The sequence below is a fragment of the Mycobacterium deserti genome (assembly GCF_025345615.1).
GTDB classification, from domain to species: Bacteria; Actinomycetota; Actinomycetes; order Mycobacteriales; family Mycobacteriaceae; genus Mycobacterium; species Mycobacterium deserti.
This window is the reverse complement of the sequence record NZ_JAODWD010000004.1, coordinates 686,470-733,157: the sequence shown is the minus strand read 5'-3', so window position 1 is coordinate 733,157 and position 46,688 is coordinate 686,470. Positions and strand designations below refer to the sequence as shown.

Sequence of the window (46,688 nt, the reverse complement as noted above, 5' to 3'; positions counted from 1 at the left end):
ATGAACATCGTGCAGGCCGCGGCGGATCTGTTGTGGTCCAAGCCGATCAAGGAATACCCAGGCCTGAAGATCGCCTTATCCGAAGGCGGCACCGGATGGATACCGTATTTCCTGGAGCGCGTGGATCGCACCTACGAGATGCACTCCACGTGGACCGGTCAGGACTTCGGCGACAAGGTGCCCAGCGAGGTGTTCCGCGATCACTTCCTGACCTGCTTCATCGCCGACCCGGTCGGAGTCGCGGTGCGCAACGAGATCGGCGTTGACAACATCTGCTGGGAGGCCGACTACCCGCACAGCGACTCGATGTGGCCCGGGGCGCCCGAGCAACTCGACGAGGTGCTCAAGGCCAACAACGTGCCCGACGTCGAGATCAACAAGATGACCTACCAGAACGCCATGCGCTGGTACAACTTCGACCCGTTCACCCACATCACCAAAGAACAAGCCACCGTCGGAGCACTACGGAAGGCCGCTGAAGGCCACGACGTCTCCATCCAAGCGTTGTCCAAGAAGGAGAAGACCGGCGCCAACTTCGCCGACTTCGCCGCTGCGGCCAAGGAACTGACCGGCAACAAGGACTAGCTCCGCCTCTGCCGGCTCCAGAGTCGGCGACAACTACAGATGGTTGCGCCGGTGCGGAAGATCCGTCTACGCGCCGGCGCACCGGTCTGCGCCATTCGATTGACAGGAGAGACACGTGCCCGGGGGAATGAGCTTCGAGCTGACTGAGGATCAGCAGATCATTCGCAAGTCCGTCGCGCAATTGTGCAGCAGGTTCGACGACGAGTACTGGATGAAGAAGGACCTGGCGCACGAATTCCCCCAAGAGTTCTACGACGCGATCTCCTCCGGCGGTTGGCTGGGCATGACCATTCCCGAGGAGTACGGCGGACACGGTCTCGGCATCACCGAGGCCACGCTGCTGCTCGAAGAGGTCGCGCGTTCCGGGGCGGCGATGAACGGCGCCAGCGCCATCCACCTCACGATCTTCGGCATGCAGCCGGTGGTCAAACACGGCTCCGACGAGCTGAAGAAGGCGACGCTGCCGCGGATCGTCGACGGCGACCTGCATGTGTGCTTCGGAGTGACCGAACCCGGTGCGGGGCTGGACACTTCGCGCATCACCACCTTCGCCAGGCGTGAGGGTGACCACTACCGGGTCAACGGCCGGAAAGTGTGGATCTCCAAGGCGCAGGAATCCGAGAAAATCCTGCTGCTCACCCGCACGACGCCGTTCGACGAGGTGACCAAGAAGACCGACGGCATGACTCTGTTCTTGACCGACCTCGACCGCGACCACGTCGACATCCGCCCCATCAAGAAGATGGGCCGAAATGCGGTGAGCTCCAACGAGTTGTTCATCGACGACCTGATGGTGCCGGTCGAGGACCGAGTCGGCGAAGAAGGCCAGGGCTTCAGGTACATCCTCGACGGACTGAACCCCGAGCGCATGCTGATCGCCGCCGAGGCGCTGGGCATCGGACGGGTTGCACTGGAGAAAGCCGTCAAGTACGGCAACGAGCGCGTCGTGTTCAACCGACCGATCGGCATGAACCAGGGCCTTCAGTTCCCGCTGGCCGACTCGCTCGCCCGCCTCGACGCCGCAGAACTGGTGCTGCGCAAGGCGACGTGGCTCTATGACAACGGCAAACCCTGTGGGCGCGAGGCAAACACGGCCAAGTACCTCTGCGCCGACGCCGGCTTCGGCGCGGCGGACCGGGCACTGCAGCTGCACGGCGGCATGGGCTACTCCGAGGAGTACCACGTGTCGCGGTACTTCCGTGAGTCGCGCCTGATGAAGATCGCCCCGGTCAGTCAAGAGATGATCCTGAACTTCCTCGGCGAACACGTGCTCGGCCTTCCCAGGAGCTACTGAGATGACTACATCCTCCCCCCACGTCCAGCCCCGCCGGTACTTCGACCTGACCGGACGGTCGGCGCTGGTGACCGGTGCCGCGGGCGGTATAGGCTCCGCGGTGTCCGCGGCGCTGGCCGAGGCGGGTGCCGCGGTCCTCGTCACCGACCTCGACAAGGACGCGGCCGCCGCTGTGGCAGAGCGGATCACGGCCGCAGGGGGCAGAGCCGAAAGTGCCGCCCTCGACGTCTCGGACCGCGACTCGGCCGACGCGGCCGCGGCCCGGGCGGCAGCGCTCGGCGATGGCAAGCTGCACATTCTCATCAACAACGCGGGCGTGACGAAACCCGCGATGTTCGCCAAGACCACCCAGGAGTCGTTCCGGCTGCTGTTCGACATTCACGTGATGGGTGCGTTCAACGTCACGCAGGCCGCACTGCCCCACATCCCCACCGACGGCACCGGCCGGATCGTCAACGTCACTTCCGCGGCCGGACTCACCGGAACCCTCGGTCAGGTCAACTATTCGGCGGCCAAGGCGGGCATCATCGGGATCACCAAGTCGCTGGCGCGGGAACTGGCCACCCAGGGCATCACGGTCAATGCGCTGGCGCCGCTGGCCGCCACCGCGATGACCGAAACCATCCGCACCAACGAAAAATTCGCCGCGAACATGATGAACCGCATACCGATGAAGCGCTGGGCGGAGCCATCAGAGGTCGCCGGCGCGTTCGTGTTCATGGCCTCCGACGCGGCGTCCTACGTCACCGGGCAGGTGCTCCCGGTCGACGGCGGAATGGTCATGTGACGCCGCGCACGCGTGGGCCTCTCGCCGGCGTCACGGTCGTCGCCATGGAGCAGGCCGTCGCCGCACCGATGTGTACTCGGGTGCTCGCCGATTTCGGTGCCCGCGTCATCAAGGTGGAGAACCCGCAGGGCGGTGACTTCGCGCGTCACTACGACGATGTCGTGAACGGGCCCGGTGGGCTGGCAGCACATTTCGTCTGGTGTAACCGTGGCAAGGAATCGGTCACGTTGAACACGAAGACGGCAGAGGGAATCGACCTACTGCACCGGCTGCTCGAGCGCGCCGACGCGTTCGTGTGCAACCTCGCGCCCGGCGCGACCGCGCGCCTGGGCATCGCCCCGGCCGACCTCGCGCAGCGCCATCCCCACGTGATCCCCGTCGAGATCGACGGCTATGGCCCGGGCGGGCCGATTTCGCACAAGCGCGCCTATGACCTTCTCGTGCAGGCGGAGTCGGGCTCGTGCGCGATCACCGGCTATCCGGGCATGCCCGCCAAGCCAGGACCCGCGATGGCGGACTTCACCACGGGCCTCTATGCCGCGATCTCCATCCTGGCGCTGCTGTTCGCGCGCAAGGGCGGCACGACTGAGGGCGCGGCGCCCTCGGTGGAACTGAGCCTGTTCGACGTGATGACCGACGTGATGGGCTACGCGCTGACCTACACCCAGCACTCCGGTATCGACCAGGAGCCGCTCGGTGTCGGTTCGCCGGCCGTCGCGCCATACGGCGCCTATTCGACCCGCGACGGCCAGACAGTGGTGCTCGGCACCACCAATGACCGCGAGTGGCAGCGCGTGGCCCGGGAGATCATCGAGCGCCCCGACCTCGCCGACGATCCACGCTTCGGTACCAACCCGGGCCGATGCGCGCATCGCGACATCCTGGACGAGGCCATCGGGTCCTGGTGTGCTCAGCACGATCTCGCTGAGATCCAGAAGATCGCCGACGACGCCGGCATCGGCAACTCGCGCTACAACCGGCCCAGCGAGGTGGTGGTGCATCCGCAACTCACCGCGCGGGACAGATGGCGCACGGTCGGCACGCCTGCAGGCGATATCCGCGCGCTGCGTCCGCCCCCGGTCATCAGCGGCTTCGAACAGCCCATGGGACCCGTGCCCGGCCTCGGCGAACACACCGACGCCGTCCTGGCTGAACTCGGTCTCAGTGCCGACGACATCGAGCGACTGCGGGCCGCCGGAGTGATCGGACCGGCCCACTCATGAGTGCGCTGTTGACCTCGGACCACGACGGGGTCCGCACGTTGACGCTCAACCGACCGGACCGCAAGAACGCGATCAACGCTGCGCTATGGGAGGAGTTGGCCGATGCGCTGCGCGGGGCCGCACGCGACACCGAACTGCGCGCCCTCGTCGTCACCGGTGCGGGCGGCGCCTTCTGTTCGGGCGCCGACATCGCCACGCCGGAGGACATTCATCCGCGGCACAAGCTGCGCAGACTCACCGACGTCGCGCTCGCCCTGCACGAATTGACGGTGCCCACGATCGCGAAGGTGACCGGCATCGCCGTCGGCGCCGGATGGAACCTCGCGCTCGGATGCGACTTCGTGGTGGCCACCCCCGAATCCCGGTTCTGCCAGATCTTCTCCAAGCGGGGGCTGTCGATAGACCTCGGCGGATCCTGGCTGCTGCCCAAGCTCGTCGGGCTCCAACAGGCCAAGCGGCTCGTGCTGCTCGCCGACACCATCGACGCCGAGGAGGCGCGCGCGCTCGGCCTGGTGACGTGGGTCAAGGCGGCCGATGAGATCGACGATTTCGTGGCCGAGTTGGCCGGCCGGCTCGCCGCGGGCCCGCCCGTCGCACTGGCGCAGAGCAAGGCGCTGCTGAACGACGGCGCCGACGCGACCCTGCCCGAGGCACTGGCCAACGAGGCCCGCGCACAACCAAACAACTTCGCCACTGCAGACTCGGCAGAGGCGTACGCCGCCTTCGCCGAGAGGCGCGCGGCGGCGTTCACCGGCCGGTGGGCCCTATCGAGATCGGAGACATACGATGCGTGAAACCGTGATCGTCGAGGCGGTGCGAACGCCCGTCGGCAAGCGCAACGGCGGGCTGTCGGACATGCACGCCGCCGACCTGTCCGCGATCGTGCTCAACGCGCTGGTGGAGCGGGCCGGGGTCGACCCGGACATCGTCGACGACGTGGTGTGGGGCTGCGTCTCGCAGGTCGGCGACCAGTCGAGCAACATCGGTCGATATGCGGTGCTCGCCGCGGGCTGGCCGGAGAACATCCCGGGCACGACGGTCAACCGGGCGTGCGGGTCCAGCCAGCAGGCGCTCGACTTCGCGGTGCAGGCCGTCATGTCGGGCCAGCAGGACGTCGTCGTCGCCGGCGGCGTCGAGGTGATGAGCCGGGTGCCGCTCGGTTCGGCACGCTCGACGGGCATGCCCTACGGCCCGAAAGTGCTTGACCGGTATAAGGAGTTCTCGTTCAATCAGGGCATCTCGGCGGAGTTGATCGCTGAGAAGTGGGGCTTCTCGCGGACCCGGCTCGACGAGTACTCCGTGCGGTCCCACGAGCTCGCTGCGAAGGCGCAGGACGACGGCGCGTTCGAAACCCAGATCATGCCGGTGTTCACCGACGGCGATCCGGTGGTCGCCGACGAGGGCGTGCGGCGGGGAAGCACGGTCGAAAAGCTGGCCGGACTCAAGCCGGCGTTCCAAGACGACGGCGTCATCCACGCCGGAAACTCGTCGCAGATCTCCGACGGCGCCGCGGCACTTCTGGTGATGACCGCCGAGAACGCGATCACGATGGGGCTGCGGCCGATTGTGCGCTACCGAGCAGGAGCGGTCACCGGAGCCGACCCGGTCCTGATGCTCACCGGGCCGATCCCGGCCACCGAGAAGGTGTTGCACAAAGCGGGTGTCACCATCGACGAGATCGGCGTCTTCGAGGTGAACGAGGCGTTCGCGCCGGTGCCGCTGGCCTGGCTGGCCGAGACCGGCGCGGACGAGGCGAAGCTGAACCCGCTCGGCGGCGCCATCGCGCTGGGGCACCCGCTGGGAGCGTCAGGCGCAGTGCTGATGACGCGCATGATCAACCACATGCGGGACAACGGACTTCGGTACGGACTGCAGACCATGTGCGAGGGGGGCGGCACGGCCAACGCCACCCTTGTCGAGCTCATCGCCTAAGACGAGGCTGGTTCCCGCCCTGCCCACCCGAGAGGACGACGCGTGCAAAGAGACCTGTTCACCGAAGACCACGAGGCATTCCGCGAGCTCGCCCGCGACTTCGTCGAGAAGGAGGTCGTCCCGCACTATCCCGACTGGGAGAAGGGCGGACGCATGCCTCGCGAGGTCTTCCAGCAGATGGGGGCGCTCGGAATGCTCGGGATGGCCATCCCCGAGGAGTACGGCGGCGCGGGCATGCCCGATTACCGCTACAACGTCGTGCTTCAGGAAGAGGCGGCGCGGGCGCTGGTGACCCTGTCGACCGTGCGCACACAGCTGGAAGTGATCCTGCCGTACTTCCTGCACTATGCGAACGACGAGCAACGCAAGCGCTGGTTCCCGGGCCTCGCGGCGGGCGAACTGCTGACCGCCGTCGCGATGACCGAGCCCGGCACCGGCTCCGATCTTGCCGGCATGCGCACCACCGCGGTGCGTGACGGCGACGACTGGATCCTCAACGGCGCCAAAACGTTCATCACCGGCGGCATGCAGGCCGATCTGGTGATCGTCGTCGCGCGGACTTCGACGGATCCGGACAACCGGCGCAAGGGGCTGACCCTGTTCGTCGTCGAGGACGGCATGGAAGGGTTCACCCGCGGTCGCGAGCTGGAGAAGATGGGCTGCAAGGTGCAGGACACCGCGGAGCTGTCATTCGTCGACGTGCGGGTGCCCGCGGCCAACGTGCTGGGCGAGCAGGACGAGGCATTCGGCTATCTGGGCCACAACCTTCCGCAGGAGCGATTGACGGTCGCGGTCGGATCGGTGTCGCAGGCACGCTCGGCGATCGCCGCGGCCATCGACTACACCAAGGACCGCAAGGCATTCGGCACGCCGGTGGCGTCGTTTCAGAACACGAAGTTCGAGCTGGCGGCCTGCTCAACGGAGGTGGAAGCCGCTCAGGCGATGCTCGACCGTGCCGTGGCGCTGCATGTCGACGGTGAGCTGTCGGCGGCCGATGCGGCGCGGGTGAAGCTGTTCTGCACCGAGATGCAGCAGCGCGTGGTCGACCGCTGTCTTCAGCTGTTCGGTGGCTACGGCTACATGATGGAGTACCCGATCGCCCGGCTGTACACCGACGCCCGGGTGGCCCGGATCTATGCGGGCACCAGCGAAGTGATGAAGGTGATCATCGCGAAATCGCTTGGCCTCTAGCTGAAGTCACGCCCGGGCGGTGTTCTCGACGATGATGTCGCAGGCCGCCTCGTAAAAGGCGCTGATGAGTGTCGAGTAGGACAGCTCGAACGGGTAGATCATGTGCACGTCCAGCGGGTCGGGCTTCCACTCCGGCAGGACCGGCACGATGGTGCCATCGTGAAGTTCGTTGGTGCAGATGATCTGTGTCGGCATGGCGCCGATGCCGAGTCCCTGCAAGATGTACTGCTTGCATACCTGAAAGTTGTTGGCGCGCGCCCGCACTTGCGACGACAGTTCGTAGCGGCGGGCGCCCTTTCCGACGGTGAGCCTGCGCGGGCCGGAGAATCCGAAATCGATGAAGGGCAGGCGGTCGAGCTGTTCGGGCTCGGTCAGTGGCGTCGCCAGTTGCGACACGAAATCCGGTGACGCGCAGAGGAACAACTCGAGACTGAACACCTTGCGGGCGATCAGGGTCGAGTCCTGCAGCGGGCCGGTGCCGAACACGACATCGAAGCCGTCCTTGATCGGGTCGACCATGCGGTCCACCAGTCGGATGTCCAGCCGGGACTGCGGATAGCGCTGCAGAAACATCGCGCCGACCCGCGAGGCGTAGTCGATGCCGACGAAAACCGGAATCGCGACGCGCAGTTCGCCCTGCGGTTCCTGCCTGCTGGCCTCGGCAAGCGCGCGCACCCCGTTGGCTTCAGTGAGGATGGTGGTCGCGTGCGCATACACCTGCTCGCCGAGGTCGGTGACGGTGATCTGGTGGGTGTTCTTGCGGAGCAGCTTTATGCCGAGGTCGGACTCCAGCTTGGCCAGCTTGCGGCTGACCGTCGATTTGGGCATCCCGAGCAACGCTGCCGCCTTCGACAGGCTGCGCGACTCGACCACCTTGCCGAATACCAGCAGGGCGTCGACGTCGAACGGCAGGTTCTGCTCCATGGGGTGTTCCTGTGCTCGTCGGATGCGCTGTTCCAAATATGCAACAGGGTGTTGCGGTTCTGCACCTATTTCGACGGATCAACTGACTGTTAGCGTCGGCCCGAAGGAGGGCCTCATGAGTCACAACAGCCTGGTGACCAAACCCGCAAGCGGACATTGGACCGACGCCTATCCCGAACTCGGCCGAGGGCCGGTTTCGCTCGAGGATTGTGTCTCCCCGGAGTTCTACGAGCAGGAACGCGAGCACGTATTCAAGAAGACGTGGCTGTATGTCGGTCGCGTCGAGAAGGTTCCGCGCACCGGCAGCTACTTCACCCGCGAACTGAAGTTTCTCAACACCTCGGTCATCATTGTTCGCGGCAAGGATGGCGTCATCCGGGCTTTTCACAACATCTGCCCGCACCGGGGCAACAAGATGCTGTGGGAGGACGACCCGTTCCAGGAGGTGCAGGGCCGGGCACCGTTGCTGTACTGCCGATTCCACGGCTGGCGATACAACCTCGACGGCTCACTGCACTCGGCTACTCGCAAGGACCTGCTGCTGGACTTCGACGCCGACTCCTGCAGCGTGCCGTCGATCCAATGCGAGGTGTGGGAGGGGTTCATCTTCATCCACCTCAACCCGCACAACACCGAATCGCTACGGGACTTCCTCGGTCCGCTGGCCCACGGGATCGAGGGTTACCCGTTCGACGGGCCGCATCAGGTGTACGAGTTCAAGGTCGAGTTGGCGTGCAACTGGAAGATCTTCGTCGACGGCTTCGCCGAGAGCTACCACGGCCCGTACCTGCACGCCTCCTCGTTCGGCAACCTCACCGCGGAGGCCAAAGAAGCGCTGGATCAACCGAATCCGTTCACTGATGCGCTGGCGTACCAACTCGAGGGCCCGCACCGGATGTTCTCCTTCGCCGGTGAGCCGTCGCGAAGGACTCCGTACTCGAAGCCGACAGAATGCGTCATGGAGGCCAGCGCGGCGGGACCGTGGAACAAGCGCAGCGATCGCGGCCCGTTGCCGCCTGGATTCAATCCCGCTCGCGCAGAGAAGTACGGGTTCGACTCTTTCCAGTTCTTCCCCAACTTCGTTCTGATCTTCGGTGCGTCGGGGTTCACCACCCACACGCACTGGCCCACCGGGCCGCATTCGCACGTGTTCGAGGTCGAGATGTTCTACGACCCGCCGAAGACGCACAAGGAGCGGCTGGGCCAGGAACTGACCGTGACGTTCCTCAACGACATCATCCTGGAGGACGCCAGCCCGTCAGAGGGGCTGCAGGCGATGTTGAACAGCGGCGCCCTGACCCACTTCACCATGAACGACGAGGAGATCCTGCTGCGCCATCTTCACAAGGTGGTGGGCGACTACGTGAATTCCGGAGTGGCCGGCGAGAAGACCAAGGCGGGCGACTGATGAGCGCCGTTCTGCCGTCGGAGTTCTCGCAATTGGAGCATCTGGTCGACGAATGGGCCATCGAGGATGGCCACGACCGCTACGTCAAGCGGGTCAACAGCTCCATGGACGAGATCAAGGCCTTCTATGACCAGGTGTTCCCCTTCGCCGAGGAGGCCGTCGCCTATATCGACAAGTTCGACTACGCCGAACCCCTGCCTGACGACGTCGCGAACCTGCGCAACCTGCTGTACTCGTTGATCACGGTCTCGCTCGCGGTCGAACTGTGGCACCAGCCACGGGTGAAGCACTCTGCAAACACCATCCTCACGAGAGTGAGCTGACGCCATGGGAATCTCTGCGACCCAACTCGAGATCATCGACGTCGCCCCGCGCATCGGCAGCGAGATCAGAACCGATGTAGAGACCCTGCTGAGTGGGCGCGAAGCCCCGAGGATCCGCGAGGTCCTCGAGCAGCGGGGGGTCGTCTATTTCCGCGGGCTCGAGATCAGCGACGAACAGCAGGTCGCCATCGCCAAGACACTAGGCACCACCGTGGCCACCGAGGGCGAAGGCGGGATTTACAAGATCTCGTTGGACAGCACCGTGAACAAGCGCGCCCAGTACCTGAAGGGCTCGCTGTTCTGGCACTTCGACGGTTCACTGCAGCCCTACCCGAACCTCGCCACTGTGCTGCACGCGATAAAGCTGTCCGACGCCGGGGGACAGACCGAGTTCTGCAACACCTACGCGGCGTACGACGATCTGCCGCAGTCCGACAAGGACCTCATCGCCGACCTTCGGGTGGTGCACAGTGCCGAGCGTTCGCAGTACTACGTGACCCCGGAGATGAGCTACGAGGAGGTCAGCTTCTGGCAGAACTCGCCGACAAAGGTGTGTCCGATCGTCTGGCAGCACCAGTCCGGCCGCAAGTCGCTGCTCCTCGGCGCGACCGCGGACTACGTCGTCGGGATGTCGGTCGAACAGAGTCGCGCTCTGCTTGCCCGTCTTCGTGATTGGGCCACCCAGCCGCAGTACGTCTACCGGCACGAGTGGCAGGTCGGCGACCTGCTGATCTGGGACAACACCGGCACCATGCACCGTGCGCTGCCCTACGCCGCGGACAGCGGCCGGTTGATGCACCGCACGATCCTGGCCGGGGAAGAACCCCTGAATTGAAACTCGCCATCGCCACGCCCGTCGTCACCAACGTCGCAGGGGCGGCCCTGACCTGGGAGAAGACCGCCACCGTCGAGGACATCGGCCGTGTCGCCGAGGCCGCGGACGAACTGGGTTACCACCATCTGACGTGCAGCGAGCACATCGGCATTCCTGTGTCCGAAGCCGATCGGCGTGGCTCGAGGTACTGGGATCCATTGGCCACGCTGGGCTATATCGCCGCGCGCACCAGCACAATTCGGCTCGCAACGATGACGCTGGTGCTGGGATACCATCACCCGCTGGCAATCGTGAAGCGTTACGGCACGCTGGATCACGTCAGCGGCGGCCGGGTGATTCTCGGCGTCGGCGTCGGATCGCTGAAGGAAGAATTCGACGTTCTCGGCGCACCGTTCGACGATCGCGGCGCACGGGGCGATGACGCCCTGCGGGCCTTGCGAGCCGCTCTGCCGTCGAACGAGCCGGCCTATGACGGCGAGTTCTACTCGTTTCGGGATCTGACCGTCGACCCCTGTGCGCTGCAGCCACATCTGCCGCTCTGGGTCGGCGGTCGCACGAAGCGCTCGCTACGGCGTGCCCTCACGCTCGCCGACGGTTGGTGCCCGTTCGGCATCACGGTGGCTACCGCGGGGGAGTGGCTGCGCGATCGCGACGTGCCCGCAGGATTCGACGTGGTGCTACCTGCCGACCGGCCGCTCGATCCGGTGAACGACCCGGAAGCGACACTCGACACGCTGCACGCCATGGCGGCCGCGGGCACCACGGTGGTGTCCGCACGGTTCGTCCACCATTCGTTGGAGCACTATCTCGAGCAGATCCACGCGCTCGCCGAAATCCACTCGCCCGGAGGCCCGTCATGACCGAGATCGGCGCCGAACGGCCCTATTTGGCGCCGGTACCCGAACAAGAGTGGGGCCCCGATGAGTACGCGGCCGTCGGGGAGCTGTTCGGCATTCCTGGAGAAGACGTGCCGCGGGCGGGATCCGGCCACGCAGCGGACCCGTCGAAGTTCGACATCCTCGGCGTGCTGGCACGCCATCCCGCGATGGCACGAGACTTTCTGCGCTACAACGGGTTTCTGCTACAGCGCGGTGAACTGCCGCTGCGGCTGCGGGAGCTGGCGATTCTGCGGCTGGCCTATACCCGCCGCTCGGTGTTCTTCTGGGGCGAACATGTCCGGATCGCCATCGCCGGCGGCTTGTCCGAAGACGACATCGGCCGGCTCGCGGAAGGCAACGCGGAGTTCGACGGTGTCGACCGACTGGTCCTCGAAGCAACCGACGAGATTCTCGCAGACGGGCGGGCCAGCGTCTCGACGTGGACACGCCTTGTCGCCGAACTTGGAACACATCAGGCGATGGAGGTCATCTTCGTCGTCGGCACGTATGCGATGTTGGCGGCCGCCTGCGACACCTGGGGGTTGGTGCCGCCCCCCGGCAGCGCCATATTGCCTGACGAGGAAAGGCAGAACCCATGACGGCGAGTGCAACCGGCGAGCTGTATTACGACCCGTGGCATGCCGACCTGAATGCCGATCCCTATCCGATGTTCAAGCGGTTCCGCGATGAAGCGCCGTTGTACTACAACGAGGTTCACGACTTCTACGCGGTGAGCCGCTTCGACGACGTCAACCGCACGCTCGTCGATTTCCGGACTTTCTCCTCCGCGCGCGGCGCCGTGCTCGAGATCATCAAGTCAGGCATGGCGATACCGCCGGGCTTGTTGGTATTCGAAGACCCACCGGCCCACGACATCCACCGCAGCCTGCTCGCACGGGCGTTCACGCCCCGCAAGATGAACGCCCTCGAACCCAAAGTCCGCGACTTCACCAAGAAGTGTCTGGACGCGGTCGTGGGCGGTGATCACTTCGATTTCGTCGAGGACCTCGGGGCGATCATGCCGTTGCGGGTGGTGGGCATGCTGTTCGGCATCCCGGAGGACTATCAGCACCGCGTGCAGCAGGACGGTGACCGACACGTGCGCACCGAGCGGGGCGGACGGATGACCGACAACCCCGAGGGCACGCTGAGCGACGGCGAAGTGTTCGCCGAGTTCATCGACTGGCGGATCGACCATCCCGCGGACGACCTCACCACCGAACTGCTCAACGCCGAATTCACCGACGAAACGGGTGTCGTCCGGAAACTGCGCCGCGACGAACTGCTCATCTTCATGAACCTCGTCGCGGTCGCCGGCGCGGAGACCACGACGCGATTGATCGGTTGGTCGGGAAAGCTGCTGTCCGAACACCCCGATCAACGGCGCCAGTTGGTCGCCGACCGGTCGCTGCTGCCCGCAGCGATCGAAGAGATCCTGCGATTCGAGCCGCCGGCGCTGCAGGCCGGCCGCTTCGTCACCCAGGACGTCGAGTTCCACGGCACGACGGTGCCCGAAGGCAGCGCCATCTTGACGCTGCTCGGAGCAGCCAACCGTGACGAACGCCGCTTCGGCGACGACGCTGAGCACTTCGACATCAACCGCACGCCGCGCCAGCATGCGAGCTTCGGCGTCGGTGCCCACTATTGCCTTGGTAACGCTTTGGCCCGGATCGAGGGCCGGATCGCCCTCGATGAGATCCTGAGCCGCTTTCCCGACTGGGAGATCGACCATGAGAACGCGGTGTTCTCGTCGTCGTCGACCGTGCGGGGCTGGGACAGCATGCCCGCGCACGTCTGAGGTGAACGCGCCGCCGCATTTGCCGAGGTGGGACACGCGTCAAAAAATAAACCGGCTGAGACCCTTGTCACAGCGGAGCAACCTACCTACTGTGTGTTCACTAGGTTGGTTCAACGAAGGAGCCCCGTGACAGCCCCGGAGCCGTTGGCCTCACGGCCCTACGCGTCTCTCCTCGCCAAAGGCGAGGACCGCAGACAGCGGATTCTCGGCGTCGCCGAGCGACTGCTGGCGCGCAACGGCTGGCGCAACACCTCGCTGGCGCAGATCGCCAAGGAGGCAGGCGTCACCCCGGCGGGCCTGCTGCACCACTTCGAGTCCAAGGAACACCTGCTCAACGCCGTCCTCGACGCCCGCGACGCCGACGACGAGATCCATGCGGACTACCGCTCCGGCGACCTGGTCACCGAGCTGGGCCGGGTGCCCGAACGGTTCGACCGGGCCCCCGAGCTGGTCGGCACGTTCACCGTGCTGCTGGTGGAGAACATCGCCCCGGAAGCGCCCCTGCACGATCGCCTGCTCAACCGCTATCAGTCGGCGGTGGAGATCATCGTCGCGATCATCGAGCGCGGTCAGCGAAGCGGTAAGTACCGCCCCGATATCGATGGGGCCAGCAAGGCCGTGGAAATTCTCGCCTTTATCTATGGAATGGAGACCCTATGGTTGCTCGATCCCTCAATCCAGTTGGCAGAGGTGTTCAAGGGATACGCGGAGTCGCTGGGACGCGAGCTGGCGCCACGGAGCTCGACATGAGATACCGGCTCGACGTCGTCGCCCCGACGGCGCTCGATGCGGTGAAGTCCGCGGGCGGCTGGATCTATGACCGGGTCATGGCGGGATGGGATGTCACCGTGCTGCTCGGCAACGATGACGACCTGCGGCCGCTGCAGATCCTCGGCGCCGAGACGCTCGACTTGGAGTCGGTGCTCGCGACATGGGAGTCGCGGCCCCACCCGCAGACGGTCGCCGTCGCGGCCGAGTACTTCGAGCGGGACCCGCGCGTGTTGGCTCACGTGCGCAAGGCGCTCGATCAGGGCGCAACGGAGGTCACGCTCTGGGGCGAGTCTGTACCCGCCGAACTTGATCACGACGTCGACTCAGCGCAGCACTACTTGAGCGCTGCGGCAAGGGCTTTCAAGGCCCGCGCGCTGGCAGCGGCTAACGATTCGGCAGCCAATTCGGTCGGCGGCACCGAGACGTTCCGGTGCGGAATGCTGGCTTCGGTCGCCGCGGATCTGGTGCCGGCAAGCTAGGTGAGGTCGATCAGGACCTTACCGACAGCGCGTCCGTCGGCGACATGTTGTAGCGCTTGCACGACTTCGGTGAGCGGGTAGACCGCGCCGACGTGCGGGCGCACCCGTCCGCTGATCAACAGGTCGCGCAGTTCGTCCTCATTGCGGGCGAATTCGTCGGGCGGCACGTCCTGGAATTGAAAGCCCAGCAGGTGAACACCTTTGACCAGGATCAGGTTCAGCGGGATGGTGGGGATGACGCCGGAGGCGTAACCGACGGTGACGAAGCGTCCGCCGCGGCGCAGGGAGCGCAGCGCGGGTTCGGACAACTTTCCGCCGACCGGGTCGACGACGGCGTGTGCGCCGCCCGGGACGGCCTCCTTCAGGGCGCCGCGCAGATCACCCGACCGATGATTCACGACGTGATCTGCACCGTATCCGGTGGCAGCCGCGAGTTTTTCGCCCGATGACGCGACCGCGGTGACCGAAGCGCCCAGCTGCGCGGCCAGCTGGACCGCCGCCAGTCCGACGCCACCGCCGGCGCCGAGGACAATTACGTCGTCGCCGGCCTTCACCCGGGCCATCGACCGCAGGGTGTGGTACGCAGTGCGGTACGCGACGCCGAAGGCCGCAGCGGTGCGGTCGTCGACGCCCTCCGGGATACGTGCCAGTTCACTCGCCGGTACGGCGACCTCTTCGGCGAAGGCGCCGTAGAGTCCGGTGCCGACGACTCGGTCGCCGACGGCCAAATCCGAGACGGCAGGCCCTTTTTCGACGATCTCGCCGGCGAATTCACTGCCCGGGACGAACGGGGCGGGCACGCTGATCTGATACCGGTCCGCTACCAGCAGCACATCCGGGTAATTCACCGCGGCCGCGTGCACCCGCACTCGCACATGACCGGCGCCGATGGCAGGCGAGGCGCACTCGTCGATGCGAACCATTTCCGGCGGGCCGTACGCCGGGCAGACCGCTGCTCTCACCGGTAGTCGCTGGACTCGGCGAGGTCGGCGGCCGAGCGCATCAGCGAAACGATGACGGGCCCGTAGGCACGGAGTTTCTCGTTGTCGCCGGCACGTTGGAAACCCTGCTCGAGCACGATCGCCAGCTTCCACTTCGCCAGCACCAGGTAGTAGTCGAGATCGTCGACCTGGCGCCCGGACACCTTCGCGTAGTGGTCGACGACCTCTGCGCGAGACGGCATTTCGCGCATGTCGACGTAGTTCATTTCCGACTCGCCCGGCGCGCTCGTGTCTTCCGGCCAGCTCTGCACCATCCAGCCGAGGTCGAGCTTGGGATCACCGACGGTGCCCATCTCCCAATCGACGATAGCCGCCAGTTGTGCTGGTGCGCCGTGCTTGTACATGACGTTGGCGAACTGGTAGTCGCCGTGCATCAGTCCTGGGATGAAGTCGAGCGGACGATGATTGCGCAGCCAGTCGGTGGCGACGTCGAGACCGTCGATGTCGCGGCCCTTTATCCGCTCGAAGAATGCGGTCCACCGGTCGACCTGACGTTCGTGGAAGCCGTCGGGGCGGCCGAGATCCTGCAGACCCTTGGCCCGCCAGTCCACCTTGGACAGCAGCGCGATCCCCTCGGCCAATTGATAGGACAGCCCGGCGCGGGCAGCGGCATCGGAGTCGAACGGCGCGGGCCAGCGTCGCTGTTCGAGGTCCATCGGCGACCAGCCGTCGACGAATCCCATGAGATAGAAGGGCCTGCCGAGTACATCCGCGTCCGGGCACACTCCGACCGCCGCGGTGTGCGGCACCTCGGTACCGTCGAGGGCCTCGATGATCCGCCATTCCCGCAGGATGCCCTTGTCGCGGTCGGGCGGGGCGTCCGGCGGCGGCATGCGCAGCACACAGGCGTGCTCGCCGCGGGTGATCTTGTAGATGACGTTCTGGGTACCGCCCGACAGGAATTCGGCTTCGAGTGGCTCACCCGCGCCGGGCAGTGAGGCGCCGTCCATCCAGGAAGCGAGCCTCTTGGTGTCGATCTGCGGCGCGCTCACAGGTTGCCGACCTCATTTTCGATGGCAGACTCCAGGTATCGGGCGTACTTCGCCCGCGCCGCTTCACGTTTGCGTGGTGTCCACTCCGTCGGCCATGAATCATCGGTGGGCTGGTAGTCGCGCAGCACCTGCTTGGCCACCGTGGTCTTGTGCACCTCGGTCGGCCCGTCAGCCAGCCCCATCACGGCCGCACCGGTGACCATCGCGAGGAATGGCATCTCGTTTGTCACGCCGAGCGCACCGTGGACTTGCATTGCCCGCCAAGCGATGTCGTGAAGTACTGTCGGCATCACCACCTTCACCGCGGCGATGTCCTTGCGCACCCTCTTGTAGTCGTTGTACTTGTCGATCTCCCACGCGGTGTAGAGCACCATCAGCCGGAACTGAAGCAGTTGGGCGTAGGAGTCTGCGATGTAGCCCTGCACGAACTGCTTCTCCGACAGCTTGCTGCCCTGCGTCTCGCGGCTCAACGCACGTTCGCACATCATGGACAGCGCCTTGCGCGAAAGCCCGATGGTTCGCATCGCGTGATGAATGCGTCCGCCGCCCAACCGCGTCTGCGCGATCGCGAAGGCCTGTCCTTCACCGCCCAGTAGCGCGTCGGACGGCACGCGCACGTTGTCGTAGTGGATCAGCGCGTGGGAACCCTCGCCCTCGGGTTCGCCGTACAGGCCCATGTTGCGGACGATGTTCACGCCGGGGGTGTCGGTCGGGACCAGGAACATCGACATGCCCTGATAGGCACTGACGTCGGGGTTCGTCACCACCATCACGATCAGGAACGACGCGGTGGCGGCGTTGGACGAGAAGAACTTCCACCCATTGATCACCCAGTCGTCCCCGTCGCGCACCGCTGAGGTCTTGAACAGTGTCGGGTCTGCGCCGGCGTGCGGTTCGGTCATCGAGTAGCAGGAGAACAGTTCGCCACTCAGCAACGGATGTAGATAGCGCTGCTTCTGCTCTTCGGTTCCGTAGTGCGCGATGATCTCGGCGTTGCCCGTATCGGGGGCCTGACAACCGAACACGATCGGCGCCCACTGCGACCGGCCGAGGATTTCGTTCAGTAGTGCCAGTTTCAGTTGCCCGTAGCCCTGGCCGCCGAGTTCCGGCCCGAGGTGGGTGGCCCACAGTCCGCGTCGGCGTACCTCATCTTTGAGTGGATCGACCGCCTCGCGTCGCTTCCCCTCCAGCGGCACGAACTGTTGATCCGGGAAGGCGAGATCCAGCGGTTCGACCTCTTCCCGGACGAACTCGTCCGCCCAATCCAGGACCTTCTGGTACTCCGGTTCAGTATCGAAATCCCACGCCATCGGGGGCTCCTTTCAGGGAAATGTGACGACGACCTTGTCGGCGGCGCCAGGGGTCGAGGCGAGACGGAGCGCTTCGTCGACATCGTCGAACGCAACGGTGTGGCTGACAATGAGGGCGTACTTCTCCCAGTCGGCAACGATGTCGCGGGTCACTTCGAAGATCTCGTCGGGGTAACCCATCGACCCGACGACGGTGATCTCGTTGGTCATGATGGAGAGGAAGTCGACCGGCACCGGCTCCTTGTGCACGGCGACGATGCCGAGGCGGGCTCCGCGTTTGGCCGCAGACAAGGCGGTGTTGATGACCGACGGTGCCCCGGCGGCGTCGAAATAGATGTCGGTGCCTGCTTTGCCCGGGTACATCGACTCACCGGGGCCATGCAGTTCGATCAAGCGTCGCACAAGGTCCTCGTCGGCAACGTTGACGACCGCATCCGCGCCGACCGACAGGGCCTTCTCGAGTCGAGTGGTAACCAGATCGGCGACAGCAACGTGGGCTATACCAAGGGATTTGAACGCTATCGTGGCACCAAGCCCGATCGGGCCCGCGCCGAACACCACTACCTTGTCCGACGGGATCGGCCGACATTGATTGACACCGTGGCGGGCTACGGCCATCGGTTCGTTCAGCGCCGCCACTTCGAACGGGATGTGGTCGGGAATGATCTCGAGACTCTCGCCGCGGACAGCGTCCTCGATGAGCAGGTAGTCGGCCAGCGCGCCGCTCGCACCGCCGTTGCCGATGATCCCGCTGGGGGCGACCATCGGGTTGACGACGACGTGATCACCCACCGAGATGTCGGTGACGTCGTTGCCGACCTGACTCACCTCACCCGCGGGTTCATGGCCCAGCGGCGTGTGCCCATCTCGCAACCCGCCGATGGCGATGTAGAGGGCATCGGAACCGCAGATGCCACATGCACGTATCTTCACGAGCACGTCGCGGGCGCCGACGGTAGGGGTGGGCACCTCGACCACATCAGTGCGCCCGGGTCCCGTCACCATGGCCACCCTCATCGCCGTGCTCGCACGTCGAATCCGGTGATCAGTGCGGCGATGTCCTCGCTGACAACGTCGGCGAAGGAGCGGTCGCCGAACCTGCCTCCGGCCCAGTGCCGCACGCCTTCGCTGACATGCATCCCCGCTAGATGCGACAGATGCGCAACGTCGACGTCGGCATGCAGTTTGCCGTCGAGCTGAGCTCTGGCGAACAGCTCGCCGAACATGTCGGCGTCCTCGTCGGTCTGTTCGGCGCCGGCCATGATGCGGTGTTCATGCCGATATCCCTCGAGAATCGTCTCGATGACCAGCTCTCGCGGATTGCGCGCCATCGACCGCTCGAGGCTGCGCAACGCCTTGGCAACGACGGCCTGGACGTCGTAATCGGTGTCGAGCAGCGATTGGACGGTTTTGCGCGCCGCGCGGGTCGAGAGCAGCCCGACCTCGAAGAGGATGTCCTCCTTAGCGGGGAAGTAGAAGTAGAACAATGCGCGCGATACTCCTGCGGCCCGGCAGATGTCGGCGACCGTCGTCTTCGCGTAGCCGCTAGTGCGCCACAACGCCATGGCCGCCTGGACCAACGCACGCTTCGTTTCGTGCGACCGAGCGCGCTGATAGGACGCCCGCCGCTGACCGTCGCCGACGGCCGTCAACGCGCTGTTTCTCGGCATTTCTGCAATCTAGCACTCGGATTGACACATGCATATAGTTGACGTCTGTCTAACTATCTACAGTGGAGACGCTGCGGAACCGGGCGGATCCGGCGACGTGAGAAGGCGAAGTCTGTCGAAGTTCGTGCCTACGCAGCGCCGGAGGAAAACTCCGCGGCGAGCGACGAAATGAACGCTTGAGTGCGGCTGCGGGACTGCTGCCGCTGACCGGCGTCCTCGCCGAGCGGCACAACCCGGGCAGCGAGGTCGGTGACCCCGGCGTCTCGATAACGGCGGAACCGGGCCAGGATCGTCTCCTCTCCACCCGCGGCCATGGTGTCGCCGACGTCCTCGGCGTCGCCGTGCTCGAGCAGTCGGACGTAATTGGGGGAGAAGTCGGCGTGCCCGAGCACCTCGCTCGCATAGTCGCGGGCGCCGTCGACCTCGCTGTCGGCGCACAGTGCGACGGGAACGCCTGCGACAACACGGATTCCGCGACGCCCGGCCGATTCGGCGGCGGAAGTGAGACGCGGCACGACATAGTCGCCGATGGCGCGCTCATCGGCCATCCACAGAATGGTGCCGTCGGTCCGCTCACCTGCGATCCGCAGCATCGTGGGCCCCAATGCGGCCACCAGCACCGGCACCTCGTAGGCGTCGGTCACGTCCACCGGGCTTCGTACCCGGTAGGAGTCATTGTCGATGGCGACGGTGCCCGGCCCGCCGAGCGCCGCGTCGAGCACCTCGAGGTAGTCGCGCACCAACCGGGCAGGCCGGTCGTAGGGCAGACCGAGCTGGTCGGAGATGATCCAGTGGTGTGACGGCCCGACCCCGAGGGTGAACCGGCCGGAGCAGGCGGCCGCCGTCGTCAGCGCCTGCTGCGCCATGATCAGCGGGTGCCGGGTCTGAATAGGGACGACGGCGGTCCCGATCTCGATCCTTTCGGTGGCCTGTCCGAGCAGCGCTACGGCCGTCATCGCATCGAGGTAACCGGGCACCTGCGGCATCCAGAACGACGCGAAACCCTCGTTCTCAGCGGCCCTTCCGTCGTCGATCAGTCCAGTGAGCCGCTCCGCGCGGGAACGCTCCTTGTCGGAGCCGACCATCAAGCCGATTCTCATTGCTTCTCCTCACGGCACATAGCGGTCCCACTCATGCGGCACCACCGCATGGAACGGTGCGGCCAGCAGTGGCTCTACGCCGTCTCGGCGCCAGCGCTCATGCAGCACGGGTTGCAGACGCTCGGCGGTCAGCACCGGGTCGTCGTCGAGGAAGCAGTACGAAACCTTCTGTCCGGCAGAAGCGCTCGCCAGGCGGGCCCCGACGGGAAGCGATGTCGCCGTCCACACTCCGGCGACCCCATCGATCTCCAGCAGCGGGTCGGGGGCGGCGTCGCCGTGTTCGAGCAGCAGGTAGACGCCGTGGGTGGGCCACCACGGAAGGACGTCGGCACCGATCTTGATGCGCGGCGCCGCGATTCGGCCGGACACGTCGTAGACCCCGCGCTCGACAGGCGGCAGAAGGGGGAGCTTGCGACCCGCGTCGCCGAGTGCCTTCGACAGTGCCAGAAAGGACTCCATCCCGGCGGGTTCGGTGAAAAAGTACGTCATCACGTGGTCGATCTCGTCGTAGGGCGCCGGGCTCGCGGCCCGCGCCGACCGGCATTGCGGAGTCGACACCAACCGCAGCGACGCGCGCACAGCGGACAGTCGGTGCTGCTCGGGGCGGTGGTCGAGGGTGTGCCAGCGCAGGTAGTCGGCGTCAGTGCCATCCGGATGGCGCCTGGCCATGGAGACGAACAACGTGGTGACATCGCCGCGTCCTGCGGCGAGAACATCGTCGACCTCGTCTGACGGCGTTCCGGGAAGCGTCATTTCATCCTTTCAAGCCGTCGGATCCGACGGCAGCGCGATGTCGGGGTGGCGTGCCTCGATCATGCGGCGCATTCCGTCGCGCCAGTGGACTTTGGTCGGTCCGAGGACCTCGTGCATGTAGGTGACGTCTGGCCACAGTGGGGTATGGGCATCCGGTGTATAGGCGAACGTCGGTTCGACACCCACGATTTCCCCCATGTAGGTGCAGTAGTCCTCGACGCTCACCGTCTCACTACCCGCCCAGTTGACAACCACTGGCGGCGTGGCGGCCACTTCCATGGCTCTGATTCCCAATTCGACGTAGTCGTCCTCGTAGATCGGGTTGTAGTTGTTGGGTTTGTCGGGGTAGAGCCGAATCGGTTTGCCTGCCAACATCATCGCGAGCCGATCGGCGGGCGCGCCGCCCTCTGGGCCGTACGTCGAGCAGATGCGGATGATCGTCAGCGGTATCGCGTGCTGCTTGGCGATCCAGGTGCACACCGCCTCGGCGGCGATCTTCGAGAAGCTGTAGTTGGCCCGCAGTGGGACGCCGGGTGGGTCGGACTCACGCAGCGGACGCTGACCCTGGTAACCGTAAACCGAACCGGATGAACAGAATACGAAGCCCTTGGCGGCACGGCAGTGGTACAGCAGGTCGCCGGATTTCTGCGCATTGGTGTCGACGCATTGTGTCCAATCCCCTTGGCCGGTGTCCACCGCCGCATGGAACACGTGGGTGAAGTCGTCCGGCACGGCGGAGAAGTCGCCGGTGCTCACATCCAGCGCCACGGGGGTGATGCCGGCGCCGCACAGACGGTCGCGGTCCGCCGGGTCCCGCAGTCGCGCGGCGCCCCACACCTCGTTGTGCTGGGCGAGTGCGCGCGCGATCGGGAAGGCGATCTTGCCGGTCGCTCCTGTGATGAGGACCTTCTCTCCAGTGAGCATCCTTCAGTCATAGCGCACCGATCCGCAAATGTTAAGTACTTGATATGTTGGACTCGTGCAGCTGACTTTCGACGCCGAGGTCGAGGCTTTCCGCGCGGAGTTCGTCGCGTTCCTCGACGAGCACCTGCCCGCAGAGGCCGAGGCCGCCGCCGAGCGGTCGCGCTCCACGTCGCACGTTCCGCAGTGGGCGCGTCGATGGCAACAGGTGCAGTTCGATCACGGCTGGCTGCTGCCCGGCAACCCGCCGGAGTTCGGCGGTCGCAACGCCGGTGTGCTGCAGCAGTTCGTGCACCGTGCGGAGCTGGCGAGGCGTCGGATCTATCACGCGTTCAACCCGCAGGGTGTCGGCATCATCGCCGCGTCGCTGCTGTCGTTCGGCACCGAGCAACAGAAGCGGCAGTGGGCTGTGCCGATCCTGCGCGCCGACATGACCGCGTCGCTGGGCATGAGTGAACCGGGTGCGGGCTCCGACCTGGCGGGGTTGCGCACTCGCGCCGTTCTCGAAGACGACCACTTTGTGGTCAACGGGCAGAAGGTATGGACATCCGGGGCGCACGACGCCGACGTCATTCTGACGTTCGTGCGCACCGACCCTGAGGCGCCGAAGCACAAGGGCATCAGCGCGCTCCTCATTCCCACCGACTCGCCGGGCCTGCAGCGTCGCCCATTCGCCTCGGTGTATGACCGGCACAATCCGGACTTCAACGAGGTGTTCTTCACCGACGTGCGGGTGCCCGCCGAGAATCTCGTCGGGCCGCTGCACGAAGGTTGGCGGGTGGCCAACGGATCGCTGGGCCACGAGCGCACGATGATGTGGATGGCGTTCGCCAACCGTCTGCAGCAGATGCTCGAGGATTACCGCCCAACCGGTGACGTGAACCGCGACCGCTATGCGACCATCGCCATGGACTATCAGGCGTTGCGCCTTCTCGGCTCGGTCGCGCTGGGCCAGGCGGCCCGCGGAGAACGCGATGTGCCCGGCATCTCGGTGCTGAAGGTGTTCGGGTCGGAAGCCGAACAGCATGCTGCCAGACACATATTGGACGCCGCGGGTGCCGACGGCCTGCTCGATCCCGCGCTCACGGCGCCGTACAACCCGTACAACGCAGACCTCTACAGCGGCAGCTGGTTCACGCGCTATGTCAGCACCTACGCGGGCACCATTTCCGGCGGCACGTCGGAAATTCAGCGCAACATCATCGCCCAGCGCGTTCTCGGTCTGCCGGCGCGCTGATGTTGGGCGGCGACCGCTGCGGCGCGATGCCCAATTCCGCGAAAGCGGCGACCACAGCTGTATGTCGAATGATCGAATATCGTAATCCCCTGCTGAGCGGTTGCTCAGCAGGCTACGGTCGGGGCGGTGCGATGAGTATTCGCAATCGAAGGGGTCGACAATGCTCATGAAGTGGGCGGGCGTGCCGGTCGTCGCGGCAGGCATCGGCATTGCGGTTGTGAGCGGATGGGGGTGCGCCGTCGCCACGGCCGACCCGGCCGACACCGGGTCGCCGAGTTCCGGCGACTCCGCTTCTGACAAATCCCCTTCGACCGCGGGACAAGCGAGTTCGGCCAAAGACACGGCCCAAACGGACGGGAAAGATTCCGACGGGCCCCAGCATCGGACCGGCCGCGATGACGAACTCAGCTCCGTCGGCGAAGACGAGTCGGAGCGCAAAGACTCGACGCCGAAGTCTCGTTCGGGGGACAGCGATCGACCGAATCAGTCACCAGCCGGCGAGACCGACAACGAACCGGTCTCGAAAACAACAGATTTCGCCGCGCAAGCCGCTGCCGAAGCTCAGGTGGTCACAGAACTCACCACCACCGAAGTGGTGTTACCGAAGGGTGAGATCTACGACGTCGCCGCTGATGCGCCGGTCGCGGAGGCGACCGATGCTGTCACCGATGCCGCACCCGGAGCACCGGTCCACACGCCTGCGGAATGGGCATTGCTGGCGGCTGCGCGTCGGGAAATAGGTGTGACAGCGGGCGACACGCGCAGCGTCGGACCGCTCGTCGCTGCCACGGTCGTGACCGAGGAGCCGTTGCCCGCGAACTGGGAGGACCAGTACGTGGGTGCGCCGACGCTTATCCACCAGCTGGTCGTCGCCGGACTGCGCGTGGTTGACGTTGTGCTCAAGCCGTTCGGCGGCCTGCTGAAGTTCACCAGTCTCAAGGTGCCGTTCTTCACCGACGGCGTCCCACCGTTCTTCTTGCGACACGGACTGACCGTGCAGCGGACCGAGTTCGACGGCATGCCTGTGTGGACGCTGCAACCGAAGAACGCGACCGACGAATACATCGTCGCGCTCCATGGTGGCGCCTATGTCGCCGAGGCCAGCCTGTTTCACTGGTGGACCTACACCGACATGGCGCGCGAGACCGGCGCGACGGTGGTCGTCCCGCTTTACCCGCTGGTGCCCGACGGCGGCACCGCGAGCGTCGCGGTTCCAAAGACGGCTGACTTCATCGAACAGCTCATCGCCCAGCGCGGCGCACAAAACGTCAGCGTCATCGGCGACTCTGCGGGCGGTGGACTTGCGCTGGCCGCCGTCCAGGAACTGGTCGTGCGTGGGTCAGCGGTGCCGTCGCGCATGGTGCTCTTCGCGCCGTGGCTCGACGCCGGTGTCGGCAATTCGCTCAGCTCGGCGCTCGATCCCGGTGACCCACTCCTGGATGTGCCCAATCTGCAACAGGCAGGCCGAGATTGGGCCGGCGAACTGGGTACCTTACACCGGTACGCGAGCCCCCTCTACGGCTCGCTGGAGGGCCTACCGCCTATCACTGGCTTCTCCGGTTCGCTGGACTTGCTCACGCCAGACACCTTGCGCCTGCAGCAGCGTGTGGCCGAAGGCGGCTACACCAATTTCACATTCGACCTGCGCCGCGATCTCATCCACGACTGGGGCATCTTCGCGTTCCTGCCCGACGCACACGCCATCCGACCGTCGGTCTATCGAGCGCTGCTGGGATAGTCCGTCTCGTGACACGTACGCGCGATCGGTGGGCGACACGTGAATCGCTGGTGCCGTGCCGATGGTCCACGGCAAGACACATTTTCATCTCCGCCGTGCGAGGATGGTGATCGTGACTGTTGTTCTGGTGCATGGTAATCCGGAGACTGACACAGTCTGGGTCCCCCTCGTAGATGCTCTGGGCCGCAGGGATGTGGTGCGGTTATCGCCACCGGGGTTCGGTGCCCCGCTGCCCGACACCTTTCCAGCAACCTATCTCGCCTACCGTGACTGGCTGGTCGACGAGCTGGAGGGCATTGATGAACCCGTCGACCTCGTCGGTCACGACTGGGGCGGTTGCCATGTCGTGAACGTCGTGATGCATCGCCCCGAACTGGTGCGCAGCTGGGCGAGTGACGTCGTCGGCCTGTTTGACCGCGACTACGTGTGGCACGACATGGCCCAGGGGTTCCAAACCCCGGACGTTGGCGAGCAGTTGGTCGCGCTGATGCAGGACGGTTCGCCAGAGGAACGAGCGCAGCAGCTGGCCGGCTTCGGCGTTCCCCACGACGTGGCGATGTCATTCGCCGCGGCGCAAGGTCCGGAGATGGCGCGGGCAATTCTGGCGGTCTACCGCTCCGCATGCCAACCGGCGCTGGCCGATGCCGGGAGAGCGCTGGAGAACGCGGCGGCCAGGCCGGGGCTGTCGCTCTTGGCTACCGAGGATCACTTCGTCGGTACCGAGGAGATGCGGCGTCGGGCGGCCGATCGAGCCGGCGCCCGGACTGAGGTGCTCGACGGGTTGGGACACTGGTGGATGGTGGAGGATCCGACGCGCGGTGCCGTGGCGCTGACCCGGTTCTGGAATTCGCTCGATCAGCCGTCGGGGTAGAGCCGACGCATCGGATTCGCGTCAGCGGCCTTCACCGCGAGTCACGGTATCCACGTTCAGCAGAGACGTTATCGGACTTTCCCTGCGTGCCGTTGATCGGTGTGACGGTTGGACTCGGGCGGTGCCCGAGGGCCTTACGCCCCCACTGGTTTCGGGGCGGCGAGCTCGGCGAGCGACGACATGAACAACTCGTCCATCTGCGGGCTCAAGTCGGCTAAGGTCGGCGCGCTGGCGAAGCTGGCGGCGCCGAAGACGCGTTCGAGCACATCGGTTTCCGTGGACGCGCCGATCGAAAGACACAGGCACGCAACGCCGTCGGCGCGGAGCTCCTCGAGGGCCTTACTGGCGTCGGCTTCCGCGTAACGACCTTCGTAGCCGTCGTCGTAAGGAAAACCGTCGGAAAGGACGAGCAACAGCCGATTCGGCGTGCCGGCCTGATTCTTGAGAACTTCACCGGCACCGCGGATTCCGGCGCCGAGACGGGTGTAGCTTCCTGGTTCGAGCTGGTTGAGCCGGGCCCGTCCGACAGCGCCGAAATTTTGGTCGAACGTCTTGATGGCCGGCAGATGCACTGCGTGGCGGCCCTGGGACCGGAACGCATACACGGCGACGCGGTCACCGAGCTCTTCGAGTGTGACGGCCAGGGTGGCGGCCGCCCTTCGCTGGTGGTCGTGCACTGCGAGACCGTCTGAATCGGCGTCGACGGCGGACCCGGAGGCGTCGATCAGGATGAGCACACCGAGATTGCGGGCAAGTTTGCGGCGCTCCAGGTAGACGTGCTCGGCTCCGGAAAAGCCGGATTGCAGATCGACGAAGAGGTCGATGAGCGCTTCGATGTCGAGGTCGTCACCATCGGCACGGCCGCGCAGGACCTTCGGGCCGAGCCCGACCCGGGCCAGGCGGCGCCGCAGCACATCGTCGTGCGCGACACCCGCATCGGAGACGTCGGCGGCGACAGTCAGTGGAAAGTCGATCACCCGGCACCAGTCCGGCTTGTACCGATCATTGAAGACGTCCCACTCCGGATACAAGGCGCCGCCAACGCCTACCGCAGCACCGGGTTTGCCGTCATCGGTGAACTGGATCCGCGTCGGGAGGGGCCGGGCATTGGCTCCGATCTCCTGTACCCGGCGGGTGGAGCGAACCGTCATCTCCGCGCCCGCGGCACCCTCTCCGGGAGAACGTGAACCGCCGAACATCTTCCGCATGTAGTCCGACATCGACTGGTTGTTGAAGATCGGGCTCTCGAACAGCTTGAGGATCTTGCTCTCGCCGGACTTTCCACCGTCCTCGTCTTCGTCTTCTTCGTCGTCCTCGGACTCCGGCATGTCGATGGGATCGAACTGCAATTTCAGGTCCTTGTTGGTGGCCTGCCCGCCGGGTCCGGCGGACGCCGCCATCAACCGGGAGGGTTTGATGACACCGAACCACACCGGTGGGTCGGCAAGCTCGGCTCGGCTCTTGGCCACCTCGAGCGACTCTTCGGCGGTCGCGGTAATGGGAAGCCCGTCAGGAACGAGCGCGGCGTCGAGTGGGATCTGTCGGGCGAGTTGAGCGAGAGCCCGTTGGCCTTCGACCGCCAAGTATCGGCGTGCCATCGTGGCCCGTGCCCGCAATCCCTTCACCAACCGCGGGTCAAGGCTGCCCGCACCGAGAAGTGCTGCCTGCACGACCATCTCGCGGCGCTGCTCGTCGACGGTGCCACCGGCGGTGACGAAAATGAATTGGCCGTTCGTGTGTGCAGGCTGGCCGGCCGGCGCCTCGGTGACTTCGACGGACCTGCCGGCGATGTAGGTGGCGAGGAACCGGAACCGGTCAGGATTGCCGGGATCGGAAGCGACTGGAAGCGGCACGGCGACGTCGGTCACGTCTGGGGCAGGACGGTATTGACGAGTTCATCGAGGGCGCGGATGACATCGTGGTCGTCGGAGAGCACTTGGACGACGGCCGCGTGGACGGCACTGCGCAGGTTCAGCCCTTCCGCCGCGAGTCCACCGGCGAGAATCAACATGCGAGTGGAGGACACTTCGCGCAACGGTGAGCCATCCAGGTTGCGGATGGCGTAGGCGAGCTTGACCAACGCGCGTGCGGTCTCGGTGTCGATCCCGGCTTCGTAGGCAACCACCTCAGTCTCGATTTCTGCCGACGGGTAGCCGAGTTCGATGGCGACGAATCGCTGGCGGGTCGACTCCTTGAGGTTTTTCAGGACGCTCTGGTAGCCGGGGTTGTAAGAGATCACGAGCTGAAATCCGGGCGCCGCCTGCAGCGTGGTGCCGAGCCGGTCGACGGGCAGCTCACGGCGGTGATCGGCGAGCGGATGGATGACCACAGTGGTGTCCTGGCGGGCCTCCACCACCTCGTCCAGGTAGAAAATGGCGCCCTCGCGCACCGCGCGGGTCAACGGCCCGTCCACCCAGACCGTCTCACCGCCCTTGAGCAGAAATCGGCCCACGAGGTCCGCCGACGTCATGTCCTCGTGGCCGGCGACGGTGATCAGATCCCGGCCCAGCGCATGCGCCATCGCTTCCACGAATCGTGTTTTCCCGCAGCCCGTAGGGCCTTTCAACAGCACCGGCAGGCCTCGGCGAGCCGCCGCGCGGAAGACCTCCACCTCGTCGCCGACCGCTCGGTAGAACGGCGCGTTCGGAACGGGGGTGACCACCGCGGACGTACTGTTGCGCATTTATTCTCCTCGCTCGAGCGGAACGTTTTCGGGAAGCTTGACGCCCTCGGGGAGGACGAGCTCACCGTCGTGGTTGATGTAGCCGGAATTCGTCAACGGCATCGGTAGCGCGGGGTCGGGGCACGGACGATCGGTGTCGTCACCGCAGATGCCCATCAGGAAGTACGAGCGCTTCAAGATGTCATCCGGCCACGGGTCCTGGTGCATGGCGAAGAACTGTGCCGGGATGTTGTAGAAGACGAAGAAGAAGGCGCTGCACGCGGCGAAGATCGCCAGGAACCGGGTGAGCTGCTGTTGGACGAAACCGCCTCGGACGCTGTCGAGTCCGCGCTCGACGAAGGTTCGGCCACGGTCATCGGTGAAGTAACGCATGCAGCACAGGCCCGCCTGGACACCGCCCCACATGAGCCCTTCGTAGAGGGGCCATTGGTAGTAGGTGCCGGCATTGACCGACAGCGCCTGGATGGCGCCCGGATAGGTGAACAGGCCCATCGGCATGAGAAACAGGCCCTCGATGACGAAATCGAAGAAGAAGGTCCAGGCGATCACCACGCCGATGAGACCGAAGGTGTTGATATTCGGAAAACGCTTCTTGGCCAAGCGCATGACCCAGCAGCCCAACATGGTGCACAGCAGGACGAAGAAGTAACCCGGGGCGTTCATCAGGACCGGTTCTGCCATCATGGCGCCCGGTTCCCCGAACGACACCCAACCCGGAATGTCCTGGACCCACGAGCCCATGTTCCACATCCAGGTGTTGTAGGTGCTCCACGTGCTGAAGTAGTTCAGCAGCGGATCCTGAAACCACAGCAGCCCGCAGGACACGAAGAGCATGCCGTCGAGGGTGATTCGCCGCTCACGGCGCCACGGCCGAATGAGGAACCACCAGATGGCAATTGGCAGGCCGACGACGATTACGGCTGTCCACGTGAACAGGATCGCCTTCATGAACATCGGTGGCTCTGTCGGGCCTGCGGGAACTCGCTCGAAGTTGGGCCCGGTGATCCAGCGGATCCACACGTAGAGCTGGAAGGCGAGAATGACACCGCCGACCGCGCCCCAGACCTTCACCGGCGTGATCTTCTTCTGCGGCTGCGTACCGAGCGCCGCGTCGCTCAGCGATTCGGTGAGGACGGGCTTCTTGCTCGACAGATCGCTCATGACACCGCCTTCTCCGCACTTGTCGATCCCATGGACTCAGAGCTCCCCTCGAAAGTGGCCGATGCGTCGAAAATATACCAGTGAGTATCTGCATGGCCAATAGTTGGAAATGCTGTGGCAAAATTGCCGAATGGTCGAGCCTTGGACGCGCGAGCGACGTCTCGAGCGCACGCGCTCACTGCTGCTGGATGCCGCCGAGGAGGTGTTCGCCGAAAAAGGTTTCATCCCTGCGACTCTCGATGACATCGCCAAGGCGGCCGGCTACTCGAAGGGCGCGATCTACAAGTACTTCGCCACCAAGGAAGAACTGTTCTTGGCGGCGAGCGACAGGTACTGGCGTCGGTATTTCGACAACTTTGCCGAGGTGATGTCGTCGTCGGACCACATCGGGGCGCGCGAAATCGAAGACATCGGCGATCGGTGGCGCCAACTCAGTCGTGACCGCGGCGCCGAACATGCGGCGCTGGGTCTCGAGTTCAACCTCTACCTGCTACGTAACCCGGAGGCGCGGGAACGCGTGGCGGCCAAGCGATCAGAGGTTGTCGACCAGCTTGCCACGTACATCGTCGAGGGCATCGACAGTCTCGGTGCGACCCTGCTGATCCCTGCATCGACGTTCGCTCACATCATCATCGCCACGACGGACGCCGTCGAGCTTGGCAGCCACCTCGACGATGTCGACCTGTACCAGGCAGTGGTCGAGATGTACGTGTCGGCCGTCAAGATGCCCTGACGGGGTCATTGCCCGTGGTCGATCGGTACGGGTGAGGGCACCCCGGCGCCTTCCGGCAGAACGAGTTCGCCGTCGTGGTTGATGTAGCCCGAGTGCTTGGTCGGTATCGGAAGATCAGGATTCGGGCACGGTCGGTCGGTCCCCTCACCGCAGATCCCCGGATTGAAGTACGAGCGCTTCTGCACGTCCTCGGGCCAGGGGTCGCCGTGCATGCCGAGCCAGGTCGCGGGCACGTTGTAGAAGAGGAAGAAGCATGCGCTGACACCCCCGAAGATCGCGAGGAAGCGGATGAACTGTTGCTTGACGACACCGCCGCGAATGCTGTCCAGCCCGCGTTCGACGACGGTGCGTCCCCGGTCATCGGTGAAGAAGCGCAGACAGCACAGCGCGGCCTGGACGCCTCCCCACATCAACCCCTCGTAGACCGGCCACTGGTAATAGGTGCCTGCGTTGATCGACAACGACTGGATCGCACCGGGGTAGGAATAGAAGCCGATCGGCAGGAGGATGAGTCCCTCCATGATGAAGTCGAAGACGATGGCGATCGCATAGGTGACCAACACCAACCTCAGATTGCTGATTCCCGGCCACCGCTTCTTGATCCTGCGCATGACCGCACATCCGACGATGGTGAGCAGCAGCACCCCGTACATGTAGCCGGGAATGTTGGTCAGCAGGGGCTCGGGCACGGTATGACCCGGTTCCTCGTGTGCCACCCAGCCGGGGAAGTACGGTGCCCAGGATCCCCGGTTCCACAGCCAGGCGTTATACGTACACCAGGTGCTGTAGTAGTTGAGCATCGGATCCTGGAAACACATCAGGCTCATCGACATCAGCAGCATGCCGTCGAGCGTGATGCGCTTCTCCCGCACCCAGGGCCGGATGAGGAAGAACCAGAGCGCGAATGGCAGGCCGATCCAGAGCACGACCGCGTTGGCGATCAACGGGATCTTCATGTACAGCGGTGGCTCGCTAGGGCCGCCCGCTACCGGCTCGAAGTAGGGTCCGCTGACCCACCGAATGACGAGATACAGCGTCATTGCCAAGAACACGGTGCCGACGGTCGCCCAGATCTTGATGGCATTCGACGAACGCGGGGTCGCCGCGCCTAGGCCGGCGGTGCCGCTCACCGGTTCGGTGACTGCGGATGTCCGTTTGTTCGACTCGCTCAAGACGCCTCCTGCAACTTTCGCGCACACGCGCTCATCGAGAAGATACCAGCGAGTATCTGACTATCCAACGGGGTTCTCAGATTCTGTGGCACACTTTTTTCATGGTCGAGCGCTGGACACGGGAACGACGTCTCGAGCACACACGCTCTCTGTTGCTCGACGCCGCGGAAGACGTGTTCGCCGAGAAAGGTTTCGCACCAGCGACTCTCGACGACATCGCCAACGCGGCGGGCTATACGAAAGGCGCCATTTACAAGCATTTCGCCACGAAGGAGGATCTCTTCCTCGCCGTGAGCGACCGGTATTGGCGTCGCTATTTCGACAACTTCGCCGATGTGATGTCCTCTGCCGAGCAGGTCGGGTCACGCGAACTCGACGAGATCGCCGCGCGATGGCGCCAGTTGAGCCGTGACCGCGGGGCCGAGCACGCCGCGTTGGGGCATGAATTCACCCTCTACCTTCTTCGCAATCCTGATGTCCGCGAGCGGGTGGCGGAGAAAAGGACGGAGGTCGTCGAAGCGCTCGCGACGTTTATCACCGAAGGCATCGACAGGCTCGGTGGCGCCTTGTTGATTCCAGCGAAGACTCTCGCCCAGGTCCTCGTCGCGACCAGTGACTCGGTCGTGCTGGGCAGTGAACTCGACGACGTGGACCTCTACCGGCCCGTCATCGAAATGTACGTCTCGGCGATCAAGCTGCCGTAGCTATCGGGCGTCACGCCCCCTTGCCAGCAGTCGCTGCGGCCGGATCCTGCGTTGCTGCAACAGATATCGACTTCGAATCGGTGTAGCTGTCGATACCCTCGCGACCGAGTTCGCGTCCGTAGCCACTGTCCTTGACGCCGCCGAACGGTGCGAACGGGTCCATCGTGTAGCCCTGGTTGACGCCGAAGGTGCCGGTGCGGATGCGGGCGGCGATGTCGAGCCCCCGGTCGGTGTCTGCGGTGAACACTGATCCCGCCAAGCCGTAGTCGGAATCATTGGCGATCGCCACCGCGTCTTCTTCGTCGGCGTAGGGGATGACGGTCAGCACGGGCCCGAAGATTTCGTCCCGCGCGATCCGCATCGTGTTGTCGGCGCGGTCGAACAGCGTGGGTTTCACGAACCAACCGCGGTCGAGGCCGTCAGGCATCTCGGCACCGCCCACCACCAGGCGGGCGCCCTCCGTCTGCCCTGTCTCGATGTAGCCGCGCACCCGGTGCTGTTGACGCTCGGCGACGAGCGGTCCGACCTGTGTTGCGGCGTCGGTCGGATCGCCGACCACCAACGACGTCATCTCAGCGGCCAGTGCATCGGTGAACTCGTCGGCACGTCCGGACGGCACCAGAACTCGGGTCAGCGCGTTGCAGATCTGACCGCTGTTGCTCAGGCTGGCCGATCGGACGCCGGTCGCAACGGCGGCGGGATCAGCGTCGGACAGGACGATCGCGGCGGACTTGCCGCCCAGTTCGAGGCTGACGCGCCGCAGATTCGTCGCGCATGCGGCGGCGACGGCCTTACCCGCTGCTGTGGAACCGGTGAAGGAAACCTTGTCGACACCAGGATGATTCACCAGATATCCGCCGAGTGCGCCGTCGCCCGGAAGCACGCTGACCACACCCTGCGGCAGACCCGCCTCGGCGACCATCTCCGCCAGCAGCAGCGCGTTGAGCGGCGACTCCGGCGCGGGTTTGAGGACCACGGTGCAGCCGGCCAGAAGTGCCGGAATCAACTTGGTGACGATGAGGAACTGCGGCATGTTCCAGGGAACGATGGCCGCGACGACGCCGACCGGCTCGCGTCGGATATGGATGTCGGACCCGTACCTGCCGGGTCTGGACTCGTGCCATGGGTAGTTCTGCGCCAGGTCGCAGAAAGCGGTCATCATCGTCCACGGCAGTGCCACCTGAGCGCGTTGAGCGAAGCTGATCGGTGCACCGATCTCCGAGGTGATGACATCGGCCATTTCAGGGCGCCGTTCGCCATAGACATTGGCCAGCCCTCTGACCGCGGCGATGCGCTCGGCGGGGTCCAATCGCGGCCAGGCGCCGGTGTCGAACGCGGCCCGGGCGGCCTCGACCGCCCTGTCCACGTCGGCAGGTGCCGCGGCGGCGACAGACGCGACCGTTGCCTCGGTATGCGGGCAGACGATCTCGATGCGCTGCTCGGTGCTCGCTCCACGCCAACTGCCGCCGATGAACAGCTCATCCGAATGCACGTGTCCGACTCCTTCTGCACCCCGGTCACCCGGGTAATATCAACTACTTGCGATTATGAGCTGGAGCATATACCGTCGGCGCAGAAGGCTCCCGCAGATTGCGCCAAAGACCAACGGCGCGTGCGGTATGACTAGACCACCACGTGGACAGGAGAAGCCGATGCCTCGATTCCCCAAACCGCCGGAAGGCAGCTGGACCGAGCATTACCCACAGTTGGGCACCGGGCCCGTGTCCTACGAGGACTCCGTGGATCCCGAGTTCTATGAACTCGAGCGTAAGGCGGTGTTCCGCCGCGCGTGGCTGAACGTCGGTCGCGTCGAACAGATTCCACGCAAGGGCAGTTACTTCACCAAGGAACTCAAGGTCGCCAACACCTCCATCATCGTGGTACGGACCACCAATGGAGAAGTCAAGGCGTATCACAACATCTGCAGGCACCGCGGCAACAAGCTCGTGTGGAACGACATGCCGCTGGAGGAGACCAGCGGTGTGTGCCGGCAGTTCACCTGCAAGTACCACGCCTGGCGCTACGACCTCGACGGAAACCTCACGTTCGTTCAGCAGGAGGGGGAGTTCTTCGACCTCGACAAGAGCCGCTACGGTCTGGTGCCCGTCCACTGCGAGGTGTGGGAGGGCTTCATCTTCGTCAATTTCGCCGAGCAGCCGGAGCAGTCGCTGCGCGACTTCCTCGGCCCGATGATCACGAATCTCGAAGGCTATCCGTTCGACAAGATGACCTCGCGGTTCTACTACCGGTCTGAGGTGAAGGCCAACTGGAAGCTCTACATGGACGCGTTCCAGGAGTTCTACCACGCACCTGTCCTGCATGCGAACCAATCACCAACCGCCTATTCGAAGGCGGCGGCCGAAGCCGGCTTCGAGGCGCCGCACTATCGCATCGAGGGCCCGCACCGTCTGGTGAGCACCTCGGGCATCAAGGCCTGGGAGATGGCCGATGAGATGCGCAAGCCGATCGAGGACATCTGTCAGAGCGGACTCTTCGGCCCGTGGGACAAGCCGGATCTCGGCGAGATGCCCGTGGGCTTGAATCCCGCGAAATGCGATCCCTGGGGCCTGGATTCGTTCCAGTTGTTTCCCAACTTCGTGATCTTGTTCTGGGGGCAGGGCTGGTACCTGACCTACCACTACTGGCCGACGTCGCACAACACGCACATCTTCGAGGGCACGGTGTACTTCCCGCAGCCGAGAACGCCCCGTGAGCGCATAGCGCAGGAACTGGCCGCGGTGTCGTTCAAGGAGTACGGCCTTCAGGATGCCAACACCCTCGAGGCCACCCAGACGATGGTCGAGTCACGCGTGCTCGACAACTTCCTGCTCTGCGACCAGGAGGTGCTCATCCGCCATCTGCACAGCGAGACCGCGGCATGGGTGGACGACTACCGGCGCAAGACTGCGGGAGTGTGAGATGACGACCGCCGCAACCGAATCTTTTTCCTCCCGCGCACCGAAACTGCCGCCCGAGTTCGCAGACCTCGAGGTGTTCTCGGACTGGTGCCTGCCCACCGAGGCCGAACGGTACGCCAAGCGGCTGGACAGTTCGATGCAGGAGATACAAGCCTTTTACGACGCGATCACCGCGCGTGCGGAGGAGGCCATCTCGTACTGCGATAAGTTCTCGCTGGATGACATGCCGGAGGACGTGCTGAACCTCATGCACCTTCTCTATTCGATGATCCAGGCGTCGTTTCCGGTCGAGTGCTGGAAGCAACCGAAGGTGCCCGACTCAGGCGCCACGACGCTGGACTGCGTGTCAGAACCCGTGCCGTGACCGGTCCGATCACCGTCCTGCGCGCGGCGCGCTGGGCCGACGTCGAGGCCGGCGAGGTGCGCTCACCGGCGGTAGTGGTGATCGAGGGTAATCGGATCACGGCGGTCAACCCCGTTGAGGTGCCGCAGGATCCGGCCGAAGACATCGACCTGGGCGATGTCACGCTGCTGCCGGGTCTGATGGACATGGAGCTCAACCTGCTCATCGGCGGGCCCGGTGGTCCCGAAGGTCTGCCGAGCCCTATGCACGGGGTGCAGGACGACCCCGCCTACCGCACGCTGCGTGGTGCGGTGAACGCGCGTACCACCCTGGAGGCCGGCTTCACCACGGTGCGCAATCTCGGATTGATGGTCAAGACCGGCGGCTACCTTCTCGACGTCGCGCTGCAGCGCGCGATCGAGCAGGGCTGGCACAACGGTCCGCGGATCTATCCGGCGGGGCATGCGGTGACGCCCTACGGCGGACACCTCGATCCGACGGTTTTCCAGCGACTCGCGCCCGGGATCATGCCGCTTTCGGTGGCGGAGGGCATCGCCAACGGGGTGGACGACGTGCGAGCGTGCGTGCGCTATCAGATCCGGCACGGGGCGAAGCTGATCAAGGTGTCCGCTTCGGGTGGCGTCATGTCCCACAGCACCGCGCCCGGTGCGCAGCAGTATTCCGACGACGAGTTCGCCGCGATCGCCGACGAGGCGCACCGCGCGGGTGTGCGGGTAGCTGCGCATGCGGTGGGGGACAGCGCTATTCGCGCGTGCATCCGCGCCGGGATCGACTGCATCGAACACGGGTTTCTCGCCACCGACGACACGATCAAATTGATGGCCGACACCGGCACCTTCCTGGTGTCGACCACCTACCTGACCGAGGCGATGGCCATCGACCGCATCGCTCCGGAGCTGCGCAAGAAGGCCGAGGAGGTATTTCCCCGCGCGCAGGCGATGCTGCCGAAGGCGATAGCCGCCGGAGTCCGGATCGCCTGCGGAACGGACGCGCCGGCGATTCCGCACGGGCAGAACGCGAAAGAACTGTGCGCGCTGGTCTCTCGCGGCATGACACCCATGCAGGCACTGCGGGCCGCGACCATCACCAGCGCCGAGCTCATCGAGGCCGACGACGACCTGGGGCGCATCGCTGCGGGCTACCTCGCCGACATCGTCGCCGTGCCGGATGACCCGTCGCGCGACATCGCCGTCACACTGGACGTGCGGTTCGTGATGAAGAACGGTGTGGTCTACAAGCGCTAGCGCCCAGACCGAGAGGAGCGAGCGTGGAACAAACCGACAACATCCTGTGGCTGCTCAAGCAGGCCTGGTACTTCTCTTTGACAACGGTCAACGACGCGGTGAGCGAGCACGGCGTGAGCACCGCGCAGATCGGTGTGTTGCGCCAGCTGTCGACCGAGCCCGGCCTGTCAGGTGCCGACCTGGCCCGGCGCATGCTCATCAGCCCGCAAGGCGTGCAGCTTGCTCTGACCGCACTCGAACGGCGCGGCCTCGTCGAGCGTAAACAGGACCCCCAGCACGGCAGGATTCTTCAGGCGTTCCTCACCGACCAGGGCCGCAAAGTGGCCGAAAATGTCGTCAACGATGCAATTGCCGCGCACGACAAGGTCTTCGGCGTGCTGAGCAAGGCCGAGCAGAAAACCCTGCGTGATCTGCTGTCGCGCGTCGTTGAGCAGGGGACCGGCCACGAATTGCACGCCGACCACATCGATTCCTAGGGGCCGTATGAAGTACTTGAGATGAATGACAAGTACTTGATATAGTGGACCCGATGGCCGAGAGCAACGGTGACGACGGGTTCGCGCCCCTACGCGTCAAGCGTGTCGTACGGGAGACGTCCGACGCCGTCTCCCTGGTGCTGGACGTGCCCGCGCACTGCTCGGCGCAGTACCGTTACCGCGCCGGCCAATTCCTGACGCTGCGCGTGACCGTGGACGGTCAGGACCTTCGCCGCTGCTACTCGATGTCGTCGGCTCCCGTCGAGGACGACCTGCAGATCACCGTCAAGCGCGACCCCGGCGGAGTGGTGTCCAACTGGCTCAACGACACGGTCTCTGAAGGCGTCGAGATTCACGCCGCCCCGCCGGAGGGGCGGTTCTGTCTGCGTGACACCGATGACGAGGTCGTCGCGTTCGCGGGCGGCAGCGGCATCACGCCGATCATGTCGCTGCTCCGGACGGCGTTGGCGAATTCTTCGCGGCGCGTCCGGTTGTTCTACGCCAACCGCAGTCGCGATTCGGTGATCTTCGCTGCCGCGCTCGAGCGGCTGGCGAAGGAGAACGCCGACCGTCTGACGGTCGCGCACCACATCGACGACGACAGCGGAGTGGTGACGCCCTCGGCGGTCGGCTCGTTCATCTCCGGCGCCGGTGCGGCGGACTACTACATCTGCGGTCCCGGGCCGTTCATGGACACCGTTGAGGCCGCGGTCCTCGAGTCCGGCGTTCCGCGAGAACGTGTCCACCTCGAACGCTTCTCGATCGAACCCGTACCCGCCGACGTCGCCGACGCCTCTGGGCAGACAGAAGAAATCGTGATCGAACTCGATCGCAAGACCGTCACCGCCGGCTACCGGGCGGGCAACACCTTGTTGCAGACGGCCCGGATCGCCGGCCTACGGGCGCCGTCGTCGTGTGAGACCGGTTCGTGCGGAACATGTATGGCGCGCATCGTCTCCGGCGGGGCCAGAATGCTCAACAACGACGCACTCGATGACGACGAAGTGGCCGAGGGTTGGGTGTTGACGTGCCAGTCTCTACCTACAACCCGAACAGTGCACGTGGTCTATGAGTAGAGACAAGAGGGTTTTGTGATGGGACGCTTTCGTTTGACCCGTGTCGCGGTGGTGACCGGTGGCGCTTCCGGCATGGGTGAGGCGACCTGCCATGAGCTCGGTCGGCGCGGTCACAAGGTGGCCGTGCTCGACCTCAACGGCGACGCGGCGCAAAGGGTGGCCGAGGACCTGCGTGCCGAAGGGGTGACCGCCCTCGGGGTGGCTGCCGACGTCAGCGACCGCGCGGTCGTCGAGGAAGCGTTCGCGAAGGTGCGCACCGAGCTCGGCCCGGTGCACATCCTGGTCACCAGCGCCGGTGCGGTGGACTTCGCGCCGTTCACCGAGATCACCCCGCAGGCTTGGCAGCGGCTGATCGATGTCAATCTCACCGGCACGTTCCACTGCTGCCAGGTGGCCGTGCCCGACATGCTCGAAGCCGGCTGGGGCCGCATCGTGATGATCTCGTCGTCAAGTGCCCAGCGCGGTTCGCCGGGGATGGCGCACTATGCCGCCTCCAAGGGCGCGCTGCTCTCGCTGACCAGATCCCTCGCCCGCGAGTATGGCCCGACCGGTATCACGGTGAACAACATTCCGCCCTCGGCCATCGAGACACCGATGCAGCATGCCGGCCAGGCGGCCGGACATCTGCCGTCCAACGAGCAGATGGCGGCAAGCGTTCCGCTCGGTCACCTCGGCACCGGTGACGACATCGCCGCCGCCGTCGGTTTCCTGTGTTCCGAGGAGGCCGGTTTCATCACGGGTCAGACGCTCGGCGTCAACGGCGGGTCGGTGATGTGATGACGTCGTTCTGCACGAGTTCGCAACTCAGACAGGGAGGTTCGCATGGCGAAGTGGCCTAAACCAGCAGAGGGCACCTGGACGGAGCACTACCCGGACCTCGGGACCGGGCCCGTCTCGTTCCGCGACTCGATCTCCCCGGAGTTCTACGAGCTCGAACGCGAGGCCGTCTTCAAACGCGCCTGGCTCAACGTCGCCCGCGTCGAGGAGTTGCCGCGCGTCGGTAGCTACCTCACCAAGGAGATCGACGCCGCACGAACTTCGGTGATCGTGGTCAGGGGCAAGGACCAGCAGATCCGTGCCTTCTACAACATCTGCCGCCACCGCGGGAACAAGCTGGTGTGGAACGACTTTCCCAACGAAGAGGTCAAGGGCACCTGTCGGCAGTTCACGTGCAAGTACCACGGCTGGCGATACGACCTCAAGGGCGACCTGACGTTCGTGCAGCAGGAGGGGGAGTTCTTCGGCCTCGACAGCGCACAGTACGGGTTGAAGCCGGTGCAGTGCGACGTGTGGAACGGGTTCATCTTCATCAACTTCGATCCCGAACCTCGGTGGAGTCTTCGCGAGTTCCTCGGCCCGATGATCACCGCCCTCGACGACTATCCGTTCGAAATGATGACGGAGCGATACGATTTCGTCGCGCACAACAACAGCAACTGGAAGATCTTCGCGGATGCGTTCCAGGAGTACTACCACGTGCCGTCGCTGCACAGCCAACAGGTGCCCACCGAGGTGCGCCAGCCCAACGCGACGTTCGAGTGCGGGCACTTCCAGATCGACGGGCCGCACCGCCTGGTGTCCACGGCGGGCACCCGCCGCTGGTTGCTCGCCCCCGAGTACATGTATCCGGTCGAAAGGGCTACGCGCAGCGGTCTTGTCGGGCCGTGGCGCACGCCGGAGACGCACTTCTCCGCTGGGCTGAATCCCGGCGGGATCGAACCGTGGGGCATCACCAACTTCCAGATCTTCCCCAACCTGGAGATCTTGATCTACCACGGGTGGTACCTGCTCTACCGCTACTGGCCGACGTCGCACAACACCCACAAGTTCGAGGCGTACAACGCTTTTCACCCAGCACGTACCGTCCGCGAGCGGATCGAACACGAGGTCGCCTCCGTGGTGCTCAAGGAGTTCGCACTTCAGGACGCCGGCATGCTCGGCGGCACCCAGGCCGCGTTGGAGTACGACGTCGTCGACGACTACCCGCTCAGCGATCAGGAAATCCTCGTGCGCCACCTGCACAAGGTCTCGGTCGACTGGGTTGAGGAGTATCGCAACGAGCGCCGCCCGGTGGGGGTGTGACATGTCGCCGAAACTGCCGAGCGCTTTCGCCGAGTTCGAGCCGTTCGCCGAGAAATGGTGTCTAGCAACCGAACCGGAACGGTGGGCCACCCGGCTGGCAACTCCCATGCCGGAAATCCGCGAATTCTACGACGCGTTCTCGCCGCGCTTCGAAGAGGCGATCGACTACTGCGACAAGTTTCCGCTCGACGACGTGCCGGAGGATGCGCTGAATCTCCTGCATCTGATCTATTCGATGATCATGGTCTCGATGGCTGTCGAGGTCTTCGGTACCCAGAAACCCGCCGACTCCGCTGATGCCGTGATCGACCGCGTCAGCGCGCCGGTGCCATGAGGACGGGACGACAAATATGAGTCTGCTGACGATCAACAAGCTCACCGCATCGGTCGGAGCGGAGGTGACAGGCCTGGACTCCGAGGTGCTGGCGTCCGACGATGCGCTGGGCTCCGCGGTCCTCGACGCGCTGGAAGACAATGGCGTGCTGGTGTTTCCCGGTCTCGGACTGACACCCGAGGCGCAGGTGGCATTCTGCCGGCGCCTCGGCGAGATCGACCACTCGTCCGACGGCCATCATCCGGTTGCCGGCATCTACCCGGTGACGCTGGACAAGTCCAAGAACTCGTCGGCGGCCTACCTGCGTGCCACATTCGACTGGCACATCGACGGATGTACCCCGACCAACGACGAGTGCCCGCAGAAGGCGACCGTGCTGTCGGCCAAGCAGGTGGCCGATAGCGGCGGCGAGACCGAGTTCGCGAATTCGTACGCCGCCTACGAGGCGTTCAGCGACGAGGAGAAACAACGCTTCGGGTCGTTGCGAGTGGTGCATTCGCTCGAGGCCTCGCAGCGCCGGGTGCATCCCGATCCGTCGCCGGAATTGGTGGCCAGGTGGCGGTCGCGTCCCACCCACGAGCATCCGCTGGTGTGGACTCACCGCAGCGGCCGCAAGTCGCTGGTGTTGGGCGCGTCGGCCGACTACGTCGTCGGCATGGATCTCGACGAGGGTCGGGCACTGCTCGCCGACCTCCTCGACCGGGCTACCGCGCCGGAGCTTGTGTACAGCCACAGCTGGTCCGTCGGCGACACGGTCATCTGGGACAACAACGGCGTCCTGCACCGCGCTGCGCCGTACGACCCGGATTCACCGCGCGAGATGCTGCGCACGACGGTGCTCGGCGACGAGCCGATTCAGTAGTTTCCCCGCGTTCGTGCTGGGCGGGCGCTTAGCACCGTCGTTGACGCCGACGTACCCACTATGGAAATCTGATACCCGCATATGAGAATCACGTTCTCGTGGCCCTGGGACCGTTGAAATGGAGCACGCATGGCGGAGGACCTGACCTCGGTCGACTTCTTTCGGGACAGTCGCCTGACGGATGACCCGTATCGGTTCTACGAGGCGTTGCGCAACAAGTGCCCGGTCAGCCGCGAGGACCACTACGGCGTGACGATGGTGACCGGCTGGCAGGAGGCCGTCGAGGTCTACAACGACGCGGAGACGTTCTCGTCCTGCATCTCGGTGACCGGGCCGTTCCCCGGTTTCCCGGTGCCGCTCGAGGGGGACGATGTCACCGATCTGATCGTCAAGCACCGCGACGAGATTCCGTTCAGCGACCAGTTGCCCACGCTCGACCCGCCGACGCACACGAATCACCGCGCCTTGCTGATGCGGCTGATCACGCCCAAGCGCCTCAAGGAGAACGAGGACGCGATGTGGGCGCTCGCCGACGACATCCTCGACGACTTCCTCGCACCGGGCGAGGGCGAATTCATCACCGGATTCGCTGCGCCGTTCACCTTGCGGGTGATCGCTGACCTGCTCGGCGTACCGGACGAGGACCGCGCGGAGCTACTCGAGCGCCTGGCACGCGGCACCCACGGCAGCGCGGTGGGCAATGCCGACAAGACGATGAACAAGACGCCCCTGGAGTACCTGTACGAGGTGTTCGCCGAGTATGTCGAGGATCGCCGGCGCGAACCGCGCGACGACGTGCTCACGGGCCTGGCCACCGCGACGTTCCCGGACGGCACGACGCCCGAGGTCGGTGACGTCGTCCGGGTGGCCACCAACGTCTTCTCAGCAGGACAGGAGACGACAGTGCGGCTGCTGTCGACCGCGCTGAAGGTGATGGGGGACCAGCCCGACATCCAGCGCAGGTTGCGCGAGGACCGCAGCCTGCTGGGGAACTTCATCGAGGAGTGCCTGCGCATCGAGAGCCCCGTCAAGGGTGACTTCCGGCTGTCGCGGGTGCCCACGACCGTCGGCGAGCAGCAGCTCGGAGCCGGGTGCACCGTGATGGTGATCAACGGTGCGGCCAACCGCGATCCGCGCCGGTTCGAGAATCCCGACACGTTCGACCCCGACCGCAAGAACGCGCGCCAGCACCTGGCATTCGGCCGCGGCATCCACAGCTGCCCGGGTGCTCCGCTGGCCCGCGCCGAGACCCGCGTCGGACTCGAGCGGTTGCTGGATCGCACCACCGACATCCGGATCAGCGAGGCGCACCACGGTCCGGCCGGAGATCGCCGCTACCAATACATTCCGACGTACATCCTGCGTGGGCTCACCTCACTGCACCTGGAGTTCGACGTGGCGGGCGGTGACCGGCGATGAAGGTCACCGTCGACGAGGATCGCTGTGCGGGCCACGGCATGTGCCTGACGTTGTGCCCCGAGGTGTTCGACCTGAACGACGACGGCTGGGCGGTCGCGGATCCCGAAGAGGTGCCTGCGGAATTCGAATCCGCTGCGCGCGAGGCGATAGCGAACTGTCCCGAACGAGCTATCCGCGAAATCGACTGATAAGAAGGAGTTTCGAGTGGCCAAGGCGTACATCCTCATCACCGAGGACGTCAAGGACCCGGCCGGTATGGCCGAGTACGGCAAGCTCGCGAGCCAGGCGATGGCAGGCGCGACGCTGTTGTCGTTCGACACCAAGGCCGAGGTCATCGAGGGCACCTGGCACGGCACCCAGACCGTGCTGCTCGAATTCGAGTCCGAAGAGGCGGCCCGCGAGTGGTATTACTCCGACGCCTACCAGGAGGCCGCCAAGCTGCGGCAGGCCGCCGCCGAGTGCAACGGCGTCATCCTGCACGGCCTGGGATAGCCCTTTCTATCGCGAGCAGACGCAAAACTGACTGACTTGTGCCCATTTTGGGCATGTTTGCGTCTGCTCAGCCGGCTTGGTCCACGTGCGCGGCGATGCGTGCCACCAGATCAAGGGGATGTCGCCGTACATCGTCGACCACCAAGGGAATGCTCATCCAACCGCATTCCTGTAATCGGGCGACCTTCATGCGGTCGTGCCGCAGCGCTTCCGGCGTCGCGTGCCACTCCATACTCTCGTATTCAGCGACCACCATCGCGTCGGGCCAGGCGAAGTCCACGCGCCAGAGCTTGCCGCACCTATCGACTATTTCGTACTGCACCTCGGGCATCGGGAGTCCGCCATCGATGAAGACAAGGCGCGCTTCGCTTTCCATAGGCGACTCTGAGCGACCGTCGACGTACTCCATCAGCTCGCGTACTTTCACAATTCCCCGTCGCCCCTTCTGCTCGTCGATCGTCGCGCGCAGGTCTGTCGGCGTGCAGAGCCCCTTGAACAGCACGGCGTCCAAGGTGGCCAGCGCGCGGGGGCGTCGCAATGAGCGCGCGAGTTCGACAGCCGTCCACGCCGGCGCGGTAGCCAACCGCCCCTGAATGCGTTTCAGCGGCGCCCCAATTCGCTGGTGAACCATCAACTCGCCTACGGGACGCATGCGAACGCCGGGATCGAGGATGTGGATGCGGCGGCCATTCTCGGTGCCGAAGCCATAGAGCTCTGCGGCGGTGTTCATGCATGCGACGATGGACTTACCGGATAGCACATCGAGCGCCGCGAGCCGGTCGATCGTGCTAGGCGGATGCTGGGCATAGACCCCATGCCAGACTCGGATGACCTTTCCGGTCCGGACACGCCTGGCAAGGGTGCGATATGACATCGTGTCGAGCAACTGCGAGGTCGTCGCCAATCCACCGTTGCGGGCGAACAGCTCGTCCGGGGACACTTCTCGATCGTCGATCGTAGGAGCCGCCCGGGAAAGGGCGGGCACGCGCAGCTGTGGATAACTTCCGCGAGCAGACGCAAACCTGCCTGTTTTCGGCGGCAGAAGGGCAAGTTTACGTCTGCTCGGCGAGATCAGTGGGGGACGAGTGGGCCCGTCGGCTTCGTCGTGGTGGCGTGCACGAGCAGTTCGGCGAGCTCGCGCGGCCGGGACAGGAACGGCGAGTGCGACGTGTCGATGCTCAACTGCTCCACGCCGAGTCGGCGCGTCACCGTGTCGGCCAGCCATTGCGGCATCGACCGGTCCTGCAGGCACCGGATGAAGCTGCGGGGCAGATCGGCGGCCCAGAATCGCGGCACCGATACCGGCGTCACCGTGGTGTCGCCGAAGCGTTCGGGGCCCAGCCGCTCGAACGCCCAACGCGCAGTGGCCTCGTCGCAGTCGTGGTAGAAGTAGCGCCACGCACCGTCGAAGTCGGCGAACCACATCGCGCCGTCGTCGTCGAACTTCAGATAGCTCAGCATCTCTCCGACGTCGGCGTCGAACTCGCCCTCCTCTGAGTCACGCATCGCCATCGCCTCGGGATACGTCCTGCCCTCACGAGGCAGCGCCGCGGCGAGGTAGACGACGTGGCTGACCAGATCCGGCGCCGCGTCGGCGGCCAGGGTGGCGTCGAATCCGCCGCCGGAGTGCCCGACGAGGACATCGCCCGGTTGCAGCGCCGAGACGATCGCGTCGCGGCGGTTGGCCAGGGTCGACTCTTCGTCGGCCCGCGCACCGTGGCCGGGCAGGTCGACGGCCGTCCCGTCGTGGCCGAGCGTCCGCAGCTCGTCAAGCGTTCGATCCCAGCACCACGCGGCGTGAAAACCGCCGTGCACGAGGACGAATCGCATCGCCTAGGTCAGCACCTTCACGGGGACGTGTGACCAGCCCGCGACGTTCTGCATGGCCACCCGTTGGCACTCGTCCCAGACGACCTCGTAGCGCGGCATGAAGTCGAGGAGCCGGTCGAGCGCGATCGCGCTCTCCATGCGGGCGAGCGCCGCACCGAGACAGCTGTGCACCCCGTAGCCGAAACCGAGGTTCTGCGCCTCGGTACGGTCGCGGTCGATGTCGAATGAGTCGGCGTCGGTGAACGCTTCGGGATCTCGATGCGCCGAACCACCGAGCAGGAACACCGGCTTGCCCTCCGGAATGGTCACCCCGTGCAGGTTCACCTCGCGCATCGACCGCCGCACGTTGTAATGCACGGGTGGCTCGTAGCGCAGCAATTCCTCGACTGCTGCCGGGATCTTGCTGCGGTCGTCGAGCAGCTTCTGCCACTGGTCGGGGAAGCGTGCGAACGTCACGGCCGCATTGCCTACCAACTTGGTGACGGTCTCGGCGCCTGCTCCGCCCAGAAGCGTTGCGAAACCGGCGATCTCGAAGTCATCCAGCGATTCCTTCTCGCCGTCCTCGCGTTCGATCTCGGCGGCGACGAGGCGGCTGAACATGTCGTCCTGCGGGTTGGCCCGACGCTCCTGAATAAGGCTGTAGTACAGCCCCATGGCTTCCCCGATCGCCTGCATGCCCTCCTCGGACATGTCGATCTGGCCGGGTTCGCGGTGCAGCGACGTGTCCACCCATTCCCGGACCTGTTGCCGGTATTCCTCAGGCACACCGAGCATCTGGGTGATCACTTCGACGGGGAAGAACGCCGAGAAATCCTGCACCACGTCGAAGCGGTCGCGGTTCACCCTGGACAGATAACGGTCGATGGTCTCGGTCACCATCGGCCGCATCGCCTCGATGGCCCGCGGCGTGAACACCTTGTTGACCAGGCTGCGCATCTGCCGGTGCTCCGGCGGGTCCATGAGGATGATCATCTTCGCGGCGATGGGTTCTTCCGATCGCACGGTGGCCAGATCTAGCCCGTATGCCGACGAGTAGGTCCCAAAGTCCTTATACGCCGCGGCCACGTCCTCGTGCCGTGACAGCGCATAGAAGTCGTGCTCGGCGTTGTAATACACC

49 protein-coding genes (1 of these 49 running past the window's edge) are annotated in these 46,688 nt (G+C 65.1%); 32 read left to right on the top strand and 17 right to left on the bottom strand.

Features of this window, described 5'->3' with window-relative positions:
• The 7 genes from N4S67_RS19830 to N4S67_RS19800 form a co-directional block, all read left to right on the top strand.
• A partial coding sequence (locus tag N4S67_RS19830) for an amidohydrolase family protein (RefSeq protein WP_260994685.1) occupies positions 1-585 on the top strand: 585 nt, incomplete at its 5' end.
• Positions 586-712: 127 nt separating this feature from the next.
• On the top strand, positions 713-1,879 hold the full coding sequence (locus N4S67_RS19825; RefSeq protein ID WP_260994744.1) for an acyl-CoA dehydrogenase family protein: 1,167 nt from the start codon (positions 713-715) through the stop codon (positions 1,877-1,879).
• Position 1,880: 1 nt separating this feature from the next.
• Positions 1,881-2,666 carry an SDR family NAD(P)-dependent oxidoreductase gene (locus N4S67_RS19820; RefSeq protein WP_260994684.1) on the top strand — a complete coding sequence of 262 codons (786 nt, stop codon included), beginning with the start codon at positions 1,881-1,883 and terminating at the stop codon, positions 2,664-2,666.
• Positions 2,663-3,889, top strand: a complete 1,227-nt coding sequence (locus N4S67_RS19815; RefSeq protein WP_260994683.1) for a CaiB/BaiF CoA transferase family protein — start codon at positions 2,663-2,665, stop codon at positions 3,887-3,889. Before N4S67_RS19820 ends, N4S67_RS19815 begins: the two co-directional genes overlap by 4 nt.
• Complete coding sequence (locus N4S67_RS19810; RefSeq protein ID WP_260994682.1) at positions 3,886-4,683, top strand: enoyl-CoA hydratase/isomerase family protein; 798 nt, start codon at positions 3,886-3,888, stop codon at positions 4,681-4,683. Before N4S67_RS19815 ends, N4S67_RS19810 begins: the two co-directional genes overlap by 4 nt.
• Complete coding sequence (locus N4S67_RS19805; RefSeq protein ID WP_260994681.1) at positions 4,676-5,821, top strand: thiolase family protein; 1,146 nt, start codon at positions 4,676-4,678, stop codon at positions 5,819-5,821. Before N4S67_RS19810 ends, N4S67_RS19805 begins: the two co-directional genes overlap by 8 nt.
• Before the next feature lie 42 nt (positions 5,822-5,863).
• Positions 5,864-7,012 (top strand): acyl-CoA dehydrogenase family protein, encoded by a 1,149-nt coding sequence (locus N4S67_RS19800; protein WP_260994680.1) that lies wholly within the window; start codon positions 5,864-5,866, stop codon positions 7,010-7,012.
• Positions 7,013-7,018: 6 nt separating this feature from the next.
• Here N4S67_RS19800 and N4S67_RS19795 read toward each other — a convergent pair whose 3' ends face one another.
• A complete protein-coding gene (locus N4S67_RS19795) occupies positions 7,019-7,936 on the bottom strand; it encodes a LysR family transcriptional regulator (RefSeq protein WP_260994679.1) in 918 nt (305 codons plus the stop codon).
• 115 nt (positions 7,937-8,051) lie between these two features.
• Here N4S67_RS19795 and N4S67_RS19790 point away from each other — a divergent pair, with 115 nt between their 5' ends.
• The 8 genes from N4S67_RS19790 to N4S67_RS19755 all read left to right on the top strand — a co-directional run bounded on the left by N4S67_RS19790 (position 8,052) and on the right by N4S67_RS19755 (position 14,428).
• Positions 8,052-9,344, top strand: coding sequence for an aromatic ring-hydroxylating oxygenase subunit alpha (locus N4S67_RS19790; protein ID WP_260994678.1), 1,293 nt, complete (start codon positions 8,052-8,054; stop codon positions 9,342-9,344).
• Positions 9,344-9,667, top strand: coding sequence for a hypothetical protein (locus tag N4S67_RS19785; RefSeq protein WP_260994677.1), 324 nt, complete (start codon positions 9,344-9,346; stop codon positions 9,665-9,667). Before N4S67_RS19790 ends, N4S67_RS19785 begins: the two co-directional genes overlap by 1 nt.
• 4 nt (positions 9,668-9,671) lie before the next feature.
• Entirely contained in the window at positions 9,672-10,502 is an 831-nt protein-coding gene (locus N4S67_RS19780; RefSeq protein ID WP_260994676.1) for a TauD/TfdA dioxygenase family protein, read from the top strand.
• Complete coding sequence (locus N4S67_RS19775) at positions 10,499-11,362, top strand: TIGR03619 family F420-dependent LLM class oxidoreductase (protein WP_260994675.1); 864 nt, start codon at positions 10,499-10,501, stop codon at positions 11,360-11,362. Before N4S67_RS19780 ends, N4S67_RS19775 begins: the two co-directional genes overlap by 4 nt.
• A complete protein-coding gene (locus N4S67_RS19770) occupies positions 11,359-11,979 on the top strand; it encodes a carboxymuconolactone decarboxylase family protein (protein WP_260994674.1) in 621 nt (206 codons plus the stop codon). The genes N4S67_RS19775 and N4S67_RS19770 overlap by 4 nt, the downstream gene beginning before the upstream one ends.
• Positions 11,976-13,178 (top strand): cytochrome P450, encoded by a 1,203-nt coding sequence (locus N4S67_RS19765; protein ID WP_260994673.1) that lies wholly within the window; start codon positions 11,976-11,978, stop codon positions 13,176-13,178. Before N4S67_RS19770 ends, N4S67_RS19765 begins: the two co-directional genes overlap by 4 nt.
• Positions 13,179-13,304: 126 nt before the next feature.
• Positions 13,305-13,928: a TetR/AcrR family transcriptional regulator gene (locus N4S67_RS19760; RefSeq protein WP_260994672.1), complete on the top strand. Its 624-nt coding sequence runs from the start codon at positions 13,305-13,307 to the stop codon at positions 13,926-13,928.
• Positions 13,925-14,428: a hypothetical protein gene (locus tag N4S67_RS19755; RefSeq protein ID WP_260994671.1), complete on the top strand. Its 504-nt coding sequence runs from the start codon at positions 13,925-13,927 to the stop codon at positions 14,426-14,428. The genes N4S67_RS19760 and N4S67_RS19755 overlap by 4 nt, the downstream gene beginning before the upstream one ends.
• On the opposite strand, the gene N4S67_RS19750 is transcribed toward N4S67_RS19755, so the two are convergent.
• From N4S67_RS19750 to N4S67_RS19715, 8 genes are all read right to left on the bottom strand, one after another.
• Positions 14,425-15,390 carry an NADPH:quinone oxidoreductase family protein gene (locus N4S67_RS19750; protein ID WP_260994670.1) on the bottom strand — a complete coding sequence of 322 codons (966 nt, stop codon included), beginning with the start codon at positions 15,388-15,390 and terminating at the stop codon, positions 14,425-14,427. The two genes, N4S67_RS19755 and N4S67_RS19750, sit on opposite strands and share 4 nt — an antisense overlap.
• Positions 15,387-16,379 carry a phosphotransferase family protein gene (locus N4S67_RS19745; RefSeq protein ID WP_390893453.1) on the bottom strand — a complete coding sequence of 331 codons (993 nt, stop codon included), beginning with the start codon at positions 16,377-16,379 and terminating at the stop codon, positions 15,387-15,389. The genes N4S67_RS19750 and N4S67_RS19745 overlap by 4 nt, the downstream gene beginning before the upstream one ends.
• Positions 16,380-16,417: 38 nt before the next feature.
• Entirely contained in the window at positions 16,418-17,731 is a 1,314-nt protein-coding gene (locus tag N4S67_RS19740; protein ID WP_260994668.1) for an acyl-CoA dehydrogenase family protein, read from the bottom strand.
• A 12-nt stretch (positions 17,732-17,743) separates the two neighbouring features.
• Positions 17,744-18,748 (bottom strand): zinc-dependent alcohol dehydrogenase, encoded by a 1,005-nt coding sequence (locus N4S67_RS19735; protein WP_260994667.1) that lies wholly within the window; start codon positions 18,746-18,748, stop codon positions 17,744-17,746.
• A complete protein-coding gene (locus N4S67_RS19730; RefSeq protein WP_260994666.1) occupies positions 18,745-19,401 on the bottom strand; it encodes a TetR/AcrR family transcriptional regulator in 657 nt (218 codons plus the stop codon). The genes N4S67_RS19735 and N4S67_RS19730 overlap by 4 nt, the downstream gene beginning before the upstream one ends.
• Positions 19,402-19,529: 128 nt before the next feature.
• Positions 19,530-20,501, bottom strand: a complete 972-nt coding sequence (locus N4S67_RS19725; RefSeq protein ID WP_260994665.1) for a TIGR03564 family F420-dependent LLM class oxidoreductase — start codon at positions 20,499-20,501, stop codon at positions 19,530-19,532.
• 9 nt (positions 20,502-20,510) lie between these two features.
• Positions 20,511-21,254 carry a hypothetical protein gene (locus tag N4S67_RS19720; RefSeq protein ID WP_260994664.1) on the bottom strand — a complete coding sequence of 248 codons (744 nt, stop codon included), beginning with the start codon at positions 21,252-21,254 and terminating at the stop codon, positions 20,511-20,513.
• 9 nt (positions 21,255-21,263) lie between these two features.
• The gene (locus N4S67_RS19715; RefSeq protein ID WP_260994663.1) at positions 21,264-22,178 is read right to left on the bottom strand and encodes an NAD-dependent epimerase/dehydratase family protein; all 915 of its coding nucleotides are present in this window, start codon (positions 22,176-22,178) and stop codon (positions 21,264-21,266) included.
• 55 nt (positions 22,179-22,233) lie between these two features.
• On the opposite strand from N4S67_RS19715, the gene N4S67_RS19710 reads away from it, so the two are divergent.
• From N4S67_RS19710 to N4S67_RS19700, 3 genes are all read left to right on the top strand, one after another.
• Positions 22,234-23,412, top strand: coding sequence for an acyl-CoA dehydrogenase family protein (locus N4S67_RS19710; RefSeq protein WP_260994662.1), 1,179 nt, complete (start codon positions 22,234-22,236; stop codon positions 23,410-23,412).
• A 160-nt stretch (positions 23,413-23,572) separates the two neighbouring features.
• On the top strand, positions 23,573-25,150 hold the full coding sequence (locus N4S67_RS19705) for an alpha/beta hydrolase fold domain-containing protein (protein WP_260994661.1): 1,578 nt from the start codon (positions 23,573-23,575) through the stop codon (positions 25,148-25,150).
• A gap of 112 nt (positions 25,151-25,262) precedes the next feature.
• Positions 25,263-26,021 (top strand): alpha/beta fold hydrolase, encoded by a 759-nt coding sequence (locus N4S67_RS19700; protein ID WP_260994743.1) that lies wholly within the window; start codon positions 25,263-25,265, stop codon positions 26,019-26,021.
• A 134-nt stretch (positions 26,022-26,155) separates the two neighbouring features.
• On the opposite strand, the gene N4S67_RS19695 is transcribed toward N4S67_RS19700, so the two are convergent.
• Genes N4S67_RS19695 through N4S67_RS19685 form a run of 3 tightly spaced genes read right to left on the bottom strand, consistent with a single transcriptional unit; the run spans position 26,156 to position 29,865 of the window.
• Positions 26,156-27,889 carry a nitric oxide reductase activation protein NorD gene (locus N4S67_RS19695; RefSeq protein WP_260994660.1) on the bottom strand — a complete coding sequence of 578 codons (1,734 nt, stop codon included), beginning with the start codon at positions 27,887-27,889 and terminating at the stop codon, positions 26,156-26,158.
• Positions 27,886-28,704, bottom strand: a complete 819-nt coding sequence (locus tag N4S67_RS19690) for a CbbQ/NirQ/NorQ/GpvN family protein (protein WP_260994659.1) — start codon at positions 28,702-28,704, stop codon at positions 27,886-27,888. Before N4S67_RS19690 ends, N4S67_RS19695 begins: the two co-directional genes overlap by 4 nt.
• On the bottom strand, positions 28,705-29,865 hold the full coding sequence (locus N4S67_RS19685) for a spirocyclase AveC family protein (protein ID WP_260994658.1): 1,161 nt from the start codon (positions 29,863-29,865) through the stop codon (positions 28,705-28,707).
• 130 nt (positions 29,866-29,995) lie between these two features.
• Between N4S67_RS19685 and N4S67_RS19680 the strand changes: the two genes are divergently transcribed.
• Positions 29,996-30,598: a TetR/AcrR family transcriptional regulator gene (locus N4S67_RS19680; protein ID WP_260994657.1), complete on the top strand. Its 603-nt coding sequence runs from the start codon at positions 29,996-29,998 to the stop codon at positions 30,596-30,598.
• A 5-nt stretch (positions 30,599-30,603) separates the two neighbouring features.
• Here N4S67_RS19680 and N4S67_RS19675 read toward each other — a convergent pair whose 3' ends face one another.
• Positions 30,604-31,770, bottom strand: a complete 1,167-nt coding sequence (locus N4S67_RS19675; protein WP_260994656.1) for a spirocyclase AveC family protein — start codon at positions 31,768-31,770, stop codon at positions 30,604-30,606.
• 101 nt (positions 31,771-31,871) lie between these two features.
• On the opposite strand from N4S67_RS19675, the gene N4S67_RS19670 reads away from it, so the two are divergent.
• Positions 31,872-32,474: a TetR/AcrR family transcriptional regulator gene (locus N4S67_RS19670; RefSeq protein WP_260994655.1), complete on the top strand. Its 603-nt coding sequence runs from the start codon at positions 31,872-31,874 to the stop codon at positions 32,472-32,474.
• Between the two features lie 10 nt (positions 32,475-32,484).
• On the opposite strand, the gene N4S67_RS19665 is transcribed toward N4S67_RS19670, so the two are convergent.
• Positions 32,485-33,951, bottom strand: coding sequence for an aldehyde dehydrogenase (locus tag N4S67_RS19665; protein ID WP_390893452.1), 1,467 nt, complete (start codon positions 33,949-33,951; stop codon positions 32,485-32,487).
• Positions 33,952-34,126: 175 nt separating this feature from the next.
• On the opposite strand from N4S67_RS19665, the gene N4S67_RS19660 reads away from it, so the two are divergent.
• The 12 genes from N4S67_RS19660 (at position 34,127) to N4S67_RS19605 (ending at position 43,741) form a co-directional block, all read left to right on the top strand.
• Positions 34,127-35,392, top strand: coding sequence for an aromatic ring-hydroxylating oxygenase subunit alpha (locus N4S67_RS19660; RefSeq protein WP_260994653.1), 1,266 nt, complete (start codon positions 34,127-34,129; stop codon positions 35,390-35,392).
• A gap of 1 nt (position 35,393) precedes the next feature.
• Complete coding sequence (locus tag N4S67_RS19655) at positions 35,394-35,756, top strand: hypothetical protein (protein ID WP_260994652.1); 363 nt, start codon at positions 35,394-35,396, stop codon at positions 35,754-35,756.
• Positions 35,753-37,000, top strand: a complete 1,248-nt coding sequence (locus N4S67_RS19650) for a metal-dependent hydrolase family protein (RefSeq protein ID WP_260994651.1) — start codon at positions 35,753-35,755, stop codon at positions 36,998-37,000. The genes N4S67_RS19655 and N4S67_RS19650 overlap by 4 nt, the downstream gene beginning before the upstream one ends.
• Positions 37,001-37,023: 23 nt before the next feature.
• A complete protein-coding gene (locus N4S67_RS19645; protein ID WP_260994650.1) occupies positions 37,024-37,476 on the top strand; it encodes a MarR family winged helix-turn-helix transcriptional regulator in 453 nt (150 codons plus the stop codon).
• A gap of 53 nt (positions 37,477-37,529) precedes the next feature.
• Positions 37,530-38,552: a ferredoxin--NADP reductase gene (locus tag N4S67_RS19640; RefSeq protein ID WP_260994649.1), complete on the top strand. Its 1,023-nt coding sequence runs from the start codon at positions 37,530-37,532 to the stop codon at positions 38,550-38,552.
• Positions 38,553-38,585: 33 nt separating this feature from the next.
• The gene (locus N4S67_RS19635) at positions 38,586-39,329 is read left to right on the top strand and encodes an SDR family NAD(P)-dependent oxidoreductase (protein WP_260994742.1); all 744 of its coding nucleotides are present in this window, start codon (positions 38,586-38,588) and stop codon (positions 39,327-39,329) included.
• 45 nt (positions 39,330-39,374) lie between these two features.
• On the top strand, positions 39,375-40,634 hold the full coding sequence (locus N4S67_RS19630; RefSeq protein WP_260994648.1) for an aromatic ring-hydroxylating oxygenase subunit alpha: 1,260 nt from the start codon (positions 39,375-39,377) through the stop codon (positions 40,632-40,634).
• A 1-nt stretch (position 40,635) separates the two neighbouring features.
• Positions 40,636-40,968, top strand: a complete 333-nt coding sequence (locus tag N4S67_RS19625) for a hypothetical protein (RefSeq protein WP_260994647.1) — start codon at positions 40,636-40,638, stop codon at positions 40,966-40,968.
• Between the two features lie 16 nt (positions 40,969-40,984).
• Positions 40,985-41,830: a TauD/TfdA dioxygenase family protein gene (locus tag N4S67_RS19620; protein WP_260994646.1), complete on the top strand. Its 846-nt coding sequence runs from the start codon at positions 40,985-40,987 to the stop codon at positions 41,828-41,830.
• A 129-nt stretch (positions 41,831-41,959) separates the two neighbouring features.
• Positions 41,960-43,249: a cytochrome P450 gene (locus tag N4S67_RS19615; protein ID WP_260994645.1), complete on the top strand. Its 1,290-nt coding sequence runs from the start codon at positions 41,960-41,962 to the stop codon at positions 43,247-43,249.
• Positions 43,246-43,437 (top strand): ferredoxin, encoded by a 192-nt coding sequence (locus tag N4S67_RS19610; protein ID WP_260994644.1) that lies wholly within the window; start codon positions 43,246-43,248, stop codon positions 43,435-43,437. Before N4S67_RS19615 ends, N4S67_RS19610 begins: the two co-directional genes overlap by 4 nt.
• 16 nt (positions 43,438-43,453) lie before the next feature.
• Positions 43,454-43,741, top strand: a complete 288-nt coding sequence (locus tag N4S67_RS19605) for a DUF1330 domain-containing protein (protein ID WP_260994643.1) — start codon at positions 43,454-43,456, stop codon at positions 43,739-43,741.
• 67 nt (positions 43,742-43,808) lie between these two features.
• Here the strand turns inward: N4S67_RS19605 and N4S67_RS19600 are convergent, their stop codons facing one another.
• The 3 genes from N4S67_RS19600 to N4S67_RS19590 all read right to left on the bottom strand — a co-directional run.
• Positions 43,809-44,681 (bottom strand): type IV toxin-antitoxin system AbiEi family antitoxin domain-containing protein, encoded by an 873-nt coding sequence (locus N4S67_RS19600; protein WP_390893432.1) that lies wholly within the window; start codon positions 44,679-44,681, stop codon positions 43,809-43,811.
• 131 nt (positions 44,682-44,812) lie between these two features.
• Positions 44,813-45,571, bottom strand: coding sequence for an alpha/beta fold hydrolase (locus tag N4S67_RS19595; RefSeq protein WP_260994642.1), 759 nt, complete (start codon positions 45,569-45,571; stop codon positions 44,813-44,815).
• A gap of 3 nt (positions 45,572-45,574) precedes the next feature.
• A protein-coding gene (locus N4S67_RS19590) for a cytochrome P450 (RefSeq protein WP_260994641.1) crosses the window boundary here: on the bottom strand, positions 45,575-46,688 show its 3' portion. 92 nt of this gene lie beyond the right edge of the window; the window shows 1,114 of its 1,206 coding nt (coding positions 93-1,206); its start codon lies beyond the right edge, outside the window — the gene reads right to left on this strand; it ends in the stop codon at positions 45,575-45,577.

Coding starts and splice junctions, on each gene's coding strand:
- N4S67_RS19825 (WP_260994744.1), top strand. CDS start 713: ATGAGCTTCGAGCTGACTGAGGATCAGCAGATCATTCGCAAGTCCGTC.
- N4S67_RS19820 (WP_260994684.1), top strand. CDS start 1,881: ATGACTACATCCTCCCCCCACGTCCAGCCCCGCCGGTACTTCGACCTG.
- N4S67_RS19810 (WP_260994682.1), top strand. CDS start 3,886: ATGAGTGCGCTGTTGACCTCGGACCACGACGGGGTCCGCACGTTGACG.
- N4S67_RS19805 (WP_260994681.1), top strand. CDS start 4,676: ATGCGTGAAACCGTGATCGTCGAGGCGGTGCGAACGCCCGTCGGCAAG.
- N4S67_RS19795 (WP_260994679.1), bottom strand. CDS start 7,936: ATGGAGCAGAACCTGCCGTTCGACGTCGACGCCCTGCTGGTATTCGGC.
- N4S67_RS19790 (WP_260994678.1), top strand. CDS start 8,052: ATGAGTCACAACAGCCTGGTGACCAAACCCGCAAGCGGACATTGGACC.
- N4S67_RS19785 (WP_260994677.1), top strand. CDS start 9,344: ATGAGCGCCGTTCTGCCGTCGGAGTTCTCGCAATTGGAGCATCTGGTC.
- N4S67_RS19780 (WP_260994676.1), top strand. CDS start 9,672: ATGGGAATCTCTGCGACCCAACTCGAGATCATCGACGTCGCCCCGCGC.
- N4S67_RS19770 (WP_260994674.1), top strand. CDS start 11,359: ATGACCGAGATCGGCGCCGAACGGCCCTATTTGGCGCCGGTACCCGAA.
- N4S67_RS19765 (WP_260994673.1), top strand. CDS start 11,976: ATGACGGCGAGTGCAACCGGCGAGCTGTATTACGACCCGTGGCATGCC.
- N4S67_RS19755 (WP_260994671.1), top strand. CDS start 13,925: ATGAGATACCGGCTCGACGTCGTCGCCCCGACGGCGCTCGATGCGGTG.
- N4S67_RS19745 (WP_390893453.1), bottom strand. CDS start 16,379: ATGGACGGCGCCTCACTGCCCGGCGCGGGTGAGCCACTCGAAGCCGAA.
- N4S67_RS19740 (WP_260994668.1), bottom strand. CDS start 17,731: ATGGCGTGGGATTTCGATACTGAACCGGAGTACCAGAAGGTCCTGGAT.
- N4S67_RS19735 (WP_260994667.1), bottom strand. CDS start 18,748: ATGAGGGTGGCCATGGTGACGGGACCCGGGCGCACTGATGTGGTCGAG.
- N4S67_RS19730 (WP_260994666.1), bottom strand. CDS start 19,401: ATGCCGAGAAACAGCGCGTTGACGGCCGTCGGCGACGGTCAGCGGCGG.
- N4S67_RS19725 (WP_260994665.1), bottom strand. CDS start 20,501: ATGAGAATCGGCTTGATGGTCGGCTCCGACAAGGAGCGTTCCCGCGCG.
- N4S67_RS19720 (WP_260994664.1), bottom strand. CDS start 21,254: ATGACGCTTCCCGGAACGCCGTCAGACGAGGTCGACGATGTTCTCGCC.
- N4S67_RS19715 (WP_260994663.1), bottom strand. CDS start 22,178: ATGCTCACTGGAGAGAAGGTCCTCATCACAGGAGCGACCGGCAAGATC.
- N4S67_RS19705 (WP_260994661.1), top strand. CDS start 23,573: ATGCTCATGAAGTGGGCGGGCGTGCCGGTCGTCGCGGCAGGCATCGGC.
- N4S67_RS19690 (WP_260994659.1), bottom strand. CDS start 28,704: ATGCGCAACAGTACGTCCGCGGTGGTCACCCCCGTTCCGAACGCGCCG.
- N4S67_RS19685 (WP_260994658.1), bottom strand. CDS start 29,865: ATGAGCGATCTGTCGAGCAAGAAGCCCGTCCTCACCGAATCGCTGAGC.
- N4S67_RS19680 (WP_260994657.1), top strand. CDS start 29,996: ATGGTCGAGCCTTGGACGCGCGAGCGACGTCTCGAGCGCACGCGCTCA.
- N4S67_RS19670 (WP_260994655.1), top strand. CDS start 31,872: ATGGTCGAGCGCTGGACACGGGAACGACGTCTCGAGCACACACGCTCT.
- N4S67_RS19660 (WP_260994653.1), top strand. CDS start 34,127: ATGCCTCGATTCCCCAAACCGCCGGAAGGCAGCTGGACCGAGCATTAC.
- N4S67_RS19655 (WP_260994652.1), top strand. CDS start 35,394: ATGACGACCGCCGCAACCGAATCTTTTTCCTCCCGCGCACCGAAACTG.
- N4S67_RS19640 (WP_260994649.1), top strand. CDS start 37,530: ATGGCCGAGAGCAACGGTGACGACGGGTTCGCGCCCCTACGCGTCAAG.
- N4S67_RS19630 (WP_260994648.1), top strand. CDS start 39,375: ATGGCGAAGTGGCCTAAACCAGCAGAGGGCACCTGGACGGAGCACTAC.
- N4S67_RS19625 (WP_260994647.1), top strand. CDS start 40,636: ATGTCGCCGAAACTGCCGAGCGCTTTCGCCGAGTTCGAGCCGTTCGCC.
- N4S67_RS19620 (WP_260994646.1), top strand. CDS start 40,985: ATGAGTCTGCTGACGATCAACAAGCTCACCGCATCGGTCGGAGCGGAG.
- N4S67_RS19615 (WP_260994645.1), top strand. CDS start 41,960: ATGGCGGAGGACCTGACCTCGGTCGACTTCTTTCGGGACAGTCGCCTG.
- N4S67_RS19610 (WP_260994644.1), top strand. CDS start 43,246: ATGAAGGTCACCGTCGACGAGGATCGCTGTGCGGGCCACGGCATGTGC.
- N4S67_RS19595 (WP_260994642.1), bottom strand. CDS start 45,571: ATGCGATTCGTCCTCGTGCACGGCGGTTTTCACGCCGCGTGGTGCTGG.